This is a genomic window from Pseudarthrobacter sp. NKDBFgelt (genome assembly GCF_046097905.1).
GTDB lineage: Bacteria > Actinomycetota > Actinomycetes > Actinomycetales > Micrococcaceae > Arthrobacter > Arthrobacter polychromogenes.
In genome coordinates this window covers 1-41,712 of record NZ_JBJURL010000038.1, presented here as the reverse complement: position 1 = coordinate 41,712, position 41,712 = coordinate 1, and the positions used below count along the sequence as shown (strand labels likewise).

Annotated in this window: 35 protein-coding genes and 4 tRNA genes; 15 read left to right on the top strand and 24 right to left on the bottom strand. The window is 66.1% G+C overall.

The window, feature by feature from the left end:
* The 4 genes from ACKAE7_RS11845 to ACKAE7_RS11830 all read right to left on the bottom strand — a co-directional run.
* Positions 1-940: YhgE/Pip domain-containing protein (locus ACKAE7_RS11845; RefSeq protein ID WP_408979275.1), on the bottom strand; the 940-nt coding region annotated here is incomplete at its 3' end.
* On the bottom strand, positions 937-1,641 hold the full coding sequence (locus tag ACKAE7_RS11840) for an ABC transporter ATP-binding protein (protein WP_188811583.1): 705 nt from the start codon (positions 1,639-1,641) through the stop codon (positions 937-939). The genes ACKAE7_RS11840 and ACKAE7_RS11845, both read right to left, overlap by 4 nt.
* A gap of 83 nt (positions 1,642-1,724) precedes the next feature.
* Complete coding sequence (locus ACKAE7_RS11835; protein WP_408979274.1) at positions 1,725-3,179, bottom strand: dihydrolipoyl dehydrogenase family protein; 1,455 nt, start codon at positions 3,177-3,179, stop codon at positions 1,725-1,727.
* Between the two features lie 191 nt (positions 3,180-3,370).
* Positions 3,371-3,447 (bottom strand) — tRNA-Arg (locus ACKAE7_RS11830).
* A 278-nt stretch (positions 3,448-3,725) separates the two neighbouring features.
* On the opposite strand from ACKAE7_RS11830, the gene ACKAE7_RS11825 reads away from it, so the two are divergent.
* On the top strand, positions 3,726-5,561 hold the full coding sequence (locus tag ACKAE7_RS11825; RefSeq protein ID WP_408979273.1) for a phosphoenolpyruvate carboxykinase (GTP): 1,836 nt from the start codon (positions 3,726-3,728) through the stop codon (positions 5,559-5,561).
* A 153-nt stretch (positions 5,562-5,714) separates the two neighbouring features.
* On the opposite strand, the gene ACKAE7_RS11820 is transcribed toward ACKAE7_RS11825, so the two are convergent.
* The 4 genes from ACKAE7_RS11820 to ACKAE7_RS11805 form a co-directional block, all read right to left on the bottom strand.
* The gene (locus ACKAE7_RS11820) at positions 5,715-6,875 is read right to left on the bottom strand and encodes a globin domain-containing protein (RefSeq protein WP_408979272.1); all 1,161 of its coding nucleotides are present in this window, start codon (positions 6,873-6,875) and stop codon (positions 5,715-5,717) included.
* 171 nt (positions 6,876-7,046) lie between these two features.
* Positions 7,047-7,496: an RrF2 family transcriptional regulator gene (locus ACKAE7_RS11815; RefSeq protein ID WP_408979271.1), complete on the bottom strand. Its 450-nt coding sequence runs from the start codon at positions 7,494-7,496 to the stop codon at positions 7,047-7,049.
* A gap of 15 nt (positions 7,497-7,511) precedes the next feature.
* Positions 7,512-8,015: a hypothetical protein gene (locus tag ACKAE7_RS11810; protein ID WP_104189041.1), complete on the bottom strand. Its 504-nt coding sequence runs from the start codon at positions 8,013-8,015 to the stop codon at positions 7,512-7,514.
* A gap of 6 nt (positions 8,016-8,021) precedes the next feature.
* On the bottom strand, positions 8,022-9,440 hold the full coding sequence (locus ACKAE7_RS11805; protein WP_188811595.1) for a phosphomannomutase/phosphoglucomutase: 1,419 nt from the start codon (positions 9,438-9,440) through the stop codon (positions 8,022-8,024).
* 161 nt (positions 9,441-9,601) lie between these two features.
* On the opposite strand from ACKAE7_RS11805, the gene ACKAE7_RS11800 reads away from it, so the two are divergent.
* Positions 9,602-11,851, top strand: coding sequence for a RecQ family ATP-dependent DNA helicase (locus tag ACKAE7_RS11800; protein WP_408979270.1), 2,250 nt, complete (start codon positions 9,602-9,604; stop codon positions 11,849-11,851).
* A gap of 75 nt (positions 11,852-11,926) precedes the next feature.
* On the opposite strand, the gene ACKAE7_RS11795 is transcribed toward ACKAE7_RS11800, so the two are convergent.
* From ACKAE7_RS11795 to ACKAE7_RS11780, 4 genes are all read right to left on the bottom strand, one after another.
* A complete protein-coding gene (locus ACKAE7_RS11795; RefSeq protein WP_408979269.1) occupies positions 11,927-13,360 on the bottom strand; it encodes an MFS transporter in 1,434 nt (477 codons plus the stop codon).
* Between the two features lie 160 nt (positions 13,361-13,520).
* Positions 13,521-13,608, bottom strand: a tRNA-Ser gene (locus ACKAE7_RS11790).
* A gap of 114 nt (positions 13,609-13,722) precedes the next feature.
* Positions 13,723-14,247 (bottom strand): GNAT family N-acetyltransferase, encoded by a 525-nt coding sequence (locus ACKAE7_RS11785; protein ID WP_408979268.1) that lies wholly within the window; start codon positions 14,245-14,247, stop codon positions 13,723-13,725.
* Between the two features lie 2 nt (positions 14,248-14,249).
* Positions 14,250-16,448 carry a prolyl oligopeptidase family serine peptidase gene (locus ACKAE7_RS11780; RefSeq protein ID WP_408979267.1) on the bottom strand — a complete coding sequence of 733 codons (2,199 nt, stop codon included), beginning with the start codon at positions 16,446-16,448 and terminating at the stop codon, positions 14,250-14,252.
* A 65-nt stretch (positions 16,449-16,513) separates the two neighbouring features.
* On the opposite strand from ACKAE7_RS11780, the gene ACKAE7_RS11775 reads away from it, so the two are divergent.
* Positions 16,514-18,454: an FAD/NAD(P)-binding protein gene (locus ACKAE7_RS11775; RefSeq protein WP_408979266.1), complete on the top strand. Its 1,941-nt coding sequence runs from the start codon at positions 16,514-16,516 to the stop codon at positions 18,452-18,454.
* A gap of 138 nt (positions 18,455-18,592) precedes the next feature.
* On the opposite strand, the gene ACKAE7_RS11770 is transcribed toward ACKAE7_RS11775, so the two are convergent.
* A complete protein-coding gene (locus tag ACKAE7_RS11770; RefSeq protein WP_408979265.1) occupies positions 18,593-23,146 on the bottom strand; it encodes an ExeM/NucH family extracellular endonuclease in 4,554 nt (1,517 codons plus the stop codon).
* A gap of 454 nt (positions 23,147-23,600) precedes the next feature.
* Positions 23,601-23,688 (bottom strand) — tRNA-Ser (locus tag ACKAE7_RS11765).
* Between the two features lie 107 nt (positions 23,689-23,795).
* Here ACKAE7_RS11765 and ACKAE7_RS11760 point away from each other — a divergent pair.
* From ACKAE7_RS11760 to ACKAE7_RS11725, 8 genes are all read left to right on the top strand, one after another.
* Positions 23,796-24,779, top strand: coding sequence for an NAD(P)H-quinone oxidoreductase (locus tag ACKAE7_RS11760; RefSeq protein ID WP_190614403.1), 984 nt, complete (start codon positions 23,796-23,798; stop codon positions 24,777-24,779).
* 45 nt (positions 24,780-24,824) lie between these two features.
* On the top strand, positions 24,825-25,358 hold the full coding sequence (locus ACKAE7_RS11755) for a PadR family transcriptional regulator (protein ID WP_408979264.1): 534 nt from the start codon (positions 24,825-24,827) through the stop codon (positions 25,356-25,358).
* 92 nt (positions 25,359-25,450) lie between these two features.
* Complete coding sequence (locus ACKAE7_RS11750) at positions 25,451-25,735, top strand: DUF1540 domain-containing protein (protein ID WP_104189059.1); 285 nt, start codon at positions 25,451-25,453, stop codon at positions 25,733-25,735.
* A gap of 228 nt (positions 25,736-25,963) precedes the next feature.
* Positions 25,964-28,264, top strand: coding sequence for a carbon starvation CstA family protein (locus ACKAE7_RS11745; protein WP_408979263.1), 2,301 nt, complete (start codon positions 25,964-25,966; stop codon positions 28,262-28,264).
* The gene (locus tag ACKAE7_RS11740) at positions 28,264-28,467 is read left to right on the top strand and encodes a YbdD/YjiX family protein (RefSeq protein WP_188811614.1); all 204 of its coding nucleotides are present in this window, start codon (positions 28,264-28,266) and stop codon (positions 28,465-28,467) included. The genes ACKAE7_RS11745 and ACKAE7_RS11740 overlap by 1 nt, the downstream gene beginning before the upstream one ends.
* A gap of 78 nt (positions 28,468-28,545) precedes the next feature.
* Positions 28,546-29,178, top strand: a complete 633-nt coding sequence (locus ACKAE7_RS11735) for a bacterial proteasome activator family protein (protein ID WP_188811616.1) — start codon at positions 28,546-28,548, stop codon at positions 29,176-29,178.
* A gap of 8 nt (positions 29,179-29,186) precedes the next feature.
* Positions 29,187-29,663, top strand: coding sequence for a hypothetical protein (locus ACKAE7_RS11730; RefSeq protein ID WP_104189115.1), 477 nt, complete (start codon positions 29,187-29,189; stop codon positions 29,661-29,663).
* Between the two features lie 63 nt (positions 29,664-29,726).
* Entirely contained in the window at positions 29,727-30,572 is an 846-nt protein-coding gene (locus ACKAE7_RS11725) for an aldo/keto reductase (protein WP_408979262.1), read from the top strand.
* A 95-nt stretch (positions 30,573-30,667) separates the two neighbouring features.
* Here ACKAE7_RS11725 and ACKAE7_RS11720 read toward each other — a convergent pair whose 3' ends face one another.
* The 8 genes from ACKAE7_RS11720 to tmk form a co-directional block, all read right to left on the bottom strand.
* Positions 30,668-30,853, bottom strand: coding sequence for a hypothetical protein (locus tag ACKAE7_RS11720; protein ID WP_188811622.1), 186 nt, complete (start codon positions 30,851-30,853; stop codon positions 30,668-30,670).
* 38 nt (positions 30,854-30,891) lie between these two features.
* On the bottom strand, positions 30,892-31,860 hold the full coding sequence (locus ACKAE7_RS11715; RefSeq protein WP_408979261.1) for a hypothetical protein: 969 nt from the start codon (positions 31,858-31,860) through the stop codon (positions 30,892-30,894).
* 39 nt (positions 31,861-31,899) lie between these two features.
* The gene (locus ACKAE7_RS11710) at positions 31,900-32,061 is read right to left on the bottom strand and encodes a hypothetical protein (protein ID WP_188811626.1); all 162 of its coding nucleotides are present in this window, start codon (positions 32,059-32,061) and stop codon (positions 31,900-31,902) included.
* Positions 32,058-32,396 carry a hypothetical protein gene (locus ACKAE7_RS11705; protein ID WP_408979260.1) on the bottom strand — a complete coding sequence of 113 codons (339 nt, stop codon included), beginning with the start codon at positions 32,394-32,396 and terminating at the stop codon, positions 32,058-32,060. The genes ACKAE7_RS11710 and ACKAE7_RS11705 overlap by 4 nt, the downstream gene beginning before the upstream one ends.
* 614 nt (positions 32,397-33,010) lie before the next feature.
* Positions 33,011-33,083, bottom strand: a tRNA-Thr gene (locus ACKAE7_RS11700).
* Positions 33,084-33,186: 103 nt separating this feature from the next.
* Complete coding sequence (locus tag ACKAE7_RS11695) at positions 33,187-34,752, bottom strand: alpha/beta hydrolase (protein ID WP_408979259.1); 1,566 nt, start codon at positions 34,750-34,752, stop codon at positions 33,187-33,189.
* Between the two features lie 17 nt (positions 34,753-34,769).
* Positions 34,770-35,912 (bottom strand): DNA polymerase III subunit delta', encoded by a 1,143-nt coding sequence (locus ACKAE7_RS11690; protein ID WP_188811632.1) that lies wholly within the window; start codon positions 35,910-35,912, stop codon positions 34,770-34,772.
* The gene (gene tmk / locus ACKAE7_RS11685; protein WP_408979258.1) at positions 35,909-36,604 is read right to left on the bottom strand and encodes a dTMP kinase; all 696 of its coding nucleotides are present in this window, start codon (positions 36,602-36,604) and stop codon (positions 35,909-35,911) included. Before tmk ends, ACKAE7_RS11690 begins: the two co-directional genes overlap by 4 nt.
* A gap of 114 nt (positions 36,605-36,718) precedes the next feature.
* Between tmk and ACKAE7_RS11680 the strand changes: the two genes are divergently transcribed.
* Both ACKAE7_RS11680 and ACKAE7_RS11675 read left to right on the top strand, forming a co-directional pair.
* A complete protein-coding gene (locus tag ACKAE7_RS11680; RefSeq protein WP_408979257.1) occupies positions 36,719-37,909 on the top strand; it encodes a trans-sulfuration enzyme family protein in 1,191 nt (396 codons plus the stop codon).
* Positions 37,910-37,918: 9 nt separating this feature from the next.
* Complete coding sequence (locus ACKAE7_RS11675; protein ID WP_104189078.1) at positions 37,919-38,272, top strand: DUF2516 family protein; 354 nt, start codon at positions 37,919-37,921, stop codon at positions 38,270-38,272.
* Between the two features lie 93 nt (positions 38,273-38,365).
* On the opposite strand, the gene ACKAE7_RS11670 is transcribed toward ACKAE7_RS11675, so the two are convergent.
* Positions 38,366-39,211, bottom strand: coding sequence for a class I SAM-dependent methyltransferase (locus tag ACKAE7_RS11670; protein WP_408979256.1), 846 nt, complete (start codon positions 39,209-39,211; stop codon positions 38,366-38,368).
* A gap of 96 nt (positions 39,212-39,307) precedes the next feature.
* On the opposite strand from ACKAE7_RS11670, the gene ACKAE7_RS11665 reads away from it, so the two are divergent.
* Complete coding sequence (locus ACKAE7_RS11665) at positions 39,308-40,054, top strand: phosphoglyceromutase (protein WP_066273814.1); 747 nt, start codon at positions 39,308-39,310, stop codon at positions 40,052-40,054.
* A 159-nt stretch (positions 40,055-40,213) separates the two neighbouring features.
* On the opposite strand, the gene phoU is transcribed toward ACKAE7_RS11665, so the two are convergent.
* Positions 40,214-40,876, bottom strand: coding sequence for a phosphate signaling complex protein PhoU (phoU, locus tag ACKAE7_RS11660; protein WP_190614379.1), 663 nt, complete (start codon positions 40,874-40,876; stop codon positions 40,214-40,216).
* A 205-nt stretch (positions 40,877-41,081) separates the two neighbouring features.
* Here phoU and ACKAE7_RS11655 point away from each other — a divergent pair.
* Positions 41,082-41,712: histidine kinase dimerization/phospho-acceptor domain-containing protein (locus ACKAE7_RS11655; protein WP_408979276.1), on the top strand; the 631-nt coding region annotated here is incomplete at its 3' end.

The window sequence follows — 41,712 nt, the reverse complement described above, 5'->3', positions numbered from 1 at the left end:
GGACGCCTTCTGCGACGAGCCTGCTGTTCGATCCCACCACCCGTTCCCGGAGCCCCTGGTCAGCGGCATCCAGCTGGGCTGCGACATCCTGCACTTTGGCGTTCAGCTGCGCGTTTCCGGCAGCCACCTGGGCTGCCCCCGCAGCGAGCGTCTGGGAGTCCGTGGGCAGCGTGGCCGTCTTGTCCTTCAGCGTGGACAGGCCGCTGCTGAGCTGGCCCGCGCCGTCGGTCAGCTGGCTGGCTCCATCCCGGAGTTTCACCTGGCCCGCGTACAGCTCGCCGGCTCCGCTGCTCAGGGCTGAGGTGCCGTCGTGGAGGGTGGCAGCCCCGTCGCGTAGCCCAGCAACGCCGTCGGCCAGTTGGCTGGTGCCGTCCGCTGCCTTGACCATCTGCGAGTGGATGGTCCCGAAACCCGTCAGCAGCTGGTTTGCGGTTTCCTCGCCCACCTCGGTGGCCACCGTGCTGTGCACTGCGGTGGTGAGCTTATCCACGATGGTGCTCAGCAGGTAGTTGTTGGCATCGTTGGTGGTGACGTTGAGCATGGCCTGGGTGGCGGAATCAAAGCTGCCAGGGGATACCAGGTTCGCCGAAAAGTCCTGGGGGATTTTCAGGGCGAAGGCGTAGTCCCCGCTGCTGACCCCCTGGTCCGCCTCCTGCGCGGTGGCCACCGGGATCCAGTGGAAAACATTGCCGTCCGCCAGGCTCTCGGCCACCTTTGCCCCGGCTTCAAGGCGTGTGCCGTCGCTGGTTGTGGCACCTGCGTCCTCCACCACCAGGGCCGCATCGAGGTTGTCCAGGTTGCCGTAGGGGTCCCAGTTTGCGTACAGGTACACCGCCCCATAGAGCAGCGGGACCATGGTCAGCGCAAGGATTGTGAGTTTGGGCATCAGCCCGGCGGTCATGCGCTTAAGTTCGGAGCGGGCCAGCCGCAGTACCGTCACGTGGCAACCTCGGTTTCGAGTTCAGGAGTGTTTGCGGCATCAGGTTCCCCGCCATCCCCACGCATGGGGGTTTCAAGGGGGACGGCATTGCCAATCGCTGCGGCGGGTCCGTCCCACGACGGCGGGAGGGCGCCAACAGTGGCGACGACGGCGAGCGGCCGTCCGGCGTCGGATGCCAGACGCTGCAGCCTCGGCAGCCAGTCAGCGGCGTCGGCGGTATGCCGGTCAGGGGAATCGACCACCAGCAGGTCCGTGTGCGGGTTCGCCAAGGCCAGCGCAGTCAGGAGTTCGAGCCGCCGTGCAGGGTCCAGTTGTTCCGTCCAAAGGTCCGCGATGTCTTCGAAACTGTTCACCTTCAGCCAGGGGCCGCTCACCAGGGCGCCGCGGTAACGGCGCGGGATCAAGGCCAGGTCCTCGGTAACCAGGTCGCGCACACTGAGGTGCTGCTCGGGCTCGTTGACGCCGGGGGAGTCCACCAGGGCGCTCGCGAGCCGCCGCGCTTTGAGCCGTTCGCCGCCGTCCCAGCTGACGAACCCTCCGGTCGGCTTCATTCGCCCGCTGAGGAGCAGGGCGAGGGCCGTCCGGTAGTCCTGACGTCCGCCGGTCACCAGCAGGAGTTCGCCCCGCCGGACGTGGAGTGAAGTTGCCGGCAGGAGGGGATCCCTGCGGCCATGGGCAGAGAGCCGTTGTGCTGAGAGCAAGATTGGCCTTTCGCGGAATGCATCTGCTCCCAGCCTAACTAAACTGACCAGTCAGTTCAAATAGAAGCCCAGCGGGCCGATCTTCAGAGACCGTACTTCTCAAGAAGGCGCAGCCAAACCTCACTGATCGTCGGGTAGGAGGGCACCGCATGCCATAGTCGGTTCAACGGCACCTCGCCCACCACGGCGATGGTTGCGGCATGCAGGAGCTCGGACACATCCGGCCCGGCGAACGTGGCCCCCAGGAGCACCTGTCGGTCCTCGTCAACAACCAGTTGGGCCCAGCCCTCGTAGTTCTCCGAATGCAGCGAGGACCCTGCCACCCGGATGGGAAGCTCCACTGAAGAGGCGTTGAAGCCGTCCTGGCGGGCGGTCTCCAGCGTGCGGCCCACGGTGGCCAGTTCAGGATCGGTGAACACTACATTCGGTACTGCGTGCTGGTTGGCTGTCTGGGAGTACCGGCTCCAGTCCTCCGGTGCGCCGTTCAGTTCACCCCTGGCGCGGGCTGCGATGGCGTCGCCCGTGGCCCGTGCCTCGTACTTTCCCTGGTGCGTCAGAAGGTTCTTGCCGGCGGCGTCACCGACCGCATACAGCCAGGGCCCTTCGCCGGGTACGCCCTGCACCAGGCCGGAATTGTCCGTGCTGATGGCCAGCCGGCCGCTGTCATCCGGTTCGACGCCGATACTCTCCAGGCCCAGGCCTTCCAGTGCGGGGTGCCGGCCGGTGGATACGAGTACCTTGTCCGCCGTGACGGTGGTCCCGTCGCCCAGCCGCAGGCTGAACGTGCCGTCGTCGTTGGTGCTGATGCTTTGAGTCTCGGTGTGAAGGCGGAGTTCCACACCATCCGCGCGGAGGCCCGCTGCCACAAGGCTGGCGGCCTCCTCCGGGTACTTGCCCAGCAGCCTGCTGCGCGTAACGAGAGTCACCGCAGACCCGAGGCGGGCGAATGCCTGGGCAAGCTCGGTCCCGGCAACGCCGCCGCCCAGGACCGCCAGCCGCTCGGGTACCTCGCTTGCGGACGTGGCCTCCCGCGTTCCCCAGACCTGCACGTCCTCGAGCCCCTCAATGGGAGGAGTGTTGGGCATGGAGCCGGTGGCCAGCACCACTGCGTGGCGGGCGCGCAGCCGGTGCGAGGTTCCGTCCAGGCCCGCGACCTGGACGATCTGAGGGGCGGTGAGCCAGGCGTGGCCCCTGATGAGGTCGATCCCGGAATCCTTGACCCAGGCGACCTGGCTGTCATCCTGCCAGTTGGACGTGAAGTGGTCCCTGCGCTTGAGGACCGCTGCCGCGTCAAGTGTCCGCGTAACAGCTTCCTTGGCGCCCGGGGTTGTCTGGGCCGCATGAAGTGCAGTGCCGGGCCGAAGCAGCGCCTTGGACGGCATGCATGCCCAGTAGGAGCACTCTCCGCCCACCAGTTCGGCTTCCACCAGCACCACGGAGAGGCCGCCTTGCGCCACGCGGTCCGCAACGTTTTCTCCGACGGCGCCGGCGCCGATAACAACAACGTCAAATTCCTGCTCAACAGGCTCGGGCATCATGGGGAAAGCCTACGCCCGGGTGCGGCGGGGTGTTCCGTGTCCGCCGTGTAAGGAACGCCGGATATCCGGACTGCCCGTCCGTAAGCACTGCCCAACGTAGGTCTTGCTGCTTAACGCAAGCTGCGCTGCTTAACGTACGTTGCGCGGCTTAACGCAAAAAGTCCGCCCCGGCGAACCGGAGCGGACCTGATTGGTGCGCCCAAAGGGATTCGAACCCCTGACCTTCTGTTCCGTAGACAGACGCTCTATCCAGCTGAGCTATGGGCGCATCTCGTGTTCCTGGAGAAGAACCTCTCTCCCTGAACCTCGAATTACTTTACGCGAGGGGTGGCTGCCATGACAAATCGGAAGGCATGTAATCTCCGCAACTAGACCGGTCTAGGTGACCTTCGTCACTTAATTCCGAATTTTGGCTGCGAAATTCCTTGATTTCCCGCGGAATTCCATTTTTGTGGCCGCAAAAGATCAGCCTACGTCCCAAAAATGGCAGTGGTCCGGACCATAGCATTTAGCTCACACCGATGTACCCCAAGAAAGGGAACCGAAATGGGCGATCTGGCGCAGAAGCCGTTGCTTGAGAAAGCACCCACAACACATGCCGGCCTGCTGGCGTGGGTCGAGGAGGTTGCAGAGCTAACGCAGCCGGACCGCATCTATTGGGTGGACGGGTCCGAAGAGGAAAACACCCGGTTGACTGACGAGCTCGTGGCGGCAGGGACACTGACCCGGCTGAACCCGGAACTGTTCCCCAACTCCTTTGCGGCCTTCTCCGATCCCGCCGATGTGGCACGCGTTGAAGAGCAGACCTTCATTTGCTCAGAGAACAAGCGCGACGCCGGGTTCACCAACAACTGGATGGCGCCCTCCGAAATGAAGGAAAAGCTGCGCGGCCTGTTCTCCGGGTCCATGCGCGGCCGCACCATGTACGTCATCCCGTTCGTCATGGGCCACCTTGACGCAGAGGATCCCAAGTACGGCGTCGAGATCACGGACAGCGCCTACGTTGTGGCCTCCATGCGGATCATGGCCAACATCGGCACCGCCGTGCTGGACAAGATGACCGAGACCAACGCGTTCTTCGTCCCCGCGCTGCACTCCCTGGGTGCGCCTCTCGAAGCCGGCCAGGCGGATGTTCCGTGGCCGTGCAACCCGGACAAGTGGATTGTCCATTTCCCCGAGGAGCGCTCCATCTGGTCCTTCGGCTCGGGCTATGGCGGCAACGCCCTGCTCGGCAAGAAGTGCTACGCCCTGCGCATCGCCTCGGTCATGGCCCGCGACGAAGGCTGGCTGGCCGAGCACATGCTCATCCTCAAGTTGACCTCGCCGGAGAAGAAGAAGTACTACATCTCCGCTGCCTTCCCGTCAGCCTGCGGCAAGACCAACCTGGCCCTGCTGGATCCCACCATAAAGGGCTGGGAGGTGGAGACCCTCGGAGACGACATCACCTGGATGCGGATCGGCAAGGAAGGCGAACTGCGCGCCACCAACCCGGAGGCCGGCCTGTTCGGCGTGGCCCCCGGTACCGGCTGGGGCACCAACCCGAACGCAATGCGTGCCATCGCCAAGGGCCACAGCATCTTCACCAACGTGGCACTGACCGACGACGGCGGCGTGTGGTGGGAGGGCATGACGGACGAGGTGCCCGCGCACCTGACCGACTGGCAGGGCAACTCCTGGACGCCCGACTCCGACAAGCCGGCAGCCCACCCGAACTCCCGGTTCTGCACCCCGATTTCGCAGATCGACATGCTGGCCGAAGAATACCACAGCCCCGAGGGTGTTGAGCTCTCCGCCATCCTCTTCGGCGGCCGCCGCAAGACCACGGTTCCCCTGGTAACCCAGGCCCGCAGCTGGTCCAACGGCATCTTTATGGGCTCCACGCTCTCCTCGGAGACCACGGCCGCCGCTGCAGGCCAGGTCGGCGTGCTGCGCCGCGACCCCATGGCCATGCTTCCCTTCATCGGCTACGACGCCGGCGATTACCTGAAGCACTGGATCAGCGTCTCCGGCAAGGCCAATCCGGAGCGGCTGCCGCACATCTTCCTGGTGAACTGGTTCCGCCGCACCGCCGACGGCGGCTTCGCGTGGCCCGGCTTCGGCGACAACGCGCGTGTGCTCAAGTGGGCCATCGAGCGTCTCGAGGGCAAGGCGGACGCCGTCGAGACCCCCATCGGCTTCGTGCCCACAGGCGACTCGCTGGACCTCACCGGCCTGGATCTCACCCACGCCCAGGTGGAGGACGCTGTCCGCGTCGACCGCGAGGAATGGGACGCTGAACTGGCCTCCATCGAGGAATGGTACGCAAAGTTCGGCGACTCACTCCCGGAGGCCCTGCGCTCCGAACTTGACGCCCTCAAGGAGCGGATGGCTGACCACAGCTGATCCCCGGGGATAAACAGTACGACGGCGGCGCCGCACCTTTCGAGAAAAAGGTGCGGCGCCGCCGTCGTATGCCAATGAGTTTTTGTCCAGATATGCAGGGCTCGAGGCCGGTTAAGCCTGCGGATCTGGACAAAAACTCCGGGGGAGTGGGGCCTAGCTGGCCAGCCAGATGTCCGGGCCGAAGACCTCGTAGTGGATCCGCGTCGCAGGGATGCCCGCGTTGATGGCCTCGTTGCGGATGTTCTTCATGAACGGCAGCGGGCCGCACAGGTACAGCGACGCGTCGGCGGGAAGGTCCACCTCGCGCAGGGTCATGAAGCCTTCCTTGGCTCCGGCTACCGGCTGTTCGAGCCACAGTTGTAGTTCGGCGCCATCGAGGCGTTCGACGTCGTCCGTCATCTGGCTGCGCAGCGCCCAACTGTCCAGGGTGCTTTCCGCGTGGAGCACCAGCACCTGCCGTTCGGATCCGGCTTCCGCCAGTGAACGAAGAATGGACGCGGTGGGAGTACAGCCAATACCGGCGGACGCCAGGACTACCGGGCCGTCGCCGTCCTTGAGGGTGATCTCACCGTAGGGGTTGGAGATCTCCAGGACGTCGCCCACCTGCACGCTGTTGTGGAGCACGGGGGACACCTCGCCGCCGTCGTCGAGCTTGGTGGTGAAGCTGCGGCTGGTACCGGCCTCGCCGGACAGGGAGTACTGGCGGACCTGGCGGAGGCCTTCCGGCAGGGTTACCTTGACGCTGATGTACTGGCCGGGCAACGCGTCGGTGACGGGGGTGTCATCCGCCGGCTCAAGGGTGAAGGTCATGGAGCCCGCACCGGCAGGGGTCTTGGCTGCTACCCGCCACGGCATCCACATCCTGTCGTTGGACTGCGCGGCGTAGAGCCCCTTCTCGAGCTTGATCAGGGCGTCGGCCATCAGCCAGTACACCTCGGTCCAGGCCTCGGCGATCTCCGGTGTGATGACCTCGGCCAGGTCATCGGCGATGGCAGCGAACAGGTGCTCGTAGACCACCTGGTACTGCGGCTCAGTGATTCCCAGGGAGGCGTGCCGGTGGGCGATGCGGGACAGGACGGTCTCGGGAAGGGTGCCCGGGTTGTTCACAAGGTGGGTGGCGAAGGCGGCGATGCTGCCCGCCAGCGCCTGCTGCTGGTTGCCGGAGCGCTGGTTGGAACGGCTGAACAGGCCGTCCAGGAGTTCGGGGTGGGCGGCGAAGAGGCGGGCGTAGAACTTGGGCGTGATGGCACCAATCCGAGAACCCACAAGCGGCAGGGTTGCTTCAATGACGGGGCGGGATTTTTCCGAGAGCATGGGAACTCCTGAGGGTAGTGACCGGGGCCTTCGTCCGGCCTTCGCGAATACCTGCATTCAAAATGCAAGTTTTCATACCCAAGTTCTACAGCTTGTAGAAATCTGACGCAAATCGGCCGGTAACAGAGTCTTCCGAAGGGGCGCCGCAGGGCAGTTCGAACAGACACGGGATCAGAGTCCCGGGCGCAGTCCGATCATGTCGAAGACGGGGGCCATCTGCCGGGAACCCGGGAGGTCCGCTATCACCACGGAATCGAGTTCCCGGTAAAAAGCTTCGCGGGCCCTGGCCAGCGCTGCGCGGAGCCTGCACTCGTTGATCAGCGGGCAGTTGCCCCCGGGGGCCACGCAATCCGCTGCGTCTGTCCGGGTGTCGAGCTGGCGCAGGACCTGCCCAACGGTGGCAACGCGGCCGGCGTGGCTGAGCCGGGAACCGCCTGCCCGGCCGCGGACCACCTCGATCAGTCCCAGGCTGCGGAGCTTCGTCATCGCTTTGCTCACATGGTTGTAGGGGGTTCCCACCGAGTCGGCAATGTTTTGTGTTGTCAGCAACGCGCCACCTGGAGCCGCCGCAAGCACCATCAAAGCCCGGAGGCTCACGTCGGCGAAGGCGTTAATCTTCATGGGGGCCTCGCCGGTCTAGTCCACCCAGATGGCAGGCTCGCTGGCGTCGGCGGCCAGTTCGCCGAATTCCCACGTCTGCGTCCCGGCGTTGGCCGCGTAGGGCAAAACGGCTGCAAAGACAGATCCGTCGCGGTGCTCAGCTGCCACGTGGATGGCGTCGGAGTCCTCCTCAACCAGCAGGATGTCGCACACGATGGCGGCAGCCCGGAAGTCTTCGCGGTTCTGCTGCAGCAGGGCGGTGAGGTCGCCGATCATGGCCTCGGCGTCGAAATCCCCGTCCGAACCTTCGCCGGCATCTGCCGGAGAGACCGCCACCAGCCGCACCTCGCCGTCGTTCTGTACGGTCAGCGCGAAGGGGAGGAAGCCGCCGTTGCGCTGGAGTTGTTCCTGGGCGGCGCTGACGCCCGTCCCCAGGAGGTTCTCCAGGTCCGTGGCCGTGCCCTCGGGTACTGAGTCCCGCCAGGAGTCCTGGTGGCCGGAACCCTGTTCCTGGGTTGCGGGCCCCGTGCTTTCCGTCATGCTGCCCTACGCCCGGACAATCGCCAGGACCCGGTCGCGGATGCGTTCCATGGTGGCCTGGTCCGTGGCTTCCGCGTTGAGCCGGAGGAAGGGCTCGGTGTTGGACGGCCGCAGGTTGAACCAGTAGCTGCCGTCGTTGGCCGTGAACGTGCTGCCGTCCAGGTTATCGATGGTGACGTCCTCGCCGGCGAAATCTGCGCGGACGCGCTCTACGGCAGCGGGCTTGTCCTCCACTTCGGAGTTGATTTCACCGGAGCTGACGTAGGGCTCGTATTCCCGGCCCAGTTCGGACAGGGGGCCGTCCTGTTCGCCCAGGGCTGCCAGGACGTGCATGGCCGCCAGCATGCCCGTGTCAGCGTTCCAGAAGTCGCGGAAGTAGAAGTGGGCCGAGTGTTCGCCGCCGAAGACCGCGCCTTCCTCTGCCATGACGGCCTTGATGAAGGAATGGCCCACGCGGGTGCGGACGGCGCGGCCGCCGTCGTGCTCTACGAGCTCTGATACGGCGCGTGAGGTGAGCAGGTTGTGGATGATCGTGGGTGTTGCTTCACCCTGTGCCTTCGCGCGGGCGATCTCGCGGCGCGCCACCATGCCGGTGATGGCCGACGGCGACACAGGGTTGCCCTTTTCATCCACCACGAAGCAGCGGTCGGCGTCGCCGTCGAAGGCAAGGCCGATGTCTGCGCCGTGCTTTACCACTGCCGCCTGCAGGTCGCGGAGGTTTTCCGGCTCCAGCGGGTTGGCGGGGTGGTTGGGGAAGGATCCGTCCAGCTCGAAGTACAGGGGAACGATGTCAAGGGGAAGCTTGGGGAGCAGGGTGTCGCCCAGCACAGCGGGGGTGGTGAGGCCGGCCATGCCGTTGCCCGCGTCCACCACTACCTTGAGCGGCCGGGAGCCGGAAAGGTCCACCAGCTTGCGGAGGTACTCGGAGTAGTCCTTGAGCACGTCCCTGACGCCGATCTGCCCGCGTTTTTCGGCCACGGGCATGGAACCTGCATTGAGGTACTGCTCGGCCAGCGCCTGGATGTCCTTGAGCCCGGACTCGGAGGAGATGGGCACCGCGCCGGCCTTGGACATCTTGATGCCGTTGTAGCCGGCGGGGTTGTGGCTGGCGGTGAAGGTAGCGCCGGCACGGTTCAGGTAACCGCAGGCAAAGTAGAGCTCATCAGTGGAGATCAGGTCCAGCAGCTCAACGTTGGCGCCACGGGTGGCTGCGCCGTTGGCGAAAGCCTTGCTGAAGTCCGGGGAGGACGGGCGCATGTCGCCGCCCACCAGGATGGTCTGGCCTTCGAGTTTGAGGACGTCCACGAAAGCGGCCCCCACGGCTTCGACGATTTCGGCGGTGATGGACTCGCCTACGATGCCCCGGACGTCGTACGCCTTGAAGGATGCCGAAAGGTCAAAAGCCGTTGTCTGTTCGCTAGTCACGGGCTTTATCTTACGGTGCAGCCGGATCTCGGCAATTGAGGGAGGGCTATGTTTGTGGATAAGCACATCTGGAGTAATCGCCTTCGGCCCCCTTGGTGTCCGAAATCCACATAGCGGTGGCCGTGCTCCCGGGTGTCGGACGTGGCTGGGATACTGAATCAATGGTCGATAACCAGCACGCCAGATTTCCTGAACCAGCTTTAACCGAAACCGCACTCTCCGAACCAGCATTTTCTGAAACCGGGCTTTCTGAACCTGCAACCACTGACGGCCCTCCCTCGACAGCAACGCATGCACAGGCCCTCGAGGTTCTCCGCGAGCTGGTCGGCAACCCGACGGCAGGCTTCCACGAGGGCCAGTTCGAAGCAATCGAGGCGTTGGTCGACGGCGGCCGGAGGGCCCTGGTGGTCCAGCGCACCGGCTGGGGAAAATCGGCAGTCTACTTCGTGGCTTCGCTGCTGCTACGGCGCAGGGGCGCCGGGCCCACCCTCATCGTGTCGCCCCTCCTGGCCCTGATGCGGGACCAGGTGGCTGCCGCCGCCCGCGCCGGGGTGCGGGCAGTGGCCATCAACTCCGCCAACCAGCTGGAATGGGACACCGTCCGCGAACAGCTCGCCGCTGACCAGGTGGACGTCCTGCTGGTGTCGCCGGAAAGGCTGACCAACCCCTCCTTCCGCGAAAACCAGCTGCCGGAACTGATCCGGCGGACCGGCCTGCTGGTGATTGACGAGGCCCACTGTATTTCCGACTGGGGCCACGATTTCCGCCCCGACTACCGCCGGATCGCGGACCTGATTACCCAGTTGCCGGACACGGTCCCGGTGCTCGCCACCACCGCCACGGCCAACTCGCGGGTTGTGCACGACATCGAGGAGCAGCTCGGGGCCGGCGTCCTGACAATCCGCGGTGCGCTTGGCCGGGACTCCCTGCGGCTGGGCGTCCTGTCCCTCCCAGACGCCAAACAGCGCCTTGGCTGGCTGCTGACGCATCTGGCGGACCTGCCGGGCAGCGGAATCATCTACACCCTGACGGTGTCCGCCGCAGAGGACACGGCCCGGCTGCTGGCCGAGGCCGGCCACGAAGTGCTCGCCTATACGGGCCGCACCGACCCCGCCGACAGGGAGCGGGCAGAACAGCTCCTGAAGGACAACCAGGTCAAGGCCCTCGTGGCCACCTCAGCCTTGGGGATGGGCTTCGACAAACCAGACCTGGGCTTCGTGGTCCACCTCGGCGCGCCATCTTCCCCCGTTGCGTACTACCAGCAGGTGGGCCGTGCAGGCCGTGGGGCGGCCAACGCCGACGTCCTGCTGCTTCCCGGCCCGGAGGACCGCGACATCTGGCAGTACTTCGCCACCGCCTCCATGCCCTCTGAAGAGAAGGCAGCGGCCGTCCTTACCGCCCTGGCAGAAGCAGGCACCGCACTTTCCACAGTTGCCCTAGAAGCGCGGGTTGACCTTCGCCGCACTCCGCTGGAACTGCTGCTGAAGGTCCTCTCGGTGGACGGGGCAGTGGAACGGGTGGGTGGCGGATGGCGGTCCACCGGCCAGCCCTGGATATACGACGCCGAGCGGTACCAGCGCATTTCTGAAGCCCGCGTGGACGAGCAGGACTCCATGGTGATTTACCAGGACACGGCCGGTTGCCGGATGGAGTACATCACCTCAGTCCTGGACGACGAGACCGCGCACGCCTGTGGCCGGTGCGACAACTGCGCCGGTCAGTGGTTCCGGGCAGACATCGCTGAAAAGGCCATGGCCGCGGCCAGCCAGACCCTCAGCAAGGCGGGCGGCGTGCTGGAGGCGCGGCTGCAGTGGCCCAGCGGAATGGACCGCCTCGGAGTTCCGGTGAAGGGAAAGCTCAAACCCGGTGAGGGGCTCGCAGAGGGGCGCGTCCTGGCAAGGCTTACCGATCTTGGCTGGGGCGGTGCACTGCGCGAGCTGTTCGCGGCCGGCGCCGCAGACCGGCCGGTCGATCCGGGCATGCTGCAAGCCTGCGTCCAGGTTCTGCGCGAGTGGGGCGCCGGAGACTCACTCAATCCCGGCTGGAGCGGCGCAGGAAGGCCTGCAGGCATCGTCAGTGTCCCCTCGCGAAGCAAGCCGGAACTCGTGGGCTCCCTTGCCAGGGGCATTTCCGAAATCGGGCGCATCCCGTACCTGGGAGAGCTACAGCTGGGCCACGGGGGTCCCACCGGAAGCCGTGGCGGCAACAGTGCCTACCGCCTGGCGGGGGTGTGGGACCGCCTGGTGGTGGGGCCCGAACTTGAGGCGGCGCTGGGTTCCCTGCAGGGCGGCAGCGTGATGCTGATAGACGACATCGTGGACAGTAGATGGACGCTTACAGTTGCCGGCCGGGCGCTTCGCCAGGCGGGTGCGGGAGCTGTCCTCCCGCTGGTGCTGGCCCAGGCGGGCTGACGCGGGAGATGCCAAGACCAGCGGGCTGACGCCGGGCCAGCTGGCGCAAATCCCGCTGAGCCAAGCCCGCTGTGTTCAGACCCGTTCGGCTCTGCGCTGGCTGACTTCCGCGCCGGCGTGCCGCGGCAGGAACAGGCTGTCCGCGGTGCTCGCGAGCATCAGCACCGCCATCGCGAGGAATGCTCCGCGGAAGGGGCCGGCGGCGTCGGAAGGGAAAGCACTGAGTCCGTCGAACAGCCGGATGAGCAGGGCTCCCACGGCGATGCCGGCAGCGGCAGCGAGCTGGACCAGTGTTGCTGAGACCACGTTCGCCGAGGTGAGCTGCGCAGGGGCGATGTCCGCGTACTGGACCGAGGCGTAGGCGGAGAAACCCATGGAGCGGAAGGCCCCGCTGCAGACCAGCAGTGCAAAGGTCAGCGGCTCGGGGGTGTCCGCGGTCAGCAGGGCACAGAGGGCGAAGGTCGCTGCGGAAGCCAAGGAGGCAAACACGAGCATTGCCTTGAAGCCAAAGCGCCGGATCAGGGGAGTTGTGGCCGGCTTGATGCCGATGTTGCCGATAAAGACCGCAGCCACCATGGCACCGGCTTGCAGGGGGGACCAGCTGAACCCGGCCTGGAACATCAGCGGCAGCAGGAAGGGGACGGAGCTGATGGTCAGCCGGTAGGCGAACCCGCCGGTTGCCATCGCCCTGAATGTGCGGGTGCTGAAAACACCCAGGTCAAAGAGTGGATTGCGGGCCCTGCGCATCCAGAGCACGGCGCACGCCAGGGCAACCGCTCCTGATGCGGCACTCAGGGCAGCCCAGGGAGCGTCCGGATGCGTGCTCGCCAGTTCGAGGCCCACCACCAGTGCCCCCACCCCGAGCGTGGTGAGGGCCAGCCCCAGCCAGTCCAGCCGCCGCCCGCCGTCGCCCGCTCCTGCAGGCACCAGCCGGAGAGCCGCCAGGAATGCGGCTGCACCCAGGGGCAGGTTGATCAGGAAAATCCAGTGCCAGGACAGGTACGTAGTCAGCGCACCGCCAACCAGCGGAGCCAGGACGGGTGCAAGCAGCCCGGGCCATACCAGGAACGCGGTGGCGCGCAGGAGGTCGGCTTTGGGCGTCCCGCGAAGGACCACGAGGGTTCCCACCGGCACCATCATGGCACCGCCAAATCCCTGGGCGATCCTGCTGAGGGTGAGCGCGGTGAGGTCCTGGCTGAGCGAACACGCGAGTGACGCGATGGTGAAGATGGCGATGGCGAGGCAAAAGACCCGGCGGGCGCCGAACCGTTCTGCAAGCCAGCCACTGAGCGGAATGCCCATGGCAACGGTGAGCAGGTAGGCAGTCATGGTGATGTTGACGTCCGGGGCCGGCACCCGGAAGTCGGCAGCGATATTGGGGATGGCCGTTGTGAGGACGGTGCCGTCGAGGAATTCCATAAAGAAGGTGGCGGCCACCAGGAGGGCCAGGCGGGGACTCCATGCCTGGGCGGTCCCGGGTGTTCCATCCACGGTGTTGCTTGCTGCCATCCGTTCATCCTGCCACCGGCAGAACATGCGGGGCCCCCGGTGTCCGTACCCCGGACGCAGGAACCGGACAGAAAGGCCCTGGTGCCCAAAGGCCTGGATCCCAAAAGCCAAAGAGCCCGGGAACGCAAAAAGGCCCCGGTCCAGGACCGGGGCCAAAACGCGGAGACGGGGGGATTTGAACCCCCGGTGGAGTTGTGCCCCACACTTCATTAGCAGTGAAGCCCATTCGGCCGCTCTGGCACGTCTCCAATTGCTATTCCTAGCCCACCAAGGATACGCAGAACGGGCCATGCAGTGCAAAACGGATCACCGGCCCGCTCACAGCATTCCTCACACCGCACCGGGGTTGTCCTCGGCCGGCGTCACGCCACGGGCTGTTCCGCCCGGACCATCCTGATTTCGCGGAGGTGTTCCCAGTCCGGGATTGTGTCCGCGGCCCCGTCCGGTTCGAAGCCGAAGTGCCGGTAGAAGCCGATGGCGCGCCCGTTGTCCGCGGCCACCCACAGGCTCGCGGCGCTGGTGCCCAGGGCGGCCTCGAGGAGGCGGCGTCCCAGGCCCAGCCCCTGGTGTGACGCCAGCAGGTACAGTCCCCAAAGTTCCAGGTCTCCGGACGACGGCGGCGCGGCAGCATGCGTCGTATCCCCGGGGGGCACGTGGTGGACGCCCGCAAATCCAACCAAGGTGCCGCCGTCGGACGCCACCCACACGACCCCCGGTTCGGCTGACTTCAGCAGGTGCCGCCAGAGGGGCAGCCGGTCGGCCGGGACCCGGGAGTCGAGAAACCCGTAGGAGAGCATCCCGCGGTAGGTCTCCTGCCAGCAGCGGACGTGGACCTCCGCCAGCCGTTCAACGTCGGCAGGTTCCGCCCGCCGCAGGTCCAGGCCCACCGCTACGCCAGGCCGCCTGCCAGGGCCTTCCACAGGAAGTGCTGGCTCCGTGCCTGCAGGGCGGCTGCCTGCCGGTTGTCGGACGCGCCGGCGTGGCCGCCCTCCAAAGCTTCATGGAACCAGACATTCGGAATGCCCATGGCCAGCATCCGCGCGGCCATCTTGCGCGCCTGGACGGGACCAACCCGGTCATCGGAGGTTGCGGTCCAGATGAACGTTTCCGGGTATTCCACCCCGTCCTTGAGCAGGTGGTAGGGGGAGAAGGTCCTGATGTATTCCCACTGCTCGGCGACGTCCGGGTCGCCGTACTCGGCAATCCAGGAGTGGCCTGCGGACAGCCTGGTGTAGCGGCGCATGTCCAGCAGCGGCACCCCGCAGGACACGGCGCCGAACAGTTCCGGGTACTTGGTGAGCATGTTGCCCACCAGCAGGCCGCCGTTGGATCCGCCCACGCAGCCCAGCCGTTCGCGCGAGGTGACCCCGCGGGACATGAGGTCCCGGGCGACGGCGGCGAAGTCCTGGTAGGCCTTGTGCCGGTTCTCCTGGAGGGCTGCGCGGTGCCATGCCGGCCCGTACTCGCCGCCGCCGCGGATGTTCGCCACCACGTAGACGCCGCCGCGGGAGTGGGGAGCATCTCCGTCAGCGCCGGCAGACAGAGAGGTGCGGCGCTCCAGCCAGGCCCTGCCCACCGTGCCGCTGTAGGCCGGCGTGCGGGACACCTCAAACCCGCCGTAGCCGGAAAGCTGCGTGGGATTCTGCCCGTCCAGCGCCAGGTTCCGCGGGGCCACCTGGAAGTAGGGAACACGGGTGCCGTCCTCGGACACGGCGAAATGCTGCTGCACTTCGTAATCGGCGTCTGCAAAGAACGACGGCGACGCCTTCACCACGGCGTGCCGGCTCACCACGCCGGGCGTCCCGTCTGTGGTCCTTTCCAGGGTGCCGCGCATCAGCGTGGTGGGAGTGGTGAACCCGGTGGCGACGAGCCAGAAGTCGTCACCCGCGCCGCCGTCGGACGCTTCCGCGTCCTCATCGTCCACGGCGTAGGCGTTGACATCGTGCAGGGGCGGGCAGGCGTCGAGGAGCGTGGCGGCCCAGGCGCCACGCGGACCGTCAACCGGGCGGGAAGGATCAAGGACCCGGATTTCGGACGAAACATCCTTGAGGAGGTTGAGCAGCAGGAAGTTCCGGGTCCAGCTCCAGGACTGCAGCGACGTGCGGGCGTCGGGGGTGAACAGCACCGCCAGCTCCCGTGCGCCGGCGAGATAGTCCTCGAACCCGCAGGCAAGCAGTGAACCGGCCGGGTACGTGGTTCCGTCGATCACCCAGTCCTGCTGCGGGCGGAACAGGAGCCATTCCCGGTGCGCGCTGACGTTTACGTCGGTGGGCACGTCGATCTGCACCCACTCTCCGTCCCGCAGCACCAGGTTCTTCCGGTTGAAGAAGTCGATGTAGTCTACGGCGAACGTCCGCTCGTATCCGGGAGTGGAGTCGTGCGCCACCACGGCCATCATGTGCTGCTCGGGAACCTCGAACAGCAGGGGCGCGCCGGCCAGCTCCGCACCGCGCTTCAGCGTGACCGCTGTCCGGGCGTAGGACGAGGCGGTCTTCGGCAGCCCCTCCGCGGTGGAGGCGACCAGCAGCGTGTCCGCGTCCAGCCACGAAACGTTGCCCTTCGCCGTCGGCAGGTCAAAACCGCCCTGCGCCGGATCCACGAAGGACCGGCTCTCCACGTCGAACTCACGGTACCTGTTCGCATCGCCGCCGTCGGGAGAGAGCGCCAGCAGGGCCAGCCGGTAAGGCTCGCCGGCATTGGGACGGAGGAAGGTTGCGCCGTGGAACACCCACTCCTGGCCCTCGGCTGCAGCCAGCTCATCGACGTCGAGCAGCACATCCCACTCGGGGGAATCCGTGCAGTAGCTCTCCCACGCCGTGCGCCGCCACAGGCCCTTGGGGTTGTGGCGGTCCTTCCAGAAGTTGTAGTACCAGTCCCCGCGCTTGCCCACCATGGCGATCCGGTCCGTGGAGTCCAGCACCTCCAGGATGCTTCCTTCCAGGCCGGCGTAGTCCGCATCCTCCAGGAGGTCTTCGGTGCGCGAGTTCTGCTCCTTGACCCAGGCAAGCTGCTCTTCGCCGTAGATCTCCTCCAGCCAGACATTCTCGTCGACGGGCTCGGGCGCTGAATCAGCTGCAGTGGTGGTCATTGGGCCATCCAAACAACTTAGCTGCCGGCGGGCAAGTCACGCGTTCAGCCCGTACGCTGGATGCCGTGGAAAAAACGCAGAGCATCCGGACCTCCATCATCGGTGCAGGTCCCCGGGGCACCAGCGTTCTGGAACGCCTGCTCGCCCACACGGCCGCGCACGCCGCAACCGGCACCGAGCCGGTGCAGCTCCACATCGACGTCATCGACCCCTACCCGGCAGGGCCCGGGCACGTGTGGCAGCCGCAGCAGTCACGGCTGTACCTGATGAACACGCAGTCCTTCTATCCCACCTTGGTTCCTCAGGACCCGGCCCTGGCCGCTCCCGTCGCCGGGACCACCTTTGACCAGTGGCGGGTGCGGCAGCAGGCACACCCGTCGCCGTCCCTCACCGCTGATGAGCGGGCTGAACTGGCCGTCCTCGAATCCAGCGACTTCCCCAGCCGGGCCCTGTACGGCCGCTACCTCCGCTGCACCCTGGACGAGCTGACGGAGAAGACACCCGACGGCGTCACCATTGAATTCCACGAAACGTCTGCCGAATCGGTGCGCCGGGCCGCGGACGGAACGTTCGACGTCGGCCTGGCGGGGGGAGCCACGTTCCGCACCAACGCCGTGGTGCTTGCCCTGGGGCACGTCCCGTCCCGGCTGAACCCGGAACAGCGTGACCTGCAGGGCGCGGCGGAGCAGCTGGGCCTGCGGTACCTGCCGCCCGCGGTGCCGGCCGACGTCGACTGGGCGGCCATCCCCCCCGGCCAGCCCGTCCTGGTCCGCGGCATGGGCCTGAACTTCTTTGACGCCATGGGCCAGCTCACCGAGGGCCGCGGCGGAAAGTTCGTCAGCAACGGCGGGAAGCTGGACTACGAACCGTCCGGCCAGGAGCCGCTGATCATCGCCGCCTCACGCCGGGGGACGCCGTACCGGGCCAAAGCGGCGCTCGCCGGCTACTATCCTGCTTCGGTTACCCTGCGGTACCTTACCGACGCCGCCCTGGAACGCTTCCGCACCGCGGGAATCCGGCCGGGTTTCGACCACGACCTCTGGCCGCTGCTGCACCGCGACACGCTCTGGGCGTACTACTCAACTCTGGTGCGCTCGCAGCCAGGCGCTGTTCCCGATACCGCTGCTTTCCTGACCGCGCTTGAAGAGGCGCTGCACCCGCATGCCCATAGTGCTGCCAAGTGGGAGGACAGTGTCGAGAGCGTCCTGGCCGTGCACGTGGGCCCGCGGCACCGGCTCGACCTGCCCGGACTGGCAGCGCCGCTGGCCGGACGTTCCTTCGCTTCGCGCACCCAGCTTGACGCCGCCGTCGTCGAATACCTGCTCGACGACGCCCGCCGCTCAGCCCTGGGCGAGGATGACCCGGTGAAGATGGCCATCGGCGCCCTGCACCGCGGCCGGGCGGTCCTAAAAACGGCAGTGGCCGACGGCGGCATCACCGACGAGTCATGGGTCGCCGGGCTGCGGGGCTGGTTCGAGTCCTTCGTGGAAGGGCTTGCGAGCGGGCCGCCGGCGCTCCGCTCGGAGCAGCTGGCTGCGCTGGCAAGGGCCGGGATTGTCAGCTTCGTGGGGCCCGACCCCAAGTTCGGCGTGGACCGCAGGAACGCTGTGTTTACCGCCTCGTCCCCCTGGGTGGATGGACCGCCCGTGACGGCAAGGACCATGGTGGAGGCGCTCGCGCCCGGCAACAGGGTGTCCGCAAACGAGTCGCCGGTGCTTGAGCAGCTGCTCGCGGACGGGCTGGCCAGGCCGCGGCTGATGATGACCGCGGAGGGCGCACCCGTGCAGTCCACGGGCCTGGATGTTGTGCCCCACCCCTACCGGCCGGTGGCAGCGAACGGGTCCGTGACGGAGAACCTTTACGTGCTGGGCCTGCAGCTCTCGTCCTCGCAGTGGGGAACAGCCATCGCCGCGGAAGCCGTGCAGCCCGGACAGCCCGCCTACCGGAGCGGCCAGCGGACGCTAAGGGACGCCGACGAGATCGCCCGGGCCATCCTGGGGCTGTAAACCCCCGGGACGCTCTCTCACTTGATGCGATTAAAGCCCAGATGCTCTCTCACGAGTGAGAGAGCATCTGGGGAAATGGCGCCTTAAGTGAGAGAGCGTCCGTGGATTTCCGGACCTTTCACACCTTCAGGCGGGGCGTCAGCCGCGCAGGCAGGCCCGGTAGGCAGCCATGGCCTGGCCGTAGTTCAGCTGGCCGGCCAGGTCCGCAGGCCGTGCCGGCTTGACCGGGGCCGTGCAAACCGGTCCGGCGGGGTCGGCTGCTGCCACCTTGACCCCTACCGTGACCCTCGTGCCCGATTCCGCCGCGGTGAGGACCAATGTTCCCGGCCCGGCAGCGGCACTTGAGGGGACGGCCAGGTTCACTGTTGCGGAACCGGCTGTGACCGGCACGGACCCGAGCTCGGTCACAACCCCGGCGGTGTCCGTGAACACTGCCGTGAGGGTCTTGTTGACCGGGCTGCCCAGGGAGGTCAGGTCCAGCTTGGAGACCGTGAGGCTGACCGTTTCGCCGGGCTTGACCTCACTGGCGGTGGTGTTTGTGACGGCCACCGATCGCCGGGCGAAATCGGGCGAGACTGGGCTGCTGTCCTGCAGGTAGCCGATCCACGCGTCACGGTCCACCAGCCCCGAGTCTTTGGTGTTGGCACCTTCGGTGAAAACGCGGAAGTTATCGCCTCCGGTTGCCAGGAAGCTGAAGGTGCCCACCCGGTAGGACCTGGCCGGATCGAGCGCAGCCCCGTTCACGCGGACGGAGGTGATGCGGTCACCGGCGGGCCGTGCGGCGTCGTAGGTGTAGTTCACGTTCTCGGACAGGCCCAGCTGGATGTAGGCACGGCTGGGAACCGTGCCGTCCGGGTTGGTCTGCCATTGCTGCTCCAGCAGGGTCTTGAACTGTGCACCGGTCAGGGACGTGGTCCACAGGTTGTTGACGAACGGGAGCACCGCGTTGGCCTCGGCGTAGGTGATGGTGCCGTCCGGGGCGTAGTAGAGCTCGTTCCGCAAACCGCCGGCATTGACCACGCCGATCTCGGCGCCGCCCAGTTCGGCGGGCTGCAACGAGTTGAGTAGCGAGTCCGCCACCAGGTTGCCCAGGGTGGATTCGCTGCTGCGGTCATCACGTTTGGCCACTCCGGCGGCATCCGTGGTGAAGGCCGTGGTGATGTCCGCCGTGACAGCACCAACGGGCTGGTTGCCGACGACGGCGGCGTCCGCGAGTGCCTTCCTGACGATCGCGTCGACGGCGGCCACGCGCGGGTAGGCTGCGATCAGGTCTGCGGCAGGATCCGTGGTGCGCTTCACGTTTCCGGCCTTGTACGCGGTCACCTGCCGGGTGGCGGTGTCCACGGTGAGCTGGATCTGCCCCACGTTCTCGCCGTAATTGCCCGTCTGGACAATCGGGCGGGTCTTGCCCTCGGCGCCCGGGACGGGCGCGTCCCAGGCGTACTCCTTGTGCGTATGGCCGGTGAAGATGGCATCAACGTCGGCGGAGGTTTCGGTGACCAGCTTCGCGAACGGACCGCCGGCAGCCACCTCCTCTTCCAAGGTGGAGCCTTCCACCGTTCCCGAACCGGCGCCGTCGTGGTTTTCCACGATGATGACGTCGGCCAGGTTCTCCGCGGTGATCCGTGCGGCTGCCCGGTTGATGGCGTCCACGGGATCGCCAAACTCAAGGTCGGCGATCCCGGCGGGGGTCACCAGGGAAGGAACTTCCTGCGTGACCGTGCCGATGACGGCCACCTTGATGCCGTTCATATCCAGGACGGTGAACTCCGGCAGGGCCGGCTCGGTGGTGCCTTTCTTGTAGACGTTCGCACCCAGGTAGGGGAACCGGGCGTTGGTGCCCCCGGCGATGACGCGGTCCTGCAGGTCGGCCCAGCCGCCGTCGAACTCGTGGTTGCCGACGGCCGAGGCCCGAAGCTCCAGGGTGTTCAGCACATCGATGGTGGGCTGGTCCTTGGCGACCGCGGAGGCAAACAGCGACGCGCCGATGTTGTCGCCGGCTGAGAGGAAGGCGGTGGCGCCGGGGGCGGCCGCTGCGCGGAGTTTCTCGATGGTGCCCGCGAACAGGACCGTGTTGGTGTCGATCCTGCCGTGGAAGTCGTTGATGCCCAGGAAGTTCAGGTCAACGGCGGCGGGAGCGGACTGCAGGTCCAGGCCCACCACCACGGGATCGTGGTCGCTGGCGCGGAACTGGTCCGGTGCGTAGTAGTTGGTGACGTTGTTGTTGTAGCGGCTGTATTCCAGTGCCACGGACTCAACCGAGTTGATATTCCAGATGTCAGCCCCGGTGACCACCGCATTGGCGGCGGGGGAGGCCAGGATGTGGTCCAGCGAGCCCACCATGCCGCCGAAGAGGTAGGAGTGCTTGGCGGTGCCGCCGGCGTTGCGGGCTTTCTCGTCCTGGTTGACGTAGCCCTCAGCGGTGAAGACGTTGATGGGGTCTTCCTTGGCATAAGCGTTGAAGTCGCCGATCAGGAACACTTTGTCCGTGCCCTTGGACTGCTGCAGGGACTTGGTGAACTCCAGCAGGGACTTCGCCTGGGCTGTGCGCGCCAGGTTTGATGCGCCCTGCCCCTGGTCCGTGTCCTCGGGGGTGGCAGCGGAGCCTTTGGACTTGAAGTGGTTTGCGATGGCGATGAACTCTGTCCCCGCGCCGCCACCCACGGGCTTGAACACCTGGGCCAGCGGCTTGCGGGCGTTGGAGAACGCCACGGTGTCGTTGTGGATGATGGATTCACCCACGGGCTCCGCAACGGCCTTCTTGTAGATGAAGGCGGTGCGGATCATGTCCTCGTCGCTCAGCGGCGGCGCGTTGGCAGGCGAGCGGACGTAATCCCAGATGCCCGGCGTCTCGATGTTCAGGGCGTCCACCAGCTTGGCCAGGGCGTCGTCCCGGTTCTTGCCGAACTGTGCTGAGTTTTCGATCTCCATCAGCGTGACAACATCCGCGCCGGCCTTGGAGATGGCCGAAACGATCTTGTCCTGCTGCCGCTCGAAGTTCTCGGCGTTGGCGGCCCCGCGGGCATCGCAGCCGCCGCGGACCGTGATCGGGTTGCCGGCCCTGTCCTCGTAATAGGTGCAGCCGGTCAGGGTGTCCCCTGTGGTGGGGAAGTAGTTGAGCACGTTGAAGGAGGCGATCTTGAGGTTGCCGCCCACTGCTGCGGGGGCTTCCGTCCTGGTGCCGCCGAAGGTTGCGGGCTGGACGGAGGCCTTGTTCGTTTCGGTGAGGTGGGTCAGCGGCTGGAGTTTCCAGGCGTTGTTGCCGTAGCCCAGCACCACATTGGTGGTGAAGGTGGCGGGGGAACCCACCCGTACCGGGTCGGCCGTGGTCAGGTAGGGAAGGACCTGCGCCTTCGTGGTGGCGTCCTTGAGGAAGTTGGTGCTGGAGCCGTCGTCGAGCTTGATCCCGCGGGCGGCGTTGTCCGCCACCGTTGCGGCGTACTCTGCCGAGCCGTAGGGCGCGACGGCGGTGGGCTGGACCAGCGGCGTTGTTCCGCCGGCGAGGCCGATCTCGCCGTACTGGTTCAGGGAGTAGTTGTCCGTGACGGTCAGCGGCCCCTGGGGTGCCAGGAGCATGCCTTCCAGGGATTCGCGGAAGGCCTCGCCGGCGGGCAGCGTGAACGGTGTGGCCTTGACCTCCGGCGCGGCCTCGGCCAGCTTGGTGAGTCCGGCCGCTGCGGTGACGTTCAGCTGGGTCATCCCGTAGTACTCCGCCACGGCACCGGTCACCTGCACGTGGTCTCCGGCCTGGACCGATGCCACCGTGGCGGGGGAGTAGACGAAGATTCCGTCCGACGCGGCATGGTTGGTTGCCGTCAGGTCGCCGCCGGTTCCCGGTGTCTGCAGGTAGTAGCCGTTAAGGCCGCCGGTGGGGAAGACTGCGGTGACCTTTCCGGTGGTGGTCACTGTTGATCCGGTGAGGGGGCTTTGCGCACCCGTGCCCTGGATCTCGGCAATCGACGTGCTGGACGGCACGGGGGCCGGATCCGGGGTGGGGGCCGGACTGGGATCGGGCCCGGGGGCAGTGGAGCCGCTTGGGGTTGGACTGATTGTGGTGCTGAGGCTGAAGTCGGCGGCGTTGCTGTTGCTGTCCGCGCCGCCGCTGCGGTTCAGGCTCCTGGCGTCGCCCGTACCCGCAGGGCCTGCAGCTGCTGCGGTCTCGAAGGTGTTGGAGGAGCCGTAGCCCAGCAGGTCCGCAACGCCTGCGGGCTCCACCTGGGAACCGGTGGAAAGCGCGACGGCGGTGGGCTGCTTGGCGAGCACGATGGTGCCGGATGTGCCGCTGAAGTTCAGGCCGCCCGCCACGAGGTCCGGGGTGGGGAGGGCGGCGCCGTTGGTTCCGTTGCTGGCACCCTGGATCAGGTAATGACCCTTTGCCGCGATGGTGCCGGTGAGGGGTGCCACGGTGGTGGGGGCTGCGAGCCCGGTTGCGGAACGGTACTGGACTGACCAGCCGTCCAGCCGCACCGGGGCGTCCGAGGAGTTGTAAAGCTCCAGGAACCGGTTCTTGTAGGCGGCGCCCGTGCTGCCGCCGCTGAGGTAGGCCTCGTTGATGACAACGGGGGATGTGCCTGCCGCGGGTGAGACCTCCGCGGCTGTAGTGTCCGCAACTGCGGGAAATGCTGCCAGGGGAGCCAGCAGCCCCGCCGACAACGCTGTCCCCAGCGCTAGTTTCCAAGGTGTGTGATGCATCCGCTCTTACTTTCATAGGGGTGTCCCGGTAGGGACCCAATGGAAGATGTCCGGGTTGTACCGACGGACAGGGGCCCGGATCCTGCTCCTGGTCAAGTGGTATCCGGCACATCACAACAGCGCTGAATGAACGCAGGGTTGATAGCGCGTGCATTCGGCGGGACGCTCCCCAGCGGAACGGGCCACCTTCCGGCCGGGAGCCCCAGTAGCCCCCGGTTCCGGTGATGCTGTTGGCGGTATGTGGTGGCCGGCATCTGCCCCAGTGTGCCGACTATCACAAAGGATACCGGCCAGTAGCTTTGCTGGAAGGGGACTGCGGAAATTTGCCAGGACGATTTACGTGGCGGCACCGGTTCCCGCCATGGCGGCCACGTCAGGGCCGGCGGTGCCCGCCGCAGGTTAAACGAAGGACCCCTGCCTGCCAGGCGTGCTGGCGGACAGAGGTCCTTTTTCGCGGAAGGTAAGAGATTCGAACTCTTGGTACGGGGTTACCGCACACTAGTTTTCAAGACTAGCTCCTTCGGCCGCTCGGACAACCTTCCTCAACAAGTAGTGTTTCATAGGCACTTGCCTGCAACAAAACAGAGTCCGGAAGGTGTCCGGTGCACACTGGTTGCACGCAGTATTCAGTCAGAAACGGGAGTGTTCCATGAAAGCCGTCTACATTTCGGAGCCGGGCGGCCCGGAAGTGCTGGAGGTCCGCGAGGTCGAGGCCCCGGTACCCGGTACCGGAGAGGTGCTGATTGACGTCGTCGCGGCCGGTCTCAACCGGGCGGACGTGCAGCAGCGCAGGGGTTTCTACCCGCCCCCGCCGGGAGCCTCGGACATTCCCGGCCTTGAGGTATCCGGCCGGATCGCCGGGTTCGGTCCCGGTGTCACGAAGGCGTTTTCCCTCGGGGACAAAGTGGTGGCGCTGCTGGCCGGGGGCGGCTACGCCCAACAGGTGGCCGTCCGGGCCGAACAGGTCCTGCGGGTGCCCGACGGCGTGGACCTCGTGACCGCAGCAGCCCTTCCCGAAGTTGCCGCCACTGTCTACTCCAACCTGGTCATGACCGCCCAGCTTCAGGAGGGTGAAACTGTCCTGATCCACGGGGCCACCGGCGGGATCGGCACCATGGCCATCCAGCTGGCCAAGGCGCTCGGCGCCAGGGTTGCCACCACCGCGGGCTCTGATGAGAAGGTAAGCACGGCAAAGGCCTTCCTGGGTGCGGACATTGCCATCAACTACGCCGAAGAGGATTTTCCCGAGAGCCTCCGCCGCCAGAACGGAGGCAAAGGCGCGGACGTCATCCTCGACGTCGTCGGAGCCAAGTACCTCAAACAGAACGTGGACGCGCTCGCCGACTATGGACGGCTGATCGTCATCGGACTGCAGGGCGGCACCAAGGGTGAGCTCGATTTGGGGCAGCTGCTGCAAAAGCGGGCCGCCGTGGTGGCCACGGCCCTGCGCCCGCGGCCCGTGGAGGAAAAGGGTGCCATCATGAACGCCGTCCGCGATGCCGTGTGGCCGATGGTCAGTGACGGACGGGTGCGGCCGCTGGTGGCAAAGACCTTCCCGCTCGACCAGGTGCGTGCGGCCCACCGGTACTTCGACACGGGAGACCACGTAGGCAAGATCCTGCTTCTTATGTAAATGCTCCGCCCCGGAGACCGTTGCCCGCCGAGCACAAGGAACAGCATGTCCATCCGCCATAGCCTCCTCGCACTGCTGCAGGACCAGCCGCGCTACGGCTACCAGTTGCGGGCCGAGTTCGAGAACCGCACCGGCAGCACCTGGCCGCTGAACATTGGGCAGGTGTACACCACCCTGGACCGGCTGGAACGCGGCGCTTTGGTGGCCAGGGACGGCGACGACGGGAACGGGCACGTGGTGTACAGCATTACGGCAGCCGGCAGGGCGGAGATCCGGGAGTGGTTCGCGGCGCCTGTGGAGCGGAACAACCCGCCGCGCAATGAGCTGGCCATCAAGCTGGCGCTCGCTGTCACCGTGCCCGGCGTCGACATCCAGGCCATCATCCAGGGCCAGCGGATGGCCTCCGTCCAAGCGCTGCAGGACTACACCAAGGCCCGCCGGGACACGGCTTCGAGCCAGCGGAGCGTTGATACGGCGTGGCTTATGGTTCTGGATTCCCTGATTTTCCAGACCGAGGCGGAGGTCCGCTGGCTGGACCTGTGCGAGGCGAGGATGATCCAGCAGGCGCAGGGGAAATAGGCAACACAATTGGGTCTTTTTGAATGCAGTGGACAGGTTTAGCGTGGGGTGCAGGAGCCGCCCGGCCGGGCGGTGGAACTTGGAGGAAGCTCATGGCAACCCACGTGGCCGACTGCAGCGTAACGAACTGTTCCTTTAACGATCACACCAACTGCAATGCTGCCGCCATCACTGTGGGCGGTGCCGAAAACCACGCGCACTGCGCCACCTTTATCGACACGGGCATGCACGGCGGACTGCCCAAAGTCCTTGCCGACGTCGGAGCCTGCCAGCGCTCTGAATGCGTCCACAACGACCACCTGATGTGCAAGGCCGCCGAGGTGCATGTCGGTCCCGGGGCGGACAACGCCGACTGCCTTACCTACTCACACGCCTGAGGAGCAGCTTTACGCTTTTCCCATGAGCCAAGGCCTCCGCCCGAGCTGTTCGGACGGAGGCCTTCGCTGCGTTGGTGCGGCCGGGACGCAAAGCTGATCCGTCGTTCGTCGCCGCTTCCCCTCCGCTCACCGCACGTTTCTGCGCCACCTGGCAGAACGCCTCTGGAATGGGCCTGCGGGTTGGTAGGGTGCGTCACAGCAGAAGCGAAACAATCTCAAGGAGGAGACATGGCCGAAACGCCTGATCAACGGAGGAATGCATCCGGGGAAAGGGGCGTGGTGGCCACCGACCCGGCCCTGCCCCCGACAGCCATTGATGAGGAGGTCCGCGAGGCAGAAGAGCGAAAATGGACGCCGGGGAAGATTGCGCTGTGGGCCGGCATTGCCCTGCTGGGCGGCCTGGCCTGGTTCATGCTGGCCATCATCCGCGGTGAGACCGTCAACGCCATATGGTTCGTGTTTGCCTCGGTGTGCACCTACCTCATCGGCTACCGCTTCTACTCCAAGGTCATCGAGCGCTACATCACCCGGCCTGACGACCGCCGTGCCACCCCGGCCGAGTACAAGGCCGATGGCAAGGACTACGTCCGGACTGACCGCAATGTCCTGTTCGGCCACCACTTCGCCGCCATCGCCGGCGCCGGACCGCTGGTGGGTCCGGTCATTGCAGCCCAGATGGGCTACCTGCCCGGCACGATCTGGATCATTATCGGCGTCGTCCTTGCCGGCGCTGTCCAGGACTACCTGGTGATGTTCTTCTCCATGCGGCGCGGCGGCAGGTCCCTGGGACAGATGGCACGCGAGGAGCTTGGCGTCATCGGCGGCACGGCGGCCCTCATAGCCACCCTGCTGATCATGGTGATCATCGTGGCCATCCTCGCGCTCGTCGTCGTCAATGCCCTGGGCGAAAGCCCGTGGGGTGTCTTCTCCGTGGGTTTGACCATCCCCATCGCCCTGTTCATGGGCGTCTACCTCCGCTACCTCCGGCCCGGCAAGGTCATGGAAGTGTCTCTGATTGGGTTCGTCCTGCTGATGGCGGCCATCGTCGGCGGCGGCATCGTGGCCGAAACCCCGTGGGGCGCTGATATCTTCAGCCTGGACAAGGTCACCATCGCGTGGGGGCTCATTGTCTACGGCTTCATTGCCGCCATCCTGCCCGTGTGGCTGCTGCTGGCACCGAGGGACTACCTTTCAACGTTCATGAAGATCGGCGTCATCGTGATGCTCGCGCTGGCCATCATCGTGGTCCGCCCGGAGATTACCGTTCCTGCCTTCAGCGAATTCGCCAGCAGGGACAACGGACCCGTGTTCCCGGGGGCCCTGTTCCCGTTCCTGTTCGTCACCATCGCCTGCGGTGCCCTCTCCGGTTTCCACGCGCTGATCTCGTCCGGCACCACCCCGAAGCTCGTGGAGAAGGAACGCCAGACCCGGTTCATTGGCTACGGCGGCATGCTGATGGAGTCATTCGTGGCCATCATGGCCCTGGTGGCCGCCATCTCCATCGACCGTGGACTCTACTTCGCCATGAACTCGCCGGCCGCGCTGACCGGCGGGACGGTGGAAACAGCAGCCACCTGGGTCAACAGCCTTGGCCTGGCCGGAGTGAACATCACCCCGGAGTTCCTGTCCCAGACAGCAGCCAATGTGGGTGAGGAAAGCATCGTTTCCCGCACCGGCGGTGCTCCCACCCTTGCCGTGGGCCTCGCGCACATCATGCAGCAGTTCATTGGCGGTACCGCCATGATGGCCTTCTGGTACCACTTCGCCATCATGTTCGAAGCCCTCTTCATCCTGACCGCTGTGGACGCCGGCACCCGTGTTGCCCGCTTCATGCTGCAGGACTCGATCGGAAACTTTGTCCCCAAGTTCAAGGAGCACTCCTGGCGGCCCGGCGCCTGGCTCTGCACCGCCATCATGGTGGGAGCCTGGGGCGCGGTGCTGCTGATGGGCGTCACCGACCCGTTGGGCGGCATCAACACGCTGTTCCCGCTGTTCGGCATCGCAAACCAGCTGCTGGCCGCAATCGCGCTTTCCGTGTGCCTTGCCATCGTGGCAAAGCGCGGCACGTTCAAGTACTTGTGGATCGTTGCCCTGCCGCTCAGCTTCGCTGCCGTGGTGACCATCACCGCGAGCTACCAGAAGATCTTCTCGTCCACACCCGCAGTGGGCTACTTCGCCAACAACGCGGCGTTCAGCAAGGCCCTCGCAGAAGGGAAGACGGAGTTTGGGACGGCGAAATCCGTGGCGGCCATGGAGGCCGTCGTGCGGAACACGGCCATCCAGGGCTGGCTCTCCGTGATCTTTGTCGTGCTCAGCATCATTGTGATCGCGACGGCGTTGCTCGCCACGGCCAGGGCCTTCCGCAACCGCGCGGAAGGCACCGCCGTCCAGGACAACGAGGACCCTGCCCTTCCATCGAGGGTCTTCGCCCCTGCCGGAATTATCCCCACACCCGCCGAGCGGGAGCTGATGGCGGAGTGGGACAAGGTACCGGCGCAGCTCAGGTTCGAAAGGGGTGGCCACCACTGATGGCGGCGGGACTGGCTGTGCTGACGCGGGGCGTCCGCGGCGTCGCCCGGTATTTTGGCGGCGTCCTGGGCGCGGACGCGTACGCCAAGTATCTGGAGCACCACAGGGCGGCCGGCCACGTGGAAGCGCCGCTCACGGAGAGGGAGTTTTGGCGCGATCGGACCGACCGCCAGGACAGCAATCCGCAGGGCCGGTGCTGCTGATTGAGCTTGCAGCGGACAAACCGTCAGGTGGGTTCATCCGGTGGGTCGCGGGTGGATCGCTCATGAGAGTATGAACGCATGAGCGATCCACAAGACACTCAGCCAGCTGAGGACCTCCCGGTAGAAGGCACTCCCATTGACGACCGGCAGCCGCCGGTGCACGCCCACCCCGGCCCTCCTGAGGGCATGAGGCCCAAGGGGAGCAGCCTTCAGGACCTGGTGGATGAGCCGGCCAAAGTGATGCGGATCGGAACAATGATCAGGCAGCTCCTGGAGGAAGTGAAGTCCGCACCCCTTGATGAGGCTGCACGGGGCAGGCTGGCCGAGATCCACGAGCGCTCCATCAAAGAACTGGAAGACGGACTGGCTCCGGAGCTGGTGGAGGAGCTGGACAGGATCAGCCTTCCCTTCTCCGACGACGGCACTCCCTCGGACGCTGAACTGCGCATAGCCCAGGCCCAGCTTGTGGGATGGCTCGAGGGGTTGTTCCACGGAATCCAGACGGCGATTGCCGCCCAGCACGCGGCCCGCGAGCACGCGGCCGCGCAGATGCAGCTGCGCCAGCTGCCGCCAGGAACCATGATTGCCCCCGGCGTGGTCATCGGGGAAAACGGTGAGCCGCAAAGGGCCGCCGCAGGTTCGCGCTCCGGCAATTCCGCGCGGCCAGGCCAGCGGGACGACCCGGACCACGGTCCCGGACAATACCTGTAAGGGTGCGCTTGGGCTTTTTCAGCGCCGCCAGGCAGGGGCGCAAGGATGATGCGGAACTGGGGAAGGGGCTGTGGCGCCGCGCCCACGACCGCTTCCAGCGGGGACTGGACCGCTTCCACCAGGTCCTTGAAGGCGTTGAGGACGACCAGCTCTACGGTGAACTGCTCGAGATAGCCAACGAGCTGGCTGCCCTCCTCGAAAGGGTACGGCTCGTGTGCATGGAAGCGCAGCGGCGTTCACCGAATGAAGGGCTGGACATTCCGGTTGGCCTGGCCGGAGTGCACCGTGCCCTGTCCAAGGCCGGAAACTCGCTGGCCACCACGGCGGAGGCGGCCGCCATGCTCCGGCTCGCCGTGGGCCCGGTCCCGGTAGGTGCGGCGTCCGTCCGGCGGCGCGCCGAGTCCGTTTTCCAGCAGGTGGCCGACGCCGAGCGCCACCTCAGCGAGGAGGGCCCGGGACCGCGGCAGGCGGATATTCCCGGTTAAGCGCCTGGCTTACTTCCGGCCGATTCCCTCCTGGCGGGCGCCGGGGTTTGGCAGGATGGTCGAATGACTCTTTCACCTACACTGACGTTCAATGACGGAAACACGATTCCCCAGCTTGGCTATGGCGTCTGGCAGGTTGAGGACGATGTAGCCGAGAAGGTGGTCCGGCAGGCGTTTGAAGCAGGCTTCCGCCACATCGACACCGCCAAGATCTACGGCAACGAGGCGGGCGTGGGGCGGGCCATCGCCAGTTCCGGCCTCTCCCCGGAGCAGCTCTTCATCACCACCAAGCTCTGGAACGCTGACCAGGGCTATGAGTCCACCCTGGCAGCCTTCGAGGCGTCGATGGACAGGCTGGGGCTCGAGACGTTGGACCTGTACCTGATCCACTGGATGCAGCCCAAGCAGGATAAGTACCTGGACACCTGGAAGGCGCTGATCGAGCTCCAGAAGCGCGGCAGGGTCAAGTCCATCGGCGTATCCAACTTCACCGCCGAGGGCCTGCAGCGGCTCATCGATGAAACGGGCGTTGTCCCGGCCATCCACCAGATTGAACTGCACCCGTACTTCAGCCAGCGTGAACTGCGCGAGTTTGGCGCTTCGAAGGGCATCCTGACCCAGGCCTGGTCGCCGCTGGGCCAGGGCGGCGAGCTGCTCGAGGACGCAGCGGTGGCCTCCATTGCCGCCAAGCACGGCGCCACGCCTGCCCAGGTGGTTATCGCCTGGCACCTCGCCATTGGCAACGTGGTGATTCCCAAGTCCGTCACGGAATCCCGGATCCGGGAAAACTACGCGGCGCTTGAGGTGAACCTGGACGCAGACGACATCGAGGCGATCAACGCCCTTGACCGCTCGGCCCAAGGCGAAGGCCGCATCGGCGCGGACCCGGCTGTTTCCGACTTCGCGTAACTGCCAGACGGCGCCCGCGCCAGGGCTTTAGCCGCGCACTGCCGCCCTGCCTGTTCTGTACAGGCGGGGCGCTTTGCGTTTTAAGCAGGAACGGGTCAGGCGGCTGTGCGGATCTGCTCTATGGCCACGGCGTCGACGACGGCCCAGCTGTCCTCCCCGGCGCAGTGCCGGCTGGCGAAGCGCTCCGCCTCTGCCAGGGTGTCAAAGACCTCAGCCCGTGCCCGGCCGCAGTCGGCGTCGAAGTACGTGACGTGAAATTCCTGTACCAGTTGCTTTTCCATGAATCCAGTCTGCAACCGGGGTCTGACAATTACGGGAATCAGTCCCGCGTGTTGCCCAGCCGAAGGACCCGTTCCTGCGCAAGCACTGCCGTCCGCTCGGCTTTGTCCGCGGCCCGCACCGCCTGTTTTGCTTCGGCAACGGTGGCCGCCAGCCTTTTCTTCGAGCGCTCCAGCTGCTCTTCAGCGGTCCTCAGCCGGGCACGAAGATCTGCTGTCTCCCGGAGGAGTTCCGCGATGTCGGTCCGTATGTCGTCGGCCTGGTCCTGCAGCTCCTGTGCCGCCCGGGCCGCCGCGGCCTCTGCTGCCTGTGCTTCTTTTAGGGCCGCCCTGGCCCTTTCCAGCGCCGGTGGTGACGCGGGCCGCGGAGTGTGCCGGACCGCCTCAAGCCGCGGCCTGTCCGGTTTGCGCTGTTGCGGCGCTGCCGCCGTCGTACGCATCTTCCTGCCAGCGGAGGCCGCTGGCGCAGAGGCGGGAGCCGCGGCGGCGGGCGGCAGGACCGAAGGGACTGCCACGGTGCCGGCCAGGTCAACGGCGTTGACGCCGTCTGCCTGCAATGTCTTGAGCAGGCGCCCGCTCCGCACGGCCGCTGCTGCTCCCTCATCCGCTGTCAGCGCGCGAAGTGTCTCCTCGACCTCGCCCGCCATGGGATCGCTGATGGCCCGGCCATGTTCCTGGGCCACCGAACGGGCGGTGTCGACGGCGGCGGCGAGCGAAATGCGGCGCTCACGTCCCAGGTCACGCAGCGACGCGGCGTCCAGCGACACCTGTGCCGCGCGCATCCTGCCGCCGAGTTCCGTCAGCTGGGCCAGGACATCCGGTTGATGCACAGCCAGCATATTCACCGCCCAGGCGGCAACCGAGGGCTTGGGCAGTGCCCGGACCGCTGCCCCCAGCTCCTTGTCCGACGCGGCTGCTTCCTTCGCTGCCGTGGTCCTGGCCGCCACAAAGTCGTCCAGCGGTTTGGCGTAGAGCTGGTTGGCGACCTCTGCCAGAACCTCGTCTTCCATGCTCGACATCTTAGGCTCCGGTGATCTGCCTACCTGTACTCACCCCGGTGGGTCCGATTCCGCGCTCTCCGAACGTTGCCGGCGCCTGTCTTCCGCCTGGCCAATGCCGTCACGGACGCCGGCACGGATGACGCCGTACAGGACATAGAGGAAGATCGCGGCAAACACCAGGTTCAGGACGATGGCGTCCGGAGCTGTCACGGCTGGCCACCTTCCGCCCAGAACTGCTGCACTCCTGCTGCGGCGTCGCGCAGTGTCCCGCCATCCAGCACCACGGAACTCTCGGCCAGCCCAAAGTCCATCCACTGGGCGAGCAGCCGAAGGTGCCCAGCGGGAGTCAAGGGCCAGAGCCAGGCGGTGCCGGTGCCCGCCAGTTCGTCGCCTGCTCCGCTGCCGCCACTGCTGGTGAAGGCAATCGTTGGGGGTCCCATCCAGGACAGGCTGAAGGAGCAGCCCGTGGAGTAGACCTCGGCGCTTCTTACAGCCACCACCATGTGAGGGCTGCGGTGCAGGAACTTGCCGAGGTGGACAGCCACTGGAGGTTCATTGGCCGGCGGAGCGGCCCACGCGGGCGGCACGAATCTGGCGCTGGGCGGCCCGGGGGCTGATGGCGGAATGGGAAAGTCCTTGGAGGAGGTCACGGTCATCCTTGGTCTCACTGGCTGCGACCGACCAGCGGAACGGCGGCACTGCCGCCTTGGATCCCCCAATCCGTCCTTACCCCGCCAGTCTAGCCCTGCCCTTTCGAGGCGGATGCGGAGCCGGGCTGGGCAGCGCCGCCTTCAGCGGTGACCTGGATGTCTGGCAGGCCGCTGGCATCAGGCTCCCGCGGTCCCACCGATGGCCCCTACTATCGCGGGGACGGGAGGGCCATCATGGGAGCTATAGGGCGCTGCAACCAATGATCGGAGTCCGCTATGATCCAGGCCCTGCGGTGCAAATTGAATATTCGCCACCAATGGCACGTCGAACATACCGAAGACGGAGGCATCTATAAACGTTGTCTGCGCTGCGGCAAGGATGGCGGGGACGGTGACGGCGCGAACAACGGCTGGGCGCTGAGGAAATGGTGGTAGGCCCGCTGCAACCGCTTAACCAGCGAAAAACCCCGGAAACCCCTAAAACTATGGGTTGTCCGGGGTTTATCCCGAGCTTCCTATCAGAATCGAACTGATGACCTTTTCATTACGAGTGAAACGCTCTACCGACTGAGCTAAGGAAGCACCGCACGAATCTCCGGCAAAACCGGGCGCTTCATGCAAGAGTCAACTGTAATAGAGTCCCCGCGCCCGGGTCAAAATGGGCGGCCGGGACAGGGTGAGGCCTTCAGCACACCGTGTTGTCAGCGGGAACCTGGCCGCTTACCAGGTAGCTGTCCACGGCGTCCTCGATGCAGCTGTTGGACCGGCCGTAGGCGGTGTGGCCTTCGCCTTCCCACGTGAGGAGTGCAGCGTTACCCAGCTGCTTGCGCAGCGATGATGCCCATTCCACCGGGGTGGCGGGGTCGCCGGTGGTGCCGATGACAACGATGGGGGAGCCGCCGTCGTATTCCACGGGCGACGGCGTGCGCACGCTCTGGTACGGCCAGTCGACGCAGTTGGTGCCTCCGTACGCAAAGAAGTACCCGAAGGTGGGCGAGTCCTGCATCAGGCGCTGCTGCTCCGCACGCATGGCGGCTGTATCGGACTCCATGGGGTAGTCAAGGCAGTTGATGGCATTGAAGGCGAAGGTGGAATTGGACGTATACGTCCCGTTGGAAGAGCGGTCGGCCCCCAGGTCTGCGAGCCGCAGCATGAGGCTGACGTCTCCCGTCATTGCCGCTTCAAGGGCCTGGGTGAGGGCGGGCCAGCTTTGGTCGTTGTACAGCGGCGTGATCAGGCCGCTGACGAACATGGTGGCGTTCACCACCCGCCCGTCCTTGGCCGTCCGCGGCGTCTGCTGGACCGCGGCGATCAGGTCGCGGATCTGCTGGACACCGGAATCCACGTTCCCGCTCAGGGGGCATCCGTCCTGGCCCTGGCAGCTGGCAACATAGGCGCGGATTGCCTTCTCGAAGGCACGGGCCTGCCCGCTGGTCAGCTCTTCGTTGCTGATGGAGGGGTCCAGCGCTCCGTCCAGCACCATTCGTCCCACATTGTCGGGGAACAGCGAAGCGTAGGTCGAGCCCAGGAACGTGCCGTAGGAGTAGCCAAGATAGTTGAGTTTCGGATCATTTACCACAGCCCGAAGAACGTCCACGTCCTTTGCGGAACTGACCGTATCGATGTTCCCCAGCACCGGACCCGTCTGCTCCTCGCACTGGGCCGCAGTCGCCTTGTTGTCCGCCAGGACCTCGGCAAGTCCGGCATCGGTTTCGAGGTCGTAGATCTTGGCCCTCGCGGCATCCCGTTCGGCGTCGGTCATGCACGTGACGGGGGCTGAGCGTTTCACGCCCCGGGGGTCAAAGCCCACGAGGTCGTAGGAATCCCGTACAGCCTGGGAAAAATGTGTCCCGGCCGCATCCTTGACGAAGTCATAGCCTGACGCACCCGGACCGCCCGGGTTGACCAGGAGGCTGCCCGTTTTCTTTCCCGTGCTTGGAGCCCGCAGCGCGGCAATCTGGATTGTCTCGCCGTCGGGGTTGCCGTAGTCCATGGGCACCGTCACCCTGGCGCACTGGAACTCGTTCTCGCATGGCTCCCAGACGACCTCCTGGGAGTAGAACTCCTCAAGACCTTCCGGTGCAGATGCAACGATGGACGGATCGGCCTTGGCAGTGGCGGCTTCCTGGCTGCGGTCTTCACCATTCAGGAGGCTGCAGGACGCCAGGACCATGGCCAGGACCATGGCCCCGAGGGCACGGACGCCAACCGCCGCGAATCGCGGGCGTACGGGCAGGGGGCGGGCAGTCATCGGGTCTCCTTGAAGGACTAGATCAGGCTGGCTGCCATGGACTCAATGGTCAACAGCGGTGCAACGTTGGTGGTGGTGATGCGTTCGCGGGCTTTGTTGATGGCATCCATCCGGGAAAGCGTTGACTCCGGCGTGGAGCGGTGGGCGAACTCCTCCAATTCACCCCTGAGCTCAACGTTTACGAGCTCCACGGCATTCCCGAGCTGGATAATCAGCACATCACGATAGAAGGACAGAAGATCCGTCAGCGTCCGGTCCAGCGAGTCCGTGATGGACCGTTTGGCCCGCCTCTTCTGGTCGTCCTCCAGCTGCTTTACCTGGCTGCGCATGGCCGGAGGAAGCGTCCCGGATTCCGGTGCGCCCAATGTTGCCAGCAGCGCGGCCTTCTCCGCAGCGTCCCGTTCCTCATTGGAACTGTTGGCCTCTGCGGTGGCGATCTTGACCAGCTTGTCTGCCATCATCACTGCAGCGGTGACGCCCCGCAGGCCGAGCGGGAACCGGACAGTTTCCAGCCGGCGCTCCCTGGCAGCGGGGTCGCGCGCCAGCCGGCGGGCAATGCCAACATGGCTCTGCGCCGCCCGGGCGGCACGCTCAGCGAGCGCCGGATCCACGCCGTCGCGCTTCACCAGCAGGGCAGCGACGTCAGCGGCAGGCGGCAGCCGCAAAGCCACGCTGCGGCAGCGCGAACGGATGGTCACCAGGACGTCCGCCGGGGACGGGGCGCACAGCATCCACACGGTCCGGGGAGTGGGTTCCTCGATGGCTTTGAGGAGGACGTTGGTGGTGCGTTCGGCCATACGGTCCGCATCCTCCACCACGATGATGCGCCACCGACCTGTCGAGGGCCTGTTGCCGGCGGTGGCCACCAGTTCCCGGGCTTCGTCAATGGTGATGGTGACCTTCTCGGTCCGGACGAACGTGACGTCCGAATGGGTCTCACCCAGGATGGTCAGGCAGGCGGAGCAGTGGCCGCATCCGCGCTGGCTGACGTCGTCCTGGTCGCAGTTCAGTGCCGCGGCAAAGGCCTTTGCCGCGTTCGAGCGCCCGGAGCCGGGCGGGCCGGTAAAAAGCCACGCGTGCGTCAGCCCCTCGCCGCTGGAGGCCTGCCGCAGTTGTTCGACGACGGCGGGTTGCCCTTGCAGGTCGTCCCACACCGTCACGGGTGGCCACCCACTGATGGAGCGTGGACGGAAACATCTGCCGGGACGCTGTGGTGCGCGGCCTGAAGGCTTTCCACCCGCGCGAGAATCTGTTCCGCCAGTTCACCGACCGGGTGATGGGCGGGCAGCACAAGGTAGGACTCCGGACGGCTGCGGGCCAGCTCCAGGAAGGCATCCCGGATCCGGGTATGGAAGTCATCAGCTTCAGATTCCAGCCGGTCTTCGGCAGCATCGCCGGCTGTCCGGCGGCGGCGGCCGACGGCGGGGTCGACATCCAGCAGGACGGTGAGGTGGGGCTGCAGGCCGGAAGTGGCCCACTCATTAAGGGACCGTACAGCGTCCTCGCCCAGTCCGCGTCCGGCCCCCTGGTAGGCGACCGACGAGTCGATGTAACGGTCCGTCAGGACGATCTCGCCGCGTTCCAGGGCAGGCCGGATGACCTGGGTGGCGTGCGCGGCCCGGGACGCGGCAAAGATGAGCGCTTCCGTGCGGGCATCGATGTGGCCGTGGCCGTGATCCAGTACCAGTGAACGCAGTTTTTCGCCGATGGGAGTTCCGCCTGGCTCACGGGTACGCAGGACGGTGAGGCCCCGGGATGCCAGGGCTTCTGCAAGCCGGGCAGCCTGCGTTGATTTGCCGGCGCCGTCGCCGCCCTCAAACGCGATGAAAAGCCCGGCCCTTTGTTTGCTCACCCATCAAGCCTACCGATCCCCGCTGACAAAACCGATCGGGCCTGTGGACGGAGGCCGGTGCACCTGCGGGTAACAGCTTTCCGGGGGACTGCTGACGGACAGTACGCTTTCACCATGAGTCTCTCCGAACAGCAGGCCGCGGCGCTCTCAGCCGAAACGGTGGTGGTTGCGGCCGGGCGTCCCCCCAGGGAAAGGGACCAGCCGGTCAACCACCCAGTCGTCCTTTCCTCCACATACTTTGGCACCGGGGCCCTCGGGGACGGCGACCGCGGGTACGGCCGGTATTCCAATCCCACCTGGGATCCCTTCGAAGAGGCGCTCGGCCAGCTTGAAGGTTCCAAGCTGCCGGGGCTGCTCTACTCATCAGGGCTTGCGGCGGTCAGCTCGGCCCTTTCCCTGATCCCCCCAGGGGGCGTGCTGGTGATGCCCGCGCACAGCTACTCCGGGTCCTTGGTGATGGCTTCCGAACTGGCGCAGAAGGAATTCGTCGAACTGCGCACCGTGGACATTGCCGACACTGACGCCGTCAAGGCCGCCCTGGCACCGAATGGACCCAACGCCCGGGCTGCTTCCATGCTGTGGCTGGAAAGCCCCACTAATCCGATGCTCGGCATCGCCGACGTCCAGGCCCTGACGGCCGCGGCGCACACCGTCGGCGCTATCGTCGTCACGGACAACACCTTCTCCACACCCCTGGTGCAGCAGCCCCTGGCCTTGGGGTCCGACGTCGTCCTGCACTCGGTGACGAAGTATCTGGCTGGCCATTCCGACGTCGTCCTGGGCGCCCTGGTGACGTCCAACGCGGACATCCGCTCGGCCCTGCTCCACAACCGGACCATCCACGGCGGGATTGCGGGACCATTCGAGGCCTGGCTTGCGCTGCGCGGCCTGCGGACCCTGGCGCTGCGGATAGAACGCTCCCAGGCTTCTGCCATGGTGTTGGCTGAACGCCTTGGCGCACACCCGGCCATCGAGTCCATCCGTTTCCCGGGCCTGCCCGCGGATCCCGGCCATGAACGGGCAAAGACGCAGATGAAGGGGTTTGGCTCCATCATCTGCGTGCAGGTTGCCCCTATTGCAGGGCTGAGCGGCGCTGACACTGCTGACAAACTCGTCCGCGCGCTGCAGCTGTGGCTTCCCGCGACGTCGCTGGGCGGCGTTGAGTCCCTCATTGAACGACGACGGCGGCACACTGCAGAGCCGGTGAGCGTTCCGGAGAATTTGGTGCGGCTCAGTGTGGGAATCGAAAACCTGGAGGACCTCTGGGCCGATTTGAAGCGGGCGCTGGACTCGTTGGGCGGCTAGGCTGGGCTTGTGGACGGTGAACTGATTATTCGGCCTGTAGAGCAGGCAGTGTTCTTTATTCTTGCCCTGGTGGCGCTGGGCCTTGAGTTGTGGGCTGTGGCCGACTGCGCCCGGCACCGTGCCAACGCGTTCGAGGCCACGGGGAAAAGGACCAAGGCTTTCTGGCTGGCACTGACCGGCGGTGCAGCCCTGATCGGTGTCATCTCGTTCTTCGGCAGCGGAGGCGGCTTTTTCGGCACGCTGGGCCTGTTCGGACTTGCGGCCGTGGTGGCCGCGTCCGTTTACTTGGCGGACGTGCGCCCGGCAGTCAAGGACGCAGGCCGGGGCGGCAGCCGCAACACCGGCCCGTATGGTCCCTGGTAAGCCAGTCACTGGCTCGACCGCGCCTTTTAGGCCATAAACCCCACAGGTTACCTAGGGTCGCATGACTGCCCGAGGGAACCCTTGTTCCGGCCCTTACGCCAGGGGCGCAACGGCTTCCCAATCCACGGTGAGCTCGCCCAGCCGCCACCGGGCGGGCCCGTCCTGCACCGGCCAGCCCGCGTCCCGCAATGTCCGGCACATGCCCTGCCAGCGCTGCCTGTTCCCGAAGGACGCCAGCGGCGCGCACTCCAGCCAGGCCCGGTCCATGGCCTGCATTAGGGCGTGTACCGGTTCTCCGGGAACGTTGCGGTGGATAAGGGCTTTGGGCAGTCTTTCGGCAACGTCCGAGGGCAGTTCGAAGCTGCCGAACCGGACAGAGATGCTGAGGGACAGGGGCCGTTCGGCGTCCAGCGCCACCCAGGTGACGCGCCGCCCGATCTCATCGCAGGTGCCGTCGATGAACAGGCCGCCAGGGCTCAGGCGGTCCTGCACCAGCCGCCAGATACCGGGAGCATCGGCTTCCTCGTACTGCCGCAGGACGTTGAACGCCCGGACCAGTACCGGCCGTCCCGGCACGGGCAGTTCGAAGCCGCCCACCCGGAAGCTCAGCCCGGGCCGTTGCAGGGGGAGGGCGGCGCGGACGCGTTCCGGCTCAATCTCGATTCCAACGACCTGAACATCCGGGCGGACGGCAGCGAGCCGGTCAAAGAGTTCGACGGCGGTGGCGGGCGTCGCGCCATAGCCCAGGTCCACCACCAGGGGGTCGGCGGCGTTCCGGAGCCGCCAGGCCTGCGGGCCGGCCAGCCAGCGGTCCACCCGGCGCATCCGGTTGGGATTGGTGGTTCCGCGGGTCACGTTGCCCACCGGCTTGCCCGGCCTGCCGGTGCTGTTCCTGCCGGAAATCTGCGGGGCAGTCACCCGTTCAGCCTTTTGCACCACGGCCCCACCTTATCCCTGCAGCCGGAGGTGGCGCGTCACCGGGGCCGGCTTGTAACGCTGGGCAGGCGGCGGCAGCGCTCGGCTAGGATGAAAATCATGACTTACAAGCTGATTCTGCTGCGCCACGGCCACAGCGAATGGAACGCCAAGAACCTGTTCACCGGCTGGGTGGACGTAGACCTCAACGACCAGGGCCGTACGGAAGCAGCACGCGGCGGTGAGCTCCTGGTTGAGAACAATGTTCTCCCGGACATCCTCTACACCTCCCTGCTGAAGCGGGCCATCAACACTGCGAACATCTCCCTGGACAAGGCTGACCGCGGCTGGATCCCGGTGAAGCGCGACTGGCGCCTGAACGAACGCCACTACGGCGCCCTGCAGGGCAAGGACAAGGCCCAGACCCTTGCAGAGTACGGCGAGGAGCAGTTCATGGAATGGCGCCGCTCCTACGACACCCCTCCGCCGCCCCTGGACGACGACTCCGAGTTCTCCCAGGCGCACGATCCCCGCTACGCGGACCTGGGTGACGCACTCCCGCGCACGGAATGCCTTAAGGACGTCCTGGTCCGCCTGCTGCCGTACTGGGAGTCGGACATCAAGGAGGACCTCAAAGCCGGCAAGACCGTCCTGGTCACGGCCCACGGCAACTCCCTGCGCGCCCTGGTCAAGCACCTGGACGGTATCAGCGACGAAGCCATCGCCGGCCTGAACATCCCCACCGGCATCCCGCTGGTGTATGACCTCGATGAGAACTTCCAGCCGATCAAGCCAGGCGGCACCTACCTCGACCCGGAAGCCGCCGAGCAGGCCATCCTGGCGGTAGCGAACCAGGGCAAGAAATAACCCTGGCAGGAAATAACGCATCAGCAGGAAATTACGACGGCGGGCTGGTCACCTCAGGTGGCCAGCCCGCCGTCGTCTGTTCCTATAAGAGTTTTTGTCCAGATATGCAGGCTTCCGGGCCTCGGAAGTCGGCGTATCTGGACAAAAACTCCAGGGGGTTTAGCTGTGTTCTGTCCCGGTGGGCTGCCAGGCGCCGGTCACCAGGTAGGTGACCTTCTGGGCCACTGAAACGCCATGGTCCGCGAAGCGTTCGAAGTAGCGGCTGGCGAGTGCAACATCCACAGTGGTTGCGGGCGATTCTTTCCACTCCGCTGCCGCGATGGCCTTAAAGACGCTGAGGTGGAGGTCGTTGATGGCCGTATTCGCCTTCAGAATGTCCCTCGCCACCTCAAGGTCGCGGGTTTCCAGGAGGACGGTCAGCTTGTCGGCGATTTCCTGGTCCAGCTCGGCCATGCGCTTGAAAGTGCCGGTCATGGATTCCGGAATGACGGTGGACGGGTAGCGCAGGCGTGCCAGCTGGGCAATGTGCCGGGCAAGGTCGCCCATCCGCTCGAGGGAAGCGCTCATCCGCAGCGAGCCCACAATCATCCGCAGGTCGCTGGCCACCGGCCCCTGCAGCGCCAGGATGTCGATGGCGCGCTCGTCGAGGCTGTTCTGCAGGAAGTCGATGCGGGCATCCGCAGCGATGACGTCCTGCGCCAGGTCCACATCCGCCACTTCGAAGGAGGTGGTGGCCTTGTCCATCGCTTCGCTGACCAGCCGGGAGATCTCCACGAGCTGGTCGCCGACCTGGGTCAGCTCTTCCTGAAAAACCTTACGCACGTGGGCGTCCTTTCCTTGTAACTCCCGCCGGCCCCGGTCCGGGCAGCGGGAATCGCGTCGCCAATCGGCACTCCAACTGGCTACTCTGCCAGCGCCGGGTGAACGGCGAGGCCCTTGAAGGTGAACGTTAGTTGAACCGTCGCAGGAGGAGGCCCGGACGCGCCGATCAGCGCTTTCCAGAGCATAAGGTGGAGCTGTGGATCCTATGCTCATCGGCTTGGTGGCCGGCCTCGTCGGCCTGGCGCTCGGCACGTTCGGCGTGCTCGCGTACCGGGTCAGCGAGCGGCAGCGGCAACTGCTGGACGTGGACACTGAAGAACCGGCCCTGCCGCCGGGCGCTGCCGAGGTGCTGGCCGTCGTCGGCCGCGCCTTCGTGGTGGTGGACGCTGTGGACGGCGTGGTCCGAGCCAGCCCGGCAGCCTACGCCTACGGCCTTGTCCGCGGCCACACCGTGGTCCACAAGGAACTGCTGGACATGACGGCGGGCGTCCGGCGCGACGGCGTCATCCTGGAGAAGCAGCTGGAGCTTCCCCGCGGCCCGCTCGGCCAGGGAACCATCATCGTCCAGATCCGGGCCGCGATGCTCGGAGAGGAGTACATCCTGCTGCTCGCGGATGACCGCACGGAGATCACCAGGACCGAAGAGATCCGGAACGATTTCGTAGCCAACGTTTCCCATGAGCTGAAAACCCCCGTGGGTGCCATTTCGCTGCTTGCCGAAGCCCTGGAGTCCTCGGCGGATGACGAACTTGCCGTCAGGCGCTTCGCTAAACGCATGCACAAGGAGTCAGGCCGGCTGGCCGCACTGGTGCAGGACATCATCGAGCTGTCCAGGC

Excerpts from the sequence above, each read along its gene's own strand:
- ACKAE7_RS11780 (WP_408979267.1), bottom strand. The coding sequence starts at position 16,448 with ATGACCACCACTGCAGCTGATTCAGCGCCCGAGCCCGTCGACGAGAAT.
- ACKAE7_RS11735 (WP_188811616.1), top strand. The coding sequence starts at position 28,546 with ATGAGCGATCCACAAGACACTCAGCCAGCTGAGGACCTCCCGGTAGAA.
- ACKAE7_RS11715 (WP_408979261.1), bottom strand. The coding sequence starts at position 31,860 with ATGGAAGACGAGGTTCTGGCAGAGGTCGCCAACCAGCTCTACGCCAAA.
- ACKAE7_RS11750 (WP_104189059.1), top strand. The coding sequence starts at position 25,451 with ATGGCAACCCACGTGGCCGACTGCAGCGTAACGAACTGTTCCTTTAAC.
- ACKAE7_RS11755 (WP_408979264.1), top strand. The coding sequence starts at position 24,825 with ATGTCCATCCGCCATAGCCTCCTCGCACTGCTGCAGGACCAGCCGCGC.
- ACKAE7_RS11815 (WP_408979271.1), bottom strand. The coding sequence starts at position 7,496 with ATGAAGATTAACGCCTTCGCCGACGTGAGCCTCCGGGCTTTGATGGTG.
- ACKAE7_RS11835 (WP_408979274.1), bottom strand. The coding sequence starts at position 3,179 with ATGATGCCCGAGCCTGTTGAGCAGGAATTTGACGTTGTTGTTATCGGC.
- ACKAE7_RS11680 (WP_408979257.1), top strand. The coding sequence starts at position 36,719 with ATGAGTCTCTCCGAACAGCAGGCCGCGGCGCTCTCAGCCGAAACGGTG.
- ACKAE7_RS11810 (WP_104189041.1), bottom strand. The coding sequence starts at position 8,015 with ATGACGGAAAGCACGGGGCCCGCAACCCAGGAACAGGGTTCCGGCCAC.
- ACKAE7_RS11795 (WP_408979269.1), bottom strand. The coding sequence starts at position 13,360 with ATGGCAGCAAGCAACACCGTGGATGGAACACCCGGGACCGCCCAGGCA.
- ACKAE7_RS11720 (WP_188811622.1), bottom strand. The coding sequence starts at position 30,853 with ATGGAAAAGCAACTGGTACAGGAATTTCACGTCACGTACTTCGACGCC.
- ACKAE7_RS11745 (WP_408979263.1), top strand. The coding sequence starts at position 25,964 with ATGGCCGAAACGCCTGATCAACGGAGGAATGCATCCGGGGAAAGGGGC.
- ACKAE7_RS11695 (WP_408979259.1), bottom strand. The coding sequence starts at position 34,752 with ATGACTGCCCGCCCCCTGCCCGTACGCCCGCGATTCGCGGCGGTTGGC.
- ACKAE7_RS11800 (WP_408979270.1), top strand. The coding sequence starts at position 9,602 with ATGGTCGATAACCAGCACGCCAGATTTCCTGAACCAGCTTTAACCGAA.
- ACKAE7_RS11740 (WP_188811614.1), top strand. The coding sequence starts at position 28,264 with ATGGCGGCGGGACTGGCTGTGCTGACGCGGGGCGTCCGCGGCGTCGCC.
- ACKAE7_RS11825 (WP_408979273.1), top strand. The coding sequence starts at position 3,726 with ATGGGCGATCTGGCGCAGAAGCCGTTGCTTGAGAAAGCACCCACAACA.
- ACKAE7_RS11760 (WP_190614403.1), top strand. The coding sequence starts at position 23,796 with ATGAAAGCCGTCTACATTTCGGAGCCGGGCGGCCCGGAAGTGCTGGAG.
- ACKAE7_RS11820 (WP_408979272.1), bottom strand. The coding sequence starts at position 6,875 with ATGCTCTCGGAAAAATCCCGCCCCGTCATTGAAGCAACCCTGCCGCTT.
- ACKAE7_RS11725 (WP_408979262.1), top strand. The coding sequence starts at position 29,727 with ATGACTCTTTCACCTACACTGACGTTCAATGACGGAAACACGATTCCC.
- ACKAE7_RS11665 (WP_066273814.1), top strand. The coding sequence starts at position 39,308 with ATGACTTACAAGCTGATTCTGCTGCGCCACGGCCACAGCGAATGGAAC.
- ACKAE7_RS11770 (WP_408979265.1), bottom strand. The coding sequence starts at position 23,146 with ATGCATCACACACCTTGGAAACTAGCGCTGGGGACAGCGTTGTCGGCG.